Below are 57,671 nucleotides of genomic sequence, written 5' to 3'. Positions count from 1 at the left end.
GTCGACAAGTCGATACGTCGCGGGAGCGGGCTTGTCGCCGTGCCAAACGGTGGTGCGGGCGGCCATCGCCACCTGGATGTGCGACTGGGTGGTCTCGACGCTCATCAACACCGAATCCTCAGACAGGCCACGTTTGGCCGGCGAGCTCAGGTGGGTGCTGGCCAGTCCGCGATAGCGCTCGACTCCTGCGTTGCGGATGTTGCCGTCGATCGTCGACCGAATCTGTATCGTGCCGGACCAGTCTTCGGCGGCGACGACGGTCTGCAATGCGGCGATGTGCGCAGCGTGCATTGCCACAAACCGATGCTGGGTCAGCTGGGTCGTCCGGCCGGCTCGGTCGCGGAAGCGCACCTCGCGGGTCAGGACCGCTTCGCGCAGATCCAACGTTTGGCGATACGACAACAGCTCGGCCGCGTCGATATCGAACCAGTCACCACCATCGATGCGGAATGTCAACGGTAACCAATTGGGCAGGTTCACGATGCTCTCGTTGTCAATCGTAGTGCCGCCCAACAGATCCTCCAGACGGTTGTACACGCCGGCGGCGTAGGTGGCCGGGTAGTGCACCTGGCCGGCTTTCGATTCCGGAGCCGCACCCCTCGTGGCGAAATAACCGTTGCCAACGGTGCACAACGCCTCCCGAAGCTTTTCCGCTTGAGGTTCATAGCCGTCGAAGGTGTACGTCCACGCTTCGTCTGAACTCTGTTGCGCGTAGGTCAGCCAGTTCCCACCGTGCTGCAGGAACTGTTGTACCTCTGCGACACCGTCGAGCGTGAACTGAGCGGCAGATCCACGGTCGGCGGCCTCGTCGTGGCGCACCGCGATCCCGATGCCACTGAATCGAATCGCCTCGAATGCATCCTCATCGGCGAGATCACCGCCGATGTAGATCGGCACCGTGCGTCCGGATTGGTTGACTCGCTTACAAATCCAAGCGAGCGCGGCACCTGTGCCCCAGTCGACCTCTGGCCTCAACTCGACCACGTTTCGGCCACGGACTACCCGGAGGCCATGCTGACGGCCGCGCCGTCGGGTCGCCGCGACAATATGGACCACCTGCTCTGGGCTCACGTTGTGATAGTGCACGGCGACCGAGAATCGGTTGTCCTCGACGCGCACGTCAGAAATTCCGTCGAACTCGGCGTGCAGTTCGGCGGCGGCCATCACCAGCACAGGTGACGCCACGACCGCTGCGTCGTGTTGGTAGTGGCTGCCGTCCGGGCCGACCAGCTCGAAGCCGTGGCTCCCGGCGTACCAGATCCCGGTCAGGTCGACTCGCTCACGGATGTCGTCCAGGTCTCGACCGGTGAGGATGGCCACCGGACAGTGCGCGACCAGTCGTTCCAGGGCCGCGGCCGTCCCGTCGACAAGGCGTGCGCCGCCCGGGTCCGCGACGTTCTCGGACAGCGCGCCATCGAAGTCGAGGCAGACGATCGGCTGGCGGCCACTCAGGACGCCGATCAGCTGGCCATAGGAGTTCAACGCGTTGGGAGTGCCGACATACGCTTGCCGCCCTCACGCAGTTCGATCTCCGCGAGGTCGGCGACGACGGCATCTGCCTCCAATCGCAGGAGCCCGTCGGTGTGCCCGAGTCGGTCGACAGCGATGGTGAGCGCGAAACCGCCGGACCGGCTCGCCTGAACACCGGCCGCGGCCTGCTCGACGACGACGGTGCGCTCCGCTTCGGCGCCGAGTCGCCGCGCCGCCTCCAAGAGCATGGCGGGATCGGGCTTGCCCGCGAGTCCGAGTTCCTCCACGACCACACCGTCGACACAGACGGTGAACAGGTCGCCGAGTCCGGCCGACCTCAGAATCTGCCCACAGTTGCGGCTGGGCGAACAGACCGCGGTCTTCACCCCGGCCGCGGATAATCGACGAACAAGTCTGACCGTCGAATCAAACACGGGCACATCGACATCGAGCTGCTCAAGAACTCGCCGCTTCTTGCGGTCGGCGAGTTCGCACACCGTGTCCTGGTCGGTACCGGAGCGACCGTCCCGCGGCAGCGAGATCCCCCGCGACGCCAAGAAGTCGCAGACGCCGTCAAGTTGTGCCTTGCCGGCGATGAGGCGCCGGTACTCGTCGTCGGTGAAGGGCGATTGGTCCTCATAGACGCTCGCAGGTCGTCGGGCCAAGAAGTCGTCGAAAACCGTCTTCCATGCCGCGGAGTGCATCGGTGCGGTGTCGGTAACCACGCCATCGAGGTCGAAGATGACCGCGTCGTGCAGACGCGGGTCGATGGTCACCGGCGTGTTCATTCGCGCGCAGTCCTCTCGATGTTCCTGCAGAGAGGCTGCGGAACTGCGCCACGTATCCGCAAGGGTCCTTCGCCAACGGGCCAGGTGACTAACGTCCTTCGGGCAGTGGTCCTCAGACGCTTTTCCAACCCGGCACCTGCGAACAGGATTGGTGCCATGCCGAACAGAACCTACGTCCGTGACATCGCGGCCCTCAGGATCGCCGACGCCGAAGAGGCAGGCGGCAAAGGGGCCAACATGGGCGAATTGGTCGCGGCGAATCTGCCCGTTCCCCCCGGATTCGTAGTCCTGCGGGACGGCTACCGCGATTCGGTGCGAGCGGGTGGCGTCGACGCCGAGCTCAGCGCGCTGCACCGGGAGGCGCTGGATGCCGTCGATGACACCAACCATGTGGCCGAGTTGTGCGAGCGTCTTCAGGCCCTGGTGCACAAGGCCGGGGTTGCCGAGAAGGTACGCGACGTCGTCCTTGCCGCGTATCGCGCACTCGGCGCGGACACCGTCGTGGCGGTGCGGTCCTCGGCTACCGGGGAGGACAGCCGCGACGCGTCATTCGCCGGCATGAACCGGACGATCACCAACGTGGTGGGTGAAGGCGCGTTGATCGACGCCGTCCAGAAGTGCTGGATGTCCTTGTTCTCCCCACGGGTCATCACATACCGGGCCAGCCGCGGAATCACCAGCGACCCGGCAATGGCGGTGGTCGTCCAGAAGATGATCAACTCCGAGAAGAGCGGCGTCGCTTTCACGGCCGACCCCAGCACGGGCGCACAGGACCGGGTGGTCATCGAAGGAGCATTCGGGCTCGGCGAGGTCGTGGTGTCCGGTTCGGTGGAGCCCGACACCTACGTCGTCGCCAAAGAGACGCTGCGTGTTCTCGACGTTCGGATAGGCCGACAAACGTTCAAGATCGTGCGCGGCGCCGACGGTCGTGACACCAAAGTCGAACTGTCCGAGGAGGAAGCGGGCGCCCGCGTTCTCGACGACGCCGAACTGCAGCGCATCGCCGAACTGGCGGTCGCGATCGAGCGGCACAACGGATGCCCGCAGGACACCGAGTGGGCGATCGAGAAGGGCCAGACGTACCTGGTGCAGGCGCGGCCGATCACGACGCTGGGCCGGACGACGCCGCCGACATCCGAACCGCACGCAGTGCTCGCGCGCGGTCTGGCCGCAGCACCCGGCACAGCGTCGGGTTCGGTGCGTGTGCTTGAGAGCCCGGACGAGGGCAGCCGGCTGCTCGACGGCGAGATCCTCGTCGCCCAGATGACCAATCCGGACTGGCTGCCCACCATCCGTCGCGCCGCCGCGCTGGTCACCGACACCGGCGGAATGACCTGCCATGCCGCGATTGTCGCCCGCGAGTTGCGAGTCCCGTGCGTGGTCGGAACACGGACCGCCACCCGAGATCTGCACGAGGGCACAACCGTCACAGTCGATGGAAACCAGGGGCGCGTGCTGGCAGGGCGCGTCGCGACAGCTGCGCCCATCGTCACGGAACGGGCGGCACCGTCGGCCCCTTCGGTCGAGGTGACCGGCACCAAGATCTACGTGAACCTGGCGATCCCCGATTCTGCTGAATCGGTTGCAGCACAGCCCGTTGACGGGGTCGGTCTGCTGCGAGCGGAGTTCATCCTGACCGAAGCGCTGTCGGGCAGACACCCGCGCGACCTCATCGCACACGGTGGGCAGGCCGGCCTGGTCGACGCGCTGGCCGCGTCGGTCGGGCGCATCGGTGCGGCGTTTGCTCCGCGTCCGGTGATCTACCGCACCACCGATTTCCGCACCAACGAATTCCGAGGTCTCGGTGGAGGCGAGGCGTACGAACCCGTGGAACACAACCCGATGATCGGGTATCGAGGCTGTTACCGGTACATCAACGAACCGGACCTGTTCGCGTTGGAGCTCGAGGCCCTGGCCAGGGTTCGGGAGCAATCCCCCAATGTGCACGTGATGATCCCGTTTGTGCGCACCCGCTGGGAGCTCGAGCGGTGCCTGTCGCTGATCGATGCGAGCCCCGTGGGCCGCCAACGCGGTTTACACCGCTGGGTGATGGCCGAGGTTCCATCGGTTGTGCATTGGCTTCCGGAATACATCGGCATGGGTGTCGACGGGGTGTCCATCGGCAGCAACGACCTCACCCAGCTGGTGCTCGGTGTCGACCGCGACTCCGACATCTGCGCCGAGCTGTTCGACGAATCCGACCCCGCGGTTCTTGATGCGATCGGACAGATCATCGGCACCGCACACAAGTTCGGCATCACGTCCTCGCTCTGCGGCCAGGCCCCATCGACGAAGCCGGCCTTTGCCGAACATCTCGTACGGATGGGCATCACCTCGGTGTCGGTCAACCCCGACGCCGTCGATGCGGCGCGGCAGGTGATCGCCGCGGCCGAGCGGCGAGTCGTCTTGGAGGCGGCGCGGGACCGACGAGCGCTCACCTGAACAGCGCGGTCATCGCGCGAGAGCAAGTACTTCTGCGAATCCGGCGGTGAGGCAGTCGAAGAGCACGGCGTGATCGGGGACCCCGGCACCGTCGATGTTGATTCCGAGGGCGCAAGTGTCGATGTAGGAGAGCAAGGTGACGTTCAGCGCAGCTCCGATGGTTGGCGAGAACGCGAACTGCATTCGCACAGGCGCGTCGGCAAGATGCACGGGCGTGGAAAAGCTGGGCACATTGCTGGCGATGACGTCGACGTTGCGCAGCGCCGAACTGACGTATGAGCGCGGCATCAAATTGAGCCCGCCTGCGATCAATTCGGTATGAACAAGCGATTCCTCATTGCGCGCCTTGGCGGTGCGCTCACGCACGATGCGGATGCGTTCTGCGGGATCGGCAATGCCCACCGGTATGTCGAACCGGATCAACGTCGCCCGGTTACCGCCGATGGGGTCCGCGGTGGTGCGGACACTGATCGGCATCGACAAGATCAGTTCTTCGACGGGTGCGTTGTGCCTTTCGTGGTACCCGCGAAGTCCGCCCGCGACCGCAGCGATGAATGCGTCGTTCAAGGATCCGCCGCCGAGATGGCCGGCCTGAAGCAGCGCAGACTTCGGTACTTCGTGGACGTAAACGTGACGAACGAGGCCGCGGTCAACCATGATCGGCGACCCGGGTTTGGTGACGGGTCGGGCGGTGCGGAGGATGGAGGCCGCCGTTGCCCAGCCGGCCGCAGCGGCGTCGGTGGGATGGCGGATGGCACGTGCCACAGCAGGCGCCGCCTTCAACGGGCTCGACAGCGCCGCACCGATGCGGCCGGTCTGATATCCGACGATGTCACGGAGCCCGCTCAACCGACTCTTCACCGCCAGCGCAGGCGCCTCCGGTTGTGGTGCACGACCATCGGCAAACCCGCTGGGATCGTAGAGAATCCGGGCCATTTCGACCGCGCCGACGCCGTCGGTGAGCGCATGATTGAATTTGATCAGCACCGCCGCACGGCCCGTCGGTCAATCCGTCGACCAACGTGGCTTCCCACAGTGGACGGGCGCGGTCGAAGTCCGCCATGGCGGCCACCCGGGCCAGTTCGCACAGCACCTCCGCGGTCCCGGGTTCGGGAGCGGCGATCCGGCGCACGTGGAAGCCGAGATCGAAGTCAGATACCAATTCCCAACGCGGCGGAACAAGGGGCGACGACGGCGTCACTCGTTGCCGAAACCTCGGCACGGTCCGGCTCAGCCGATCGAACCGGTCGACCAGCTGATGCCAATCCGGACTCCGGTCAAGCAGGATGAGTGTGACGATCGTCGATCTCAATCGGGCATCGCGTTCGTTCCGCCACATGAAGGCGTCGCTGTTGCTGAGGACCTGGGTCACCGGTCGTCAGCTTCCCAGGCTCAGCTCGGTTGGTGTACTCATCGGTGGCTCCTCGTCCGGTGTCCCTATCCATCACAGCGCGTCTACCACCGAGGTACCAGAGCCAAAGGCCCTGGCGAAGAGCTGCTCTTCGGTCTCTCGTCGTCAAGCAGCAGTCTGCAGATTCACCGAGGAGCTTTCGGAGTGCGCAGCCTGCCGACCGTGCGTCGGAGCCCAGCCTACGTAGACCAGATACAGCCCGGCGACCGCCACGACCACCTCGATCGCCATCCACCAGCGGCCCGCGTCGACCATGGAGTCGGCCGCGGAAAGGTAGGTCTGGGGAATGGCCAGCAGAAGCGCTCCCTTGAGGGCCGTCAGACAACCGATCACTGACACGATGGTCGCCGCGATGCCCCGCCAGTACGGATGGAGGGCGACCACGATGAGTCCGGACAACAGCACCAACGCGCCGGTTACCCACGGCCACACCGTGTTCGCGCTGAACTCGGATAGTAGATCGGGCATCTCGGACGCACGTACCATCGCCACGACGGCGGCAAACACCATGTACGGACCGAGCACACGGGCGAATAGGCGTGTTCTGATCTCCGACTGCCGTGCAGTGGTCATTGCTTTACCTCCCTTCACGCCCGCCCTGTTGCGGGAGATGACGGAACTACCGTCATCTAGCGGTATTCGACCACTGCTCCGATCTTCGACATAGGGACCAAAGTCCTGGTCTTCGAGGGCGTACGTCAGCTTGTCGACGACCGACCGCCCCGCTGTCACCGAACACCGTCCGTTGAACCATGTCCTGATATGGGCCGGCATCGCCGCCGCGGCCGTCTTCATTGTCGCGGTGGTGTTCTTCTCCGGTTCCTACCTCGGTCACAGCACCGACGGTCTGAGCGGCAACCAGCCTTGGAACCACATGTCCGTCTACGGCACGATGGGGCCCGACATGATGGGACCCGCCATGAGTCCGCAGCACTGCCAAATTGGCCCCACCCACCACTGCCCGCCCCAGACGGCGGCGCCGAGGACGAATCCGAATCCTTGATCTGTACCTCGCATTTCGAGGCCATTGGACCCTACGGCGCCGTGATTGCGAACCGCAGAATCAAAGCATGATCACCTCACCAGGAACGGGTCCGACCGCAGAGCAGTACGGCGGTGACGACGAAGACCAGTTGTCGGCGGAAGACACCCTGATCGACCGCGGCACCGATGATCTGCTCGACGAGGGCTATTCGGCGCCCGAGCGACCGTGGCGAGGCGCCTGTAAATCGGTGCGCGGGACCGACCGGATTCTCGCCGCGGAGGAACCCGACCCAGCGGCGCGGCTCGACAACGTACTGGACGATGCGGAGATCGGCCGGTCCGACTATGCCGAGCGGGACGCCGAGTTCCCCGAGCGCGCTGAGGTCGGGCGCTTGCGGGCTGGCCGACTGATCGCTCCCGACATGGGTTTTGGCGAGGACGAGGAAGCCGAGCTGGTCGCCGACGATGTCGGTATCAGTGGCGGTGCGGCCTCGGCCGAGGAAGCCGCGGTGCACATCATCGAGGATGACGACGACCGCTGACCCGTCGACCACAGCTCGATACTTCGGCTGTCGCCTGCTCACGGATTGGTGGCGAGTTCACCCCTGCCGGCCCGGCAGGCATGCCGAGGTGCTGAGAACGCTGAGGTTAGCGACCGCCTGCTCGATGCTGGCGGCCAATTCACCGACGTCAGGCAGCGCTTCGTCATCGGAAGTGACGCCGACAACCAGTTTTCCGTCGTAGCTCACCATCGCGAGACCGGATCGGGTGCCGATTCCGACGGCCGGAATCGGCAACAGTCGCACCGTTTCTCGCCCGATGAACCGGCGTCGCCGGCGCGGACCGAGCTCACTCATTGTCAGCGTCACGACACCACGCTGTGGCAGCCACGGCAGCGCGCGGCCGCCCTGATCCGTCGGTGATGCCGGGGGACGGCCCAAGCCCGAGTTACCAAGCTCATCGGTACGGTTCAACAGGCTATGCGCTTTCCTCAGTTGCAGGACAGGGTCAGACTCGTCGACAGGTAGGGCGACGGCGACCAGAGACCGAGCTGACGTCGGTACCAACGCTCGAAGCGAATTGCAGTGAACGTGTCGACCACGACGCCTCAGTAAATCGCGGTAGCTTCCGCTGATCGCGGCAAGCGCGATGTCGCGCACCGTGACATCGAAAGCGCCACACACCTTTGTGACATCCTCGAGGCTCAGTTCCACGGCCGTATAACGCCGCAGGCTCGTGACATGTCGGGTCAGCGGGCAGGCTGCGGGCCGAGCGAGAATCCTGGTCAGATCGACTGTGTCCGTGACCGCGCGCAGTGCCGCGACCGTCAAGGCAGCCGATGACCGGTACATTCCACGAACACACTTCAACGGATTGAGCATGCGCGCGGAGTGCTCGGTGCTGCACGGCGTCTCGGTGTCAGCGTCGTCGTCGGACAGTCGTAGGAGCATCCGCATCACCTCGGACCCGTCGGCGATGCTCGAGTGGGTCTTGAGCAGGATCGCCCAGCGGCTCTCCGCAAGACCTTCCACGACCCAACATTCCCACAACGGATCGTCATGGTGCAGACGCCAACTCATCACATCGGAGACCAGCCCGAACAACGCCCGATCGTCCCCTGGACGCGGAACCGCGAGGTGATGGACATGGCGGGATACGTCTGCGTCGACAACGACCATTCGCGGGCCGGCGACGTCGAACGGGTACCTGCGCACTACCTGCTTGAATCGGCGATCGGCACTCAATCGCTCGGCGAGCGCCTCGAGCAGTGACTCGCTGTCAGGAAGCGGACCCTCCAGTACGGCCAGCGCCCCGGCGGCGAAATTCGCGTGCGGGTCAGCGTCCTCCACCTGCAAGAACCTCGCATCCAACCCGGTGAGCGCGACCATATCCGTAACCTTCAGTTACATGTATTTTGGCTTTATTGTTCGCCGCATCCGACCGCCGAAGCAGGGCCAAAAGTCACTGATGCTGGACGGCCCTCCGGAGCCGACACGGCGAGCCGTCGCGGACCGCGAGTGACGATCGACCAGCGCCTTGAGGACCTTGTTCCCTAGGGCAGCCCACCCCGACCCGAGACGATGACGTCAACACGCCGGTCGAAAGGACACGACGGTGGTGGAAGGCAGTATCGACGTGACGCACCGGGAGTTGGACACGATCGCCTGGGCCTTTCTCGGTTCCGAATTCACGGGACCGGCCTACCGCGGCTGGCCCATCGACCGGCGCCTCAACGCCTTCCTCCTGCACCGCGGGTTGACCGCTCTTGCCAACGACGGAGGCGCATGCAACACGCTTCTGGAACGGGTCCTGTCCAACCTCGGCCCTGCGCTGAACCAAGGGTTGCTCAGCTCAGCACCCAGCTAGGAATCACCGAGCAACGGCAAGTCGCCTGTTCTCCGCACTCAGACGAGGAAATCTGACATGAAGGCAATGGTTTACGACGGTCCCGGACGCGTGTGCTGGCGGTCTGTGCCGAATCCTGGCATCCAACGCCCCACCGATGCCATCGTGCGCGTTGACGCGGTGACGATCTGTGGAACAGATCTACACATCCTCAAAGGTGATGTGCCCGAGGTCGAGCCGGGCCGGGTGCTGGGTCATGAAGCTGTCGGCACGGTGACCGAAGTGGGGACGGCAGTGCAGACCCTGTCGGCCGGAGACCGGGTACTGATCTCGTGCATCAGTTCATGCGGTGCCTGTCAGTACTGCAGGCGCGGCCAATATGGGCAGTGCCTGGGCGGTGGCGGCTGGATTCTCGGACATCTCGTAGACGGGACACAGGCCGAGTACGTCCGGGTGCCCTTTGCCGACAACTCCACGCACAAGGTGCCCGTGGATGTCAGCGACGAACAGATGGTTCTGCTGGCCGACATTCTCCCGACCGCCTATGAGGTCGGTGTCCTCGCGGGTGCCGTCCGACCCGGCGATGTGGTGGCGATCGTCGGAGCCGGGCCGATCGGCCTGGCGTCGATTCTCACCGCGAAGCTCTACAGCCCGAGCCATATCGTGGTCATCGACGTCGCCGATGCGCGCTTGGACGCCGCCCACAAACTCGGCGCCGACGCCGTCGTGAACTCCAGAACTCGGAGCGCCCGTGAGATCATCGACGGCTTGACCGCCGGCCTGGGCGCCGACGTGGCGATCGAGGCGGTCGGTCTACCCGAAACTTTCGAAGAGTCGGTCGGCTTGGTTCGTCCCGGCGGACACATCGCGAACATCGGCGTGCACGGCGCCCCTGCGATATTGCACCTCGAGCGGATCTGGATCAAGAACCTGACGATCACGACTGGCTTGGTCGACACCCACTCCACCCCGACGCTGATCGAGCTGGTCGCGAACCGACAGCTGGATACCGCTGCGATGATCACACATCGGTTCGCAATGGCCGAATTCGAGACGGCCTATCAGGTTTTCGCCGATGCGGCCCGTTCGGGCGCGCTCAAAGTGCTGTTGACAGCGGAAGCGAATGTGTGAGCGGAGGCCTTGTGATGGCAGCGGCTGACCCCGGCGACGTGGGCAACGGACGAACGAGCCCTCCCCGTCCCGCTCTCGGCGCGGGTGCGCTGAGCACGGTGGTGGGTCCGTTCGCGCGAACCGGTAGCTACTACGCGCAGTCGTGGCGGGACTTCCTGAGCCGCGAACCGCGCGAGCTTCCCATCGCCCGGCCGACGCCGGCGCTGGCCGCGCATGCACTTCGGGATGAAATCGTGCTCATGGGGTTACGCGTGCGCAGACCGGTCAGCGATATGCGTGAATTCGAACGCATCAACGACGAAGTGGTTGCGGCGCTGGATTTCTATGGCCGACGGGGCTGGCTGAACCGACCGGCTCGCTACTTCGCAAAACCCCCCACGCTCACCGATGTCACTGTCCGGCCGGTGAACGCGTTCGGGCGCTCCTACGAGCGCATCGTCTTCGACAGCGGTTACACACCACGGGCGGGCGAACCCGGCAGAAAGCGCTGGACCGATTACACCGCCAACGACCACGTGTACGCGTTGCTGCTGCGCCACGACGAAGACCGCCCCTGGCTGGTGTGCGTGCACGGGGCTGAAATGGGCCGTGCGGGACTTGATCTTGCGTTGTTCCGGGCGTGGCACCTTCACGACGATCTCGGGCTCAACGTCGTGCTACCGGTGCTTCCGATGCATGGACCGCGGGGTCGCGGATTGCCGAAAGGCTCGGTGTTCCCGGGAGCGGACGTGATGGACAACGTCCATGCGACCGCTCAGGGCGTATGGGATATCAGACGACTGCTCTCATGGATCCGCGCTCAGCAATCCGGTTCGGCCATCGGCCTGTACGGACTTTCGCTCGGCGGGTACATCTCGTCGCTGGTCGCCAGCCTCGAGACCGAGCTGACATGCGCGATCCTCGGTGTGCCGGTAGTTGATCTGATCGACCTGTTGGCTGGTCATGCCGCGCTTGGCGACGACGATCCGCGCCGTGAAACGGTGGCATCGGCCGCACCGATCGGCCGGATGACGTCTCCGCTCTCGTTGGAACCGAAGGTGCCGATGCGTGGACGGTTGATCTACGCCGGCCTCGCCGACCGGCTCGTGCACCCACGGGAACAGATCGTCCGGCTGTGGGAGCACTGGGGCAGACCCGAGATCCTCTGGTACGCCGGCGGCCATACCGGGTTCTTCCAGTCGCGACCCGTCCAGCAATTCATCGACAGCGCTCTGGCGCAATCGGGGTTGCTGGCCGGCGCGGCACCCAGCCGCGCATCGTGACGTCGCAGCACGGTCAGAACTCGCAGGACCGCCCAATGCAGCCGCCGCTGAAGACCATATCGGCCTGGGTCAGCATCGCATCCGGCGCCGCATACGACAGCACCTGGTCCTCGCGGCTGCCGTACCGGTAGACCGTGATCCCTTTGACCTTCGCCGTCCAGGCCGCCAGGTAGATGGCGCGAACATCGTCGACCGTTGCCGTCGCCGGCAGGTTGACCGTCTTGGAGACCGCCGCGTCTACGTGGCGCTGCACCGCGGACTGCATCCGCAGATGCCACTCGGGAGCGATTTCGGCCGCAGTGGGAAAGGCAGCCCGGATGGAAGCGGGTAACTGCGGACAGCCACGCACTCCCCCGCGTTGTGCGATCTCGGCGATCAACTCGTCACGATAGAAACCCTGATCGCGGGCCAGCCTGTCGAAACACGGATTGACCTCCAGCAGATGCCGACCGAGAACCGCGCGCGAGAACGCGATCGCGAACATCGGCTCGATCCCGGCGGTGGTACCGGCGATCAGCGAGATGGTTCCCGTCGGGGCCACGGAGGTGACCTGCGCGTTGCGACGCGGGTTCGAGCGCGCGAACCGGCTCTCGGCAAACGCCGGAAACGAGCCCCGCTCTTCGGCCAACCGCTTCGACGCGATGTGCGCCTCTCGTCGAATCCGCCTCATGAGCTGTTCGGCCAGGCCCACCCCTTCCTCGCTGTCATACGGAATGGACAGAGTGGCAAGCAATTCCGCCAGACCCATCACGCCAAGCCCGATCTTGCGGGTGGCACGGGCGGCTTCCTCCAATTCGGGAAACGGGTAACGGCTCACGTCGATGACGTCGTCGAGGAAACGCACGGCGACTGCGACAACCTCTTTGAGCCGATCCCAGTCGACGCGCCCACGGTTGACCATCCGGGCCAGGTTGATCGAGCCGAGATTGCAGGACTCGTACGGCAGCAGCGGAACCTCCCCACACGGATTGGTCGCCTCGATTCGGCCGCGGCGAGGTATCGGGTTGGCTCTGTTGATGGTGTCGAGGAACACCAGACCCGGGTCTCCGCATTCGTGCGCTGCCGCGCAGATGTTGTCGAACAGCGTTGCGGCAGACACCTGTGCGACGGTCTTACCGGTCCGTGGATTGATCAGCCGATGGGTATCGCCTCGTTCGACGGCGCGCATGAACCGATCGGTGACGCCGACCGACAGGTTGAAATGTGTGAGTGCGTCCTGGGAACGGGCTTTGGTGGTGATGAAGTCGAAGATGTCGGGATGCGACGCGTCGAGCACGGCCATGCAGGCGCCGCGTCGACGACCGCCCATGGAAACCACTTCGGCGGCAGTGTCGTACAGCCACAGAAACGACATCGGGCCGCTGGCTGTGCCCGCCGTGGTGGTCACCGGGTCCCCCGATGGCCGCAATCGGCTGAACGAGAATCCGGTGCCACCGCCGGACCGCTGGACTTCCGCGGCCTGACCGAGGGTCGTGAAGATCGAACGCAGCGAATCCTCGACGGGCAGGACGACACATCCGGAAAGCAGGCCGACATCGGTTCCCGCGTTCATCAACGTCGGCGAGTTCGGCAGGAATTCAAGGTTGCGTAGCAGCTTCGCGTACCGCTCGGCCCAGCGCGTCGACGAACCTGGCCGGTACCCGTCTTCAGCCGCGGCGACGCAGTGCGCGGCCCGGTCCATCATCTCGCCGGTCGACTCGGCGGGGCGCCCCTTGTCGTCGCGCAGCAGATATCGCTCCCGCAGCACCGTCACCGCGGCCAGGCTCAGCTTGAGCTCGTCGCGCACCCCGAGCATCGCCTTGGCGGTGCGCAGCTCGGCGCGGCGCCGTCGGTAGACGATGTATGCGCGGGCGACGTCATCGAGACCGGCCTCGCCCAGCCGGGCCTCGACAAGGTCCTGAATCTCCTCGACCGGCGCCACGCCTGGCCCCAGCAAGTCGGCAACAGCCTCGGCCACCGTTGCCGGCATGTCCGGATCGTCGTTCGCCACCTCGCGGGCCGCCCGCGCCACCGCGGCTTCGATCCGCGTGACGTCGAACGGCACCACGGTTCCGTCCCGGCGCCGGACTTCTGTCGGCCAGGTTCCTGTCTTCGCCTTGTTGGACACGGCTTGTGCGCTCCTTCACTGCGGCCTCGATCCCGTCCGAAGCGGACCGGGCAGCCTGAAGTCATTCTCCCCGAGCCATCCGGGACTTTCGGCCCTGTGCCGCCGATCGGCCGCGGTCAAGACTGGCTCCATGCCACGCCAACGGCATGACGACCGGCGACCGGCGCAGGACGCGTCCTTCTACCACCTTGCCGATGTCACGATCGGCACGCAGTGTTGTCAGGGCACGTCGTGCTTCGTGGCCCGACGGCGGAACCCTATGCGCTGGGCCGAGGCGCAGGCATACGATCCTCGCGTCTATTGCCTGGGGCGCTGCTTCGCAGGTCCTGCCGCCGCAGGCGATCAGTCTCGTCCCGCGGTCGAAATCGCTTGTGACACCGCGGTGATACTCGGCAGAATCAGCCGCGCTCCTTCTCCGGGGCTGAGTGACTACCGCGCCGACGCGGGATACCAGGGGCTTGCGCGCGCCCTGTCCTCGGGACCCGAGGCGATCCTGGGTGAAGTCGAGACGTCCGGGCTTCGCGGCCGCGGTGGGGCGGGCTTTCCGACGGCCCGCAAATGGCGCGCCGCCCACGCGCAACCCGACGGCCCACGCGTGCTCGTGGTCAACGCGGACGAAGGCGATCCCGGGGCGTACATCGACCGGTATCTGTTGGAGGACGATCCCCACGCCGTGCTCGAGGGGATGGCGATCGCCGCGCTGGCTGTCGGCGCGGAGCAGGCGTACATCTATGTACGCCGCGAGTATCCCCGCGCGCTGGCCACGGTCCGCACCGCCGTGGCCGAGGCCGAAGCCGCCGGAATTCTCGGTGACGCCATGCTCGGAAACGGCCCGCCGCTGGCCGTCATCGTGGTGGAGGGCAAGGGCAGCTACCTCTGCGGCGAGGAGACCGCTCTGCTCAATGCGCTTGACAACCGACGTCCGATGGTGCGCGCGCGCCCACCTTATCCCGCACAGTGCGGCCTCGCCGGTTTACCCACGGTCGTGAACAACGTGGAGACACTCGCTGCCGTGCCATGGATTCTTCGCAACGATGGAAGCGCATATGCCGCAATGGGATCAGGTACCAGCAAGGGCACGATGGTGGTCTCGCTGAACTCGCTGTTCCGCAGACCGGGACTGTACGAAGTCGAGTTCGGCGTCCCGCTGCGAGAGATCGTCGAGGGCCTGGGCGGTGGGCTCGTCGACGGTCACCTGAGGGGTGTGATCGTCGGCGGCCCACTGGCGGGCATCATCCCGCCCGATCTGCTCGACGTTTCGTTCACGTTCGACGACCTGCGAAGGATCGGAGCCGAGGTCGGCCACGGGGGAATCATCGCGTTCGATGAGACGACGCCGATCGGCGAGCTCGTCTGTCATGTGTTCCGGTTCGGCGCATACGAATCCTGCGGCGCCTGCACACCTTGCCGCATCGGCACCGCCAGGATTGAGCAGCTGTTCTCCTGCGCTCTGGATGCGGCCGGCCACACCGAGTGGCAGGCCACGGTACAAGCCCTGGCCGCGACGAGCCTCTGCGGGCACGGCAGCGGGCTCGCGGAGTTCGCCCGCAGTGTGATGACTCATTACCGAGAAGATCTCGAGTCGTGCCGCGCTTGATAATTGACGGCACTGCGGTGTCGTGCCCGCCCGGCGTCTCGGTGCTCGAGGCGGCGGTCGGTGCCGGCATCGACATCCCGGCCCTGTGCCATGACCCGCGGATCACCCCGGCCGGAGGTTGCCGGGTGTGCGTGGTGGACATCGGTGGAGCCGACCGCCCCGTGTCCGCCTGCACCACGCCGGCCGCCGACGGCATCGTCGTCCAAACGATGACACCCGAACTGATCAAGTTACGGAAAACCCTGCTGGCCATGCTCGTTCACCGCTACCCCGCCGACTCGGCTGCCGCCGACCCGGGGCTTCCGTTTCACCGGATGCTCGCCGAGTACGAGGTGGTGCCTACGGGAACGACAGATCCGCTCCGGGTGGATTCGTCGCACCCCAACATCGGCGTAGACCTCAACAACTGCATCTCGTGCTGGCGTTGCGTGCGGATCTGCGACGAAGTACAGGGCCAATTCAGCTGGCGCATCGCCGGTCGCGGCGCCGATTCCCACGTCGTCCCGGATTCGGGGACCACCCTGGCGGAAAGTAGCTGCGTTTCGTGTGGCGCATGCGTCGACACCTGCCCCACCAACGCCCTGACAGATGTGCGAGCCGCCGATGTCGGATCGGCCACCGCATGGACCCGAACGACTTGCCCGTACTGCGGTGTCGGCTGCGAAATGATGATCGGCAGCCGCGACGAACGGATCGTGGAAGTCGTTCCTGCCCAGGACGCACCGGTCAACCACGGCCACCTCTGTGTGAAGGGACGGTACGGCTTCGGCTTCAACGCCTCGGACGATCGAAGCACCACCCCGATGCTGCGCAGCTCATCGGGTGCATGGGTATCAGTGGGCTGGGATGAGGCCATCGACGCCGCGGTGAGCGGGTTTCGTCGCGTCATCGACCGTGCGGGCCCGACAGCGGTGGGCGTCCTGGGCTCAGCGCGAGCCACCAACGAGGAGAACTACCTCACCCAGAAGTTCGCGCGGGTGGTGCTCGGCACCAACAACGTGGATTGCTGCGCCCGCGTCTGCCACGCACCCTCCGCTGCGGGACTCAAGGCTGTCTTCGGTACCGGCGCCGCGACCAACTCGTTCGAGGACATCGACATCGCGCGCACGATCGTGGTGTGCGGATCGAATACCACGGAGGCCCACCCCATCGTGGGCGCACGCATCAAGCAGGCCGTGCTGCGCGGCGCGAACCTGGTAGTCATCGATCCGCGCCGGATCGAGCTCGCTCGCTACGCCGACGTGCACCTGCGGCCGCGCCCGGGAACGAATGTGGCGGTGCTGAATTCCATGGCAGCGGCGATCGTCGAGGAAGGTCTTGTCGACGAGGCTTTCGTGGCCCAGCGTGTCGATGACTTCGACGCGTTCTGCGACTTTGTAACTGCTTTTGTCCCCGAACGTGTTTCCTCGGTGACCGGGTTGGACCCCGCCGATGTGCGGCAAGCCGCCAGGCTTTATGGCGGGCAGGGCCCGGCCATGCTCTTCCACGGACTGGGGGTTACTGAGCATATCCAGGGCACCGCAGCTGTGACCTGTCTGGCCAACCTGGCTCTGCTCACCGGAAACGTCGGTAAGCCCGGCTCGGGCTGCAATCCCCTGCGCGGGCAGAACAATGTCCAGGGCTCGGCCCACATGGGATGTGAGCCACACCATTTGACCGGCATGATCCCACTGGCCGAGGGCCGCCGGCGCGCTGCGGCGGTCTGGCAGGCGCCAGTCCCCGAAGCACGCGGGCTCGACGCAATGGAGATGTTCGATGCGGCCGAGACCGGCAGGCTCGGCGCGTTATGGGTGGTCGGCTGGGACATCCTTTTGACGCAGCCGCAGACGGCGTCGGTCCAGCGGGCGCTCGCCGCGCTTGACGTCCTCGTGGTTCAGGACCTGTTTCTCACCGAGACGGCCCGGCGTTTCGCAACGGTCTTCCTCCCAGCGGCATCGTCGTTCGAAAAAGACGGCACATTCATGAACTCCGAGCGCCGGATCCAGCGGATACGCCGCGCCGTTCCCGCCCCGGGGCTAGCCAAGACCGACGCCGCCATCATCTGCGAAGCGTCCGCCGCCTTCGGCTGGAGCGACCATTTCCGTTACCGGGGCGCGCGCGATGTCTGGGACGAGATCCGGCGCCTCTGGCCGGCGGGCGCGGGAATGACCTATCAGCGGCTCGACAAACCGGGAGGCCTACAGTGGCCATGCCCTGACGACGGACACCCCGGAACTTCGCTGCTGCACCGCGACACGTTTCCCGGGATAGGGACGCGCGCCGCCCTGCACCGCATCGATTACCGGCCAAGCACCGAACAGCCGAGCCAGAGTTATCCGCTTGTTCTGATCACCGGACGTGAACTGTATGCGTTCAACGCCGGTACGATGACCGGGAGGTCGGCCACCGCAGATCTGACCGATGGTGCGGTACTGGAGATCTCACCGGTCGACGCGCAACTCTTGGGCATCGTCGACGGTGCGGACGTCTCTGTGCAAAGCAGACACGGCGCACTCGTCTTGCCGTGTCGCATCAGCGACCGCATGCAGCCAGGGACGGTGTTCACCACCTTCCACGACCCCGCCGTGCCGGTGAACACCCTCACCGGGCCGGGACGCGATGTCACCACCCACACCCCTGAGTACAAGGTCACCGCCGTAAGGGTGAGGACGGTCGTTCGCCCCGACGGTCACGACCTCGAGCGGCATCAGGCCAGCTGTCGGCATTTCGACTCAACGCGGCCAACCGCTCGACGGCCTGTTCGATGCCTCGTGCGAGTTCATCGACGTCCGGTGTCGCTTCGTAGTCCGCAGTGATACCGAAGACGAGTTCGTCGGTATGGCTCAGGATCGCGATACCGGTTCGCAGCTGAACCGCGATCGGCGGAATCGGATAGATTCGCAACACTTTACGGCCCATGATGTGCATACGGTGGCGAGGACCCGGCACGTTGGTCGCGAGTGTCACGACTCCGCGCTGTGGCAGTCGAGTCAACGCACGAACGGCCCAAGCTGTCAAGGGAAAAGGAACGACGTTCGTCGCGGCGACGAATACCGACGATGCCTGGCGCTGACCACTGCCCTTCACGGTCGTCAACCGATCGTGCACTGTCCGCAATTGCTCGACCGGGTCCGACTTGTCGACGGGAAGATACGGGAGCATCACCGAGACCCGATTGTCGGCTTGACTCATCGCCTCGTTCGACCGCACCGACACCGGCACCAGCGTCGGCAGCGAGTTGCGCCGGGGCTCCACACCGCGACGAAGAAGACCCGACCGGAAGCTGTCTGTGATAGCCGCCAATGCAACGTCATTGAGCGTGACGTCGAATGCCTCTTGAACCTTGGCCACGTCAGCCAGGGACACGCGCACCGCACTGTACCGTCGCCTGGTGGTCAGCGGGCCGACGAACGGGGACGGCGCCGCCGGACGCAACAGGCTGGAGGTGAGCTCGACTGTTCCTTCCAACACGAGGCCTGCTGCGCTGGGAACCGTGGCCGCGGCCCGCAACGCCCCACCCACCCAGTCAAGCGGGTTGAGACTCAACCGGGGCAGGAGATTGGATCGGTTGGGTTGCGCGCGGGCCGCCCGTATCTCAGAGGCGAACGTGTCGCCCTCCCCCTCGTCGGCGAGAGCCGAGAGCATGTGCATCGTGGCGATCCCGTCGGCGATGCAGTGGTGGATCTTCATCAAGATCGCCCACCGGTCGTCGGCCAGACCTTCGACGATCCAGCATTCCCACAGAGGCCGTTCACGCTCCAGTCGCCGTTCCATGACCTCGGCGACAAACCGGAACAACGCCGCGTCATCGCCGGGGTGTGGAAGGGCGGCGCGGTGCAGGTGGTAGGTCAGGTCGATGTCGGGATCGTCCACCCACTCCGGAGGCTCGAGATCGAGGCGGTGCGTGCGCAGGCGTTGCCTGAACCGGGGAATCGCAAGGATGCGCGCGCCCATTTCGGCGAGAAGCGAATCGTCGTCGGGCATCGGCCCTTCGATCACCGATAGGCCGCCCACAGCAAGGCTGACATGCGGATCAGAATCCTCGGCTTCGAGAAAACCCGCGTCAACGACGCTCAAGTGCTCCATGTGTCAACCGTCCGTCTGCGGCGGAGGCGACGGAAGGGCCGGAGGTCCCAGACCGGCGGGGACAACAGTCCTCGTTCGACGAGAAGACCTGTTGGCCAAGCTCGGCACGGGCCGTCACGTTGGGCGCGCGACGATCACCGGAGTACGCGCCGACTCCGCCACCGCGGTGCTGACCGAGCCCAGCAACATGCTGGCGAAACCACCGCGACCGTGGCTGCCGACCACCGTGAGTTGTGCCGTCTCAGACTGCTCGAGCAGTTGGCGCGCGGGCTGGTCGACCACAACGAGTCGTCGAACGGTGACGTCGGGATAGCGTTCCTGCCACCCCGCCAACCGCTCGGCGAGGACCTCCTCGGCTTCGGTCTGCGCGTCAGCCCATTCCACCCCCGGCAGCTCGGCGACCCCCAAGTCGCTCCAGGCATGGACCGCGACCAGCGGCACACCGCGACGCGCGGCCGCGTCAAAGGCGATCGCCGTCGCCAGCTCCGAGGCGGGCGAACCATCGATGCCGACAACGACCGGAGCCTCTGCGTTCCCCGGCCTCTGCGGCGTCTCGTTGTGGATCACGGCGACGGGACAGCTGGCGTGGCGAATAAGACCCGCACTCAACGATCCCAGCAAGCGACGGCGGATTGGCCCCAATCCGCGGCACCCCACCACGATCATCTCGGCCTCTTTGGACACGTCGATCAGAGTGGGCAGCGCGCCGGCCGTGATCAGCTCGGTCTTCACCTCGATCGCCGAATCGCCGGCAGTATCCTGGGCAGTCCTGGCGGCCTCACGCAAGATGGCATGACCATTCTTCTCTTGTAGCGCAACCAATTCAGGAGGCGTGGGTACCTCAGGCCACATCTGCACCATCGGCGACTGAATGACGTGGATGAGTGTCAGCGGGAGCTTGCGCGATGAAGCTTCACGCGCCGCCCACTCAACGGCCAGTTTGGCGGGAGCAGACCCGTCGACCCCGACAACGATGCCGTGATGCCTTGGCGAAGCGGTCATTTGACACCTCTCCTTCGAGATACCGTCGGCGTGGACCACTACAGGTCAGACGTTAGGTGTCATCCGCCGGCGATTCCGGTGCCATTGGTCACATATCCGACGGCCAAAAGGCCTCGCGGCAGTCCGCGCCGCGGTGACGGCGAGAACCGGACTACTGCTCGTCGCTGTCCCTGTCGACGGCGGGGCCTGCGCCGGATCCCTGCACCGCCTGCGCGGCCGCCCGGATCTGCGGCGTCACCAGCATCACCTGGCCGAGCACCCCGTTGACGAAACCCGGTGAGTCGTCGGTGGACAACTGTTTGGCCAGTTCCACCGCCTCGTCGACGGCCACCGGCCCCGGCACGTCGTCGGCGTGCAGCAACTCCCACACCGCCACCCGCAGCACCGCGCGGTCGACCGCGGGCAACCGGTCCAGCGTCCAGCCCTGCAGGTGCGCCGAGATGAGGTCGTCGATGTGCTCGCCGTGCTCGGTCACCCCACGCGCCACCGTGACCGTGTAGGGGTTCAGCGGCGACACATCGGAGGCCTTCTCCGCCAAGGCGTTTCGTGCCTCCGCGATCTCGGCCGGGGTCACCCCGCGGGCCTCGGCCTCGAAAAGCAGGTCCACGGCGCGTTTGCGGGCCTGGTGCCGGCCGCGATCGCCGCGACGATCAGCCATTCCGATCAGGCATTCACACGACCGAGATAGCTGCCGTCGCGGGAGTCCACCTTCAGCTTGTCGCCGGTGTTGATGAACAGCGGGACCTGGATCTCGGCGCCGGTCTCGACGGTGGCGGGCTTGGTGCCCGCGCTCGACCGGTCACCCTGGAGTCCCGGATCGGTGTGGGTGACCTCGAGTTCGACGGTCACCGGCAGTTCCAGGTACAGCGGGGTGCCCTCGTGGAACGCGATCTGCACCGGCAGGCTTTCCAGCAGGAACTTGGCGGCGTCACCGACCATCGACTCGGGCAGGTGGTGCTGCTCGTAGTTCTCGGAGTCCATGAACACGAACTCGGACCCGTCGCGGTACAAGTAGGTGGCGTCGCGGCGGTCCACGGTGGCGGTGTCCACCTTGACGCCGGCGTTGTAGGTCTTGTCGACGGTCTTGCCCGACACCACGTTCTTGAGCTTGGTGCGCACGAATGCGGGGCCCTTGCCGGGCTTGACGTGCTGGAACTCGATGATCTGCCACAGTTGCCCGTCGATCTGGAGGACGAGCCCGTTCTTGAAGTCGGCGGTCGTTGCCACGGTCGGTTGTGTCTCCTGTTCAGAGGATGGCCAGCTCCTTGGGGAACCGGGTGAGCAAGTCTGAGGTGCCGTCTCGGGAGCCCGCCACGACGAGCGTGTCCTCGATCCGGACACCGCCGCGGTCGGGCAGATAAACACCGGGTTCCACGGTCACCGTGGAGCCAGCAAGCAGTGTACCGGCGGAGGTCGCGTTGATTCCGGGCGCTTCGTGGATCTGCAGGCCGACGCCGTGGCCGAGCCCGTGGTTGAAGTTGTCGCCGTAGCCGGCGTCGGCGATGACCTGCCGCGACGCGGCGTCGACGTCCTTGATCGCGATACCGGGCTGCAGCGCAGCGCGGCCGGCCGCCTGCGCGGTGGCGACCAGCTCGTAGAGGTCGCGCTGCCACTGCGCGGCCGACCCCAACACGAAGGTCCGCGTCATGTCGGAGTGATAGCCCGACACCAGGGCCCCGAAGTCGATCTTGACGAAGTCACCCGCGTTCAGCACGGCGTCGGTGGGCCGGTGGTGCGGTATCGCCGAGTGCGGCCCGGCGGCCACGATCGTCTCGAACGAGACGCCGTCGGCGCCGTGCTCGAACATCAGCCACTCCAACTCGCGGGCCACCTGCTTCTCGGTGCGCCCCGGTCGCAGCCCGCCGCGCGCGACCAGATCGTTCAGCGCCGCGTCGGCGGCCTCACACGCCAGCCGCAGCAGCGCGATCTCACCGGCGTCCTTGACCTCGCGCAGCGCCTCCACGGTGCCCGACGCGCGCACCAGTTCGGCGCCGTCGCCTGCGGCCTTGGTGAGCGCCGCGAACGCGTCGACGGTCACCACGTGGCTTTCGAAGCCCAGCCGACCGATCCGCTCGGCGGCGGCGCGGGCCACCAGGTGCGGCCCACACGCCCGTTCGATGACGATCTCGGCGTCGGGCACCTGCTCGGCGGCCTGCGTGCGGTAGCGCCCGTCGGTGGCCAATACCGGCGTTTCTCCGTCGGCGCGAATCAACAGCGCCGCGTTGGACCCGGTGAATCCGGACAGATAGCGCACATTGACCAGGTCCGACACCAGCATGGCGGCCAGGTCGGCGGCGGCCAACCTCTGGCGCAGCCGCTCCCGGCGCTGTGAAATAGTCACGGTCGATGACGCTACTCGCTAAGGTGTTGCCCCATGAGTAAGTGGTTGCTGCGCGGACTGGTGTTCGCGGCCCTGATGGTGATCGTGCGATTACTGCAGGGAGCGATGATCAACGCGTGGGAAACCAAGGCGGGTCTGATCAGCGTGATCCTGGTGGTGCTGTTCGCCGTCGCGGCGTTCCTGTGGGGAATCAGCGACGGCCGCTCGGACGCCAGGGCCAACCCCGACCCGGACCGGCGCGGCGACCTGGCGATGACGTGGCTGCTCGCCGGCCTGTTCGCCGGTGTGGTCAGCGGCGCCGTGGCCTGGTTCATCTCGCTGTTCTACAAGAGCCTCTACGTCGAGGCGCTGGTCAACGAGCTCACCACGTTCGCGGCCTTCACCGCGCTGCTGGTGTTCCTGCTGGCCATCGCGGGCGTCGCGCTGGGCCGCTGGCTCGTCGACCGCAAGACCGACCAGATGCCGCACCTGCACCGCTCCGGTGACGAGGAGCGCGCCGACACCGACGTGTTCGCCGCCGTCAGCCAGCCGGGCGCCGACGACGACACCCGGCGCGTCGAGTAGCTAGTCCGCTCCGGCCAGGTATCGCAGGGCCAGCACGTATCCCTGCACCCCGAGGCCGACGATCACACCGGTCGCGACCGCACTGACATAGGACTGGTGGCGGAACTCCTCGCGCTTGTGCACGTTGGAGATGTGCACCTCGATCAGCGGGGCCCGCAACTCCGCGCACGCATCCCGCAGCGCCACCGAGGTGTGGGTCAGCGCACCGGCGTTGAGGATCACCGGGTCGGCCGCGTCGGCCGCGGCGTGAATCCAACCCAGCAGCTCGGCCTCGCTGTCGCTCTGCCGCACCACGGCTTTCAAACCAAGCCGGTCGGCTTCGCGTTTGAGGAGGGCAACCAGGTCGTCATGGGTGGTGCTGCCGTAGATCTCGGGTTCGCGCCGGCCCAGCCTGCCCAGGTTCGGGCCGTTGAGCACGAGCACGGTCGACGGGCTCATCGCGTCACCGCCGCGATCTCCGAGTAGGCCGCGGCCAGCAGGGCGGGGTCCGGCCCCTCCAGGCGGCCGGGTTTGGCCAGCCCGTCGAGCACCACGAACCGCAGCACCCCGGCGCGGGTCTTCTTGTCCCCCGCCATGTACTCCAGCAGTTGCGGCAGTGCGTCGGCGTCATAGCCGACGGGTAATCCCAGTCCGGCCAGGATGTTTCGGTGCCGGTCAGCGGTAGCGTCGTCGAGTCGGCCGGTCGCCCTGCCCAGCGCGGCGGCGTACACCAGACCCACCGACACCGCGGCGCCGTGCCGCCACTGGTAGCGCTCCCTGCGCTCGATGGCGTGCGCGAGCGTGTGGCCGTAGTTGAGGATCTCGCGCAGCTGCGATTCCTTCTCGTCGGCCGCCACCACCTCGGCCTTGACGACGATCGCGCGCCGGACCAGTTCGGCCAGCACGGTGCCCGACGGGTCGAGCGCAGCCTCGGGGTCGGCCTCGATCAGGTCGAGGATCGCCGGGTCCCAGATGAAGCCCGCCTTGACGATTTCGGCCATGCCCGCGACAAGTTCGTTGCGCGGCAACGTTTCCAGCGTGGCGAGGTCGACGAGCACCGCGCTGGGTTGATGGAACGCTCCGACCAGATTCTTGCCCGCGTCGGTGTTGATGCCGGTCTTGCCGCCCACCGCGGCGTCGACCATGCCGAGCAGTGTGGTGGGCACGTGCACGATGTCGACGCCACGCAGCCAGGTGGCGGCGGCGAAGCCGGCCACGTCGGTGGCCGCTCCCCCGCCGAGGCTGACGATCGCGTCCTTTCGGCCCACTCCGATGCGGCCCAACACTTCCCAGATGAATCCGACGACCGGCAAGTCCTTGCCGGCCTCGGCATCGGGCAGTTCGATGCGGTGCGCGTCGACGCCCTTGTCGCTCAACGCCTTCCGGATGACTTCGGCGGTCTGGGCCAGCACCGGCTGATGCAGGACGGCGACCTTGTGTCGGTCACCGAGGAGCTGCTCGAGTTCGCCGAGCAGCCCGCGGCCGATGACGACGGGATACGGCGGATCGACGAGTACCTCGACGGTCACCGGTTCACTCATGGCTGCCCGACCCTTTCTTGGCCGCAAGCGTGGCGGGAGACGGTGGCGCATCGGTGCTGGGACCCGCCGTCAACGTCGTCGGCGACCGGCGCCACGACGGGCGGCGGCGCCGACGCCTGCGCCGGCTCTGCCCCGGCGCCGGGGGCGCCTGCGGGTTCTCCAACAGTTCGACGATGTGTCGCACCACCGCCCCCGGATTGCGGCGGTTGGTGTTGACCCGCATGGTGGCCACCTGCTGATAGAGCGGAACACGTTGGGTCATCAGCTCTTTGAACTTCTCGCCGCGGTCACCGCCGGCCAGCAGCGGCCGGACGGTGGGGCCGCTGGTGCGGCGCACCCCTTCGGCGGCGCTGATCTCCAGGTAGATGACGGTGTGGCCGACCAGTGCGTCCCGGACCCCCGGTGTGATCACCGCCCCGCCCCCCAGCGACAGCACGCCGTCATGGGCGGCCAGGGCGGACCGGATGACCTCCTCCTCGATGCGGCGGAACTCCGCTTCGCCGTCGGTGGCGAAGATGTCGGCGATGGTGCGGCCGGTCTTCTCCTCGATCGCGACATCGGTGTCCAGCAGCGCGAGGTTCAGCGCTTTGGCCAGCCTGCGCCCGATCGTCGACTTACCCGACCCCGGGAGTCCGACCAGCACCGCCCTGGGAGCCATCAGCCCGACGCCTGAACCGGGCCCGCGGAGGGCTCCCTCGCGCGCACCGCCCGCAGGTAGTTGTCGATGTTGGCGCGCGTCTCGGCCAGCGAGTCGCCGCCGAACTTCTGCAGTGCGGCCCGCGCCAGCACCAGCGCCACCATGGTCTCGACCACCACTCCGGCGGCGGGCACCGCGCACACATCGGAGCGCTGGTGGATCGCGACGGCCTCGTCGCCGGTGGACATGTCGACGGTGGCCAGTGCCCGCGGCACCGTGGAGATCGGCTTCATCGCCGCGCGCACCCGCAGCGGCTGACCGTTGGTCATGCCGCCTTCCAGCCCGCCGGCCCGGTTGGTCGATCGCGTGACGCCATCGGGGCCCGGGTAGATCTCGTCGTGCGCGACGCTGCCGCGGCGGCGGGCGGTCTCGAAGCCGTCGCCGATCTCGACGCCCTTGATCGCCTGGATGCCCATCACCGCGCCGGCCAATTGGCTGTCGAGTTTGCTGTCGCCGCTGGTGAACGACCCCAGCCCGACGGGCAACCCGTGAGCCACCACCTCCACCACACCACCGAGGGTGTCGCCGTCCTTCTTGGCGGCCTCGATCTCGGTGATCATCGACTTCTCCGCCCCCTCGGCGAAGGCCCGTACCGGGCTGGCGTCGATCGCGGCGAGATCGGCGAACCGCGGCGGCGGCCCGTCATAGGGATCCGACGCGCCGATCGAGATGACGTGGGAGAGCACGTCCACGCCGAGCGCCTGCTTGAGGAAGGCCTTGGCGACGGTGCCTGCGGCCACCCGGGCCGCGGTCTCGCGGGCGCTGGCACGCTCGAGCACCGGGCGCGCATCGTCGAAACCGTATTTGAGCATGCCCGCGTAGTCGGCGTGGCCGGGCCGCGGCCGGGTCAGCGGGGCGTTGCGCGCGGACTCCTCCAACTCGGCGGGGTCGACGGGATCGGGCGACATCACGGTCTCCCATTTCGGCCACTCGGTGTTGCCCACCTCGACCGCGATCGGCCCGCCCAGCGTGACGCCGTGTCGCACCCCGGCGAGCACAGTGACCTGGTCCTGCTCGAACTTCATCCGGGCGCCGCGGCCGTAGCCCAGGCGGCGCCGGGCGAGTTGGGCGGCGATGTCCTCGGAGGTGACGTGGACGCCGGCGACCATGCCCTCGACCACGGCCACCAACGCGCGGCCGTGGGATTCACCAGCAGTAGTCCATCGCAACACGCGTCCCATTCTCTCATGCGATTTGTGTGCGTTTAGGTGCGCGTACCGCTCTCGAACGCACACAAACCGTCCAGGACGCGGTTGATCTCGGCCACCGCCTCGCGATGGGCGGTGTTCTGGTCCTCGGCGCGCGCGACCACCATCGCGGTCTCACACAGTGCGCCGTAGAGGAACCGGGCCAGCGGGCCCGGCGGGCGCGGCGCGATCCGGCCGGCGTCAATGGCCCGGGTGATGCCGAGTTCCATCATCTCCAGCAGCGGAGCCTCCGCGCGTCGCACGTCGTCCCATCCGATCGCCGCCGGGGCGTCGAGCAGCATGATCCGTTGCAGTTCGGGGTCCAGGCACTCGTCGAGGAAGGCGCGGCAGGCGGCCGCGAACCCCTCCCACGGGTCGGCGCTGCGGGCGTAGGTCGCCGCCAGCGGCCCGGCCACCCGGGCCACCTCACGGGTGAACACCGCCTCGAACAGTTGCCGTTTGCCCTCGAAGTGGTGATAGACCGCACCCTTGGTGACCTCGGCGCGGGCCGCGACGGCATCCAGCGACGTCGCCTCGAAACCGTCGCGGGCGAACAGGTGCCGCGCCGCGGTCAGCAGCGCGGCGGTGGTCGCCTCGGTCCGCTCGGCCTGCGTGCGCCTGCCCGCCTTTGTCGCCACCGCCCGACGATAGCCCGCACTCACGCCATGATCGCGATGGCGTTCACAACACCCGGTAGATGCGATAGTCGATGTGGTTGGGCGACAGGATGTTGTAACCGACCGCGACCACCTCGCTGAGCCATGCGTAGCGCTCGTCGGCGGTCTCGAACCGTGGCGTGGTCCGCACATAGGTCTCCTCGTAGGGCAGCACGTGCCCCGCTGCGAGCCGATCGAGTCCGTCGGCGGGGATCTTGACGATGCCGAGCGCCGCGAAGTGGATCAGCGCGCCGTCGTGGGTGCGGATGGTCGCGCGCACGTCGACCCTGCCGACGCCGTCGTCGCCGGCCAACAGCCAGTCGCCGCCGCCGGGGAGCAGTTCACCGCGCAGTGCCGGTCCGTCGATACCACCGCCGGTGGTGATGAACGTCAGTCGAGCGCCCACCGGTGTCGGGATCGGTTGCGCGGGAGAAAGATCGACGTGCATGTCGAAGAGGTGCTCGACCGGCAACGCGGTGACGTGCGGTAACTGGTCGACGGCTGCGGCCGCGGTCATGAGCGCCCCGCCAACGCCGCCTGCAACTGCACCGAGTCGACGAACGTGTCCTTGCGGGTGACCAGACCGTCGGCGGAGACGTTGACCACGTCGAGGCAGTCGAACCGGATGTCGCCGGAGATCAACGCCCAGTCCAGGATCCAGTGATCGCGGCCGTAGAGCACGCGGTAGGTCTCCCAGGTCAGATCAGGGAACTGGGCGAAGATGCCCGCGAACGCGGCGCGCACCGCGTCGCGGCCGACCACGGGGTCGTCGCCGAGGTGCATCCAGAACTGGGTGTCGACGGTGTGCAGCGCGGCGATCGCGTCGGGGTCGTGGGCGGCCCAGGCGGCGAAATAGCGCTCGGAGATAGCTTCCAGATCAATTTGCATACTTGCAGTATGTACTAACCTACCCTAAGTATGCAATAGCGTCAGAGCAGAACCAACAGGATCGACGCGACCGCCGCCGCGCACATCGACGGGCCGTGTGGCACGGCACCGGACCGGCCGAGCAGAGCGGCGCCCGCCGTCAGCACAGGCGCAGCGATCGCCGACAGCGCCCACACGTCGACGCCGAACGCCCCTGTCAACGCGCCCAAGCCGAGCGCCAGCTTGACGTCACCGGCGCCCATCGCCGCCGGCGCCATCAGATGCACCACCAGATAGATCCCGAGCAGCGCGCCGCCGCCCGCCAACGCGGGCACTCCGCGCCCGGCCAGGGCGGCGCCGGCGAGGACCGCGACGGCGCCCGGCAGCGTCAACCAGTTCGGCAGCCGACGGTCTCGCACGTCGTAGATGCTCAGCGCCGCAAGCCAGATCAGCACAGCGACGCAGGCCGCACCCGCCCCCATCATCGAAGGCTAACGTCAGCCCAGCGCCGCTCTCATCGCCTCTTTGGGGGCAGGCATCCCGGTGAACTGCTCGACCTGTGCGAACGCCTGGTGCAGCAGCATCTGCAAACCGCTGATCACCCGCCCGCCCGCGGCCTGCACCGCCGCCGCCAGCGGGGTGGGCCACGGGTCGTAGATCGCGTCGAGCAGCACGCGGGCGCCCGTCACCGTGTCGGCGAACTGCGCCGCCACCTCGGCCGGGATGGTGTTGACCACGACATCGGCGTCGTGCACCGCGGTGCCCAGCGCGACCCACCGCACGTCGACGCCCAGCCGTGGCCCCAACTCGACAAGCGGCCGGGCTTTGTCGCGGTTGCGCGCGGCCACCACGATGTCGCCCACTCCGAGTTCGGCCAGCCCGACGACCACCGCCGGGGCGGTACCACCCGAGCCCAGCACGACCGCGCGACCAGAGGCCCGGCCGAGTGCGCCGGTGACCCCATCGATGTCGGTGTTGTCCGCGCGCCAGCCCGACGCCGAGCGCACCAGCGTGTTGGCCGAGCCGACCAGGTCCGCACGGGCGGTGCGCTCGTCGGCGAACCGCAACGCCGCGAACTTGCCGGGCATGGTCACCGAGACGCCGACCCATTCCGGCCCGAAACCGCCGACCACAGCGGGTAATTGCGCGGCGGTGCACTCGATGCGGTCATACGTCCAACCGTCCAGGCCCAACGCGCGGTAGGCCGCCAGATGCAGCTGCGGCGAGCGGGAATGGGCGATCGGTGAGCCCAGCACCGCGGCCTTACGGGCCGCGCTCATCGCGCGGAATCGAGGACACCGTTGCGTCTGGCCAACTCGATGCTCGCCAGGTGCTGCTCGTAGTCCCGGGTGAACAAGGTGGTGCCCTGCATGTCGATGGTGACGAAGTACAGCCAGTCACCGGGCGCGGGCCGTTCGGCCGCGGCCAGCGCGGGCGCCCCGGGTGAGCAGATCGGCGTGGCCGGAAGGCCCGGCCGCACATAGGTGTTCCACGACGTGTGCTGGGCCCGGTCGTTGTCGGTGGTGGCGACCTCGATGCGGTCCAGTGGATAGTTGACGGTGGAGTCGAACTCCAGTGTGCGGTTCTCGGCCAACCGGTTGTAGATGACCCGCGCGACCTTGCTGAAGTCCTCGGGCGTGGATTCGCGTTGCACCAACGAACCGACGGTGAGGATCTCGTAGGGCGACAAGTTCGTCGCCGCCGCGGCGTCCAACAACCCGCCCTGGGCGTATTGCGTTGCGCTGGCGCCGATCAGCGTCGCCAGGATGTCCCGCGGCGCGGCCGACGGATCGATGTTCCAGGTACCGGGCGCGATCAGCCCCTCCAGACGACGGTGGTCGTCGCCGAGTGCGCTGACCGCGTCGAGCGCCCACTCCGGCACCGACAGCGACGCGGGATCGGCCGTGCTCGCCACGGCCTTCAGATCGTCCGGGGACACGCACTTGCGGGTGCCGTCGAGGCTCACACAGGTCGAGCGGGAGATGAGGCTGAAGATGCCGTCGGTGATGGCGTGGGTCTTGACGTCCTGAAGGTCGTCGAGTTGTCGACCCTCGGGGATCACCAGCTTGCCCACCCGGTTCTGCGGATCGGCCAGCCGCTCAACGGCATTGGCGGCCGGAATCTCGGTGCGCACTTTGTAGAAGCCGGGCTGGATCGCCGAGATCGCGTTGTTGCCCTGCGCGGCGTCGACGAACGCGCTGACCGTGGCCACCACATTGTGATCGCGCAGCGTCTGGCCGATCGCGGTGGTGGAGTCGCCGTCGTGGACCTGGATCACCACATCGCTGACTCCGGCGCCGGTGTAGTCGCTGCCGGTGCCGAACACCGAATGCCACAGTTTTGAGCCCAGGAACACCGCGCCGACGACCACGACGATCAGCAGCGCGATCGCCAGGCCGCTGACCGTGCGACGCTGACGGTGGCTGCGTTGCTCGCGGATCCGATCGGCGCGGCTCATCCGGCGCCGCGGCGGCCCGACGGCCACCGGATCGACGCGCTCCCTGCCCCAGTCGTCAGCCATTCCCGACCTCTCCGACCTCTGGCTGCCCGGTCGACGCTGCGCGTCGCTGGTCCAGCCAGTTCTGCAGTATGCCGACCGCGGCGGCCTGGTCGATCACCGACCGTTGGCCCTTGGCGCGCACACCGGCATCGCGCAGCGCGCGCTGTGCGATGACCGTGGTGAGCCGCTCGTCGGCCAGCCGGACCGGGACCGGCGCGATGCGCGCGGCCAGTTGGTCGGCCACGGCGACGGCGTCCTCGACCGCCGAACCGGACCGGTCGGCCAGCGTGCGGGGCAGGCCCACCACCACCTCGACGACGCCCAGCTCCGCTACCAGCGCGGCCAGCCTGCGGATATGCCGATCGGAGCCCTTTCTACGGTCCCGCGGCACGGTTTCGACAGGCGTCGCGAGGATGCCGTCGGGATCGCTGCCGGCCACCCCGATACGCACACTGCCCACGTCGATACCGAGCCGAGGTCCGCGGCCGGGGTCGGGCGGAGTCAGGGAACTGCCCGGCCGGTCCGGCGAACGGTCGTCGGTCTTGGTCACCTGTCAGCTCCGGCTCAGCTCTGCGCGCAGCGCGGCCAATGCCGCGTCGATGCCCGCCGCCCCCTTACCCGAGCCCTGCGCGATATCGGCCTTGCCGCCCCCGCGGCCGTTGACCGGCGCACCCAACACCTTGACCAGATCGTTGGCGCTCAATCCGAGGTCCTGGGCGGCCGCGTTCACCGCCACCACGAACGGGACCGCGTCGTTGTCGCCCTCGGCGATGAGCGCGACCACCGCCGGATCGCTGCCCAGCCTGCCCTTGATGTCACCGGCGAGCGTGCGCAGATCACCCGCCGACATGCCCGCGGCCATCCGCTGCGCGACCACGCGCACCTTGCCGATCGTCTCTGCGCCCGCGGCGGCGTTGGCCGCCGCGGCCCTGGCGTTGGCCAGCCGCACCCGTTCGAGTTCCTTCTCGGCCTCGCGCAGCCTCTCGACGAGGTTGGCCACCCGGGCGGGGACCTCCTCGGACGGCACCTTCAGCGACGACGCCAGGCCCGCCATCAGCGCGCGTTCCTTGGCCAGGTGGCGGAACGACTGCAGGCCGACGTAGGCCTCGACCCGGCGGACCCCCGAGCCCACCGACGACTCGCCCAGGATCGTCACCGGCCCGATCTGTGCGGAATGCTCGACGTGGGTGCCGCCGCACAACTCCAGCGAGAACGGCCCGCCGATCTCGACCACCCGGACCTGCTCGGGATAGGACTCGCCGAACAGCGCCAGCGCGCCCATCTCCTTGGCCTTGTCGAGTTCGGTGGTGAAGCTGTGCACCTCGTAGTCGGCCTCGACCGCCTCGTTGGTGACCTCTTCGATCTGGGTGCGCTGCTCCTCTGACAGTGCGCCCTGCCAGTTGAAGTCGAACCGCAGATAACCCGGCCGGTTCAGCGATCCGGCCTGAACGGCGTTGGGCCCCAGTACTTCTCGCAACGCGGCGTGCACCATGTGCGTGCCGGAGTGGCCCTGCGTCGCGCCACGACGCCACCGCGGGTCGACCGCGGCCACCACCGAGTCGCCCTCGACGAACTCACCGGACTCGACGGTGACGCGATGTGCCCACAGCGTCTTGGCAATCTTCTGCACGTCGGTGACGGTCGCCCTGGCCGAACCGGAGGCGCCGGTGCCCGTGATGGTGCCCTCGTCGGCGATCTGTCCGCCCGACTCGGCGTAGAACGGCGAGCGGTCCAGCACGATCTCGACGCGCTCCGGCGCCGCACCGTTGCCGGAACGCGTTACCACCGGAACTCGGACACCGTCGACGAAGATACCGAGAACCCTTGCCTCAGAGGTCAACTCGTCGAAGCCGGTGAACTCCGTCGGGCCCGCGTCGATCAGCTCGCGGTACGCCGACAGATCCGAATGGGCTTGCTTACGCGCCGCGGCGTCGGCCTTCGCGCGCTCGCGCTGCTGGGCCATCAGGTCGCGGAAGCCCTCCTCGTCGACGGACAGGCCCGCCTCGGCGGCCATCTCCAGCGTCAGCTCCAGCGGGAAACCGTAGGTGTCGTGCAGGGTGAACGCGTCGCTGCCCGACAACGTCGAGGAGCCCGAGGCCTTCGTCGCGCCGGCGGCCTCCTCGAACAGCTTGGAACCCGACGCCAGGGTGCGGTTGAACGCCGTCTCCTCGGCGACCGCGATGCGGTGGATGCGGTCGAAGTCGTCGACCAGTTCCGGATACGACGGGCCCATCGCGTCGCGCACCGTGGTCACCAGGTCACCGACGATCGGGCCGTCGATGCCGAGCAGCTTCGCCGAGCGGATCACGCGGCGCAGCAACCGGCGCAGCACGTAGCCGCGGCCGTCGTTGCCCGGGCTCACCCCGTCGCCGATCAGGATCACCGCGGTGCGACTGTGATCGGCGATGACGCGGTAGCGCACGTCGTCGTCGTGACTGCCCTGCCCGTACCCGCGCGGCGCCACCGCGGCCACGGTGTCGATCACCGGGCGCAGCAGGTCGGTCTCGTAGACGTTGTCGACGCCCTGCAGCAGGCAGGCCACCCGCTCGACGCCCATGCCGGTGTCGATGTTCTTGCGCGGCAGCGGCCCCAGGATCTCGAAATCCTCCTTGGAGGTGCCTTCACCGCGCTCGTTCTGCATGAACACGAGGTTCCAGATCTCGATATAGCGGTCCTCGTTGGCCACCGGACCGCCGTCGACGCCGTACTCGGGACCGCGGTCGTAGTAGATCTCCGAGGACGGGCCGCACGGTCCGGGGATGCCCATCGACCAGTAGTTGTCGGCCATCCCGCGGCGCTGAATACGCTCGGCGGGCAGGCCCGCAACCTCCTGCCATAGCTCGGCTGCCTCGTCGTCGTCGAGATAGACTGTCGCCCAGATCTTTTCCGGATCGAACCCGTAACCGCCGTCGTTGACGGGCTTGGTCAGCAGCGACCAGGCCAGCTCGATGGCGCCGCGCTTGAAGTAGTCGCCGAACGAGAAGTTGCCGGCCATCTGGAAGAACGTGTTGTGCCGGGTGGTGATGCCGACCTCGTCGATGTCGGGCGTGCGGATGCATTTCTGAATGCTGCACGCCCGCTTGAACGGCGGGGTGCGCTGCCCGACGAAGTAAGGCACGAACTGCACCATGCCGGCGTTGACGAACAGCAGATTCGGGTCGTCGAGGATCACCGAGGCACTGGGTACCTCGGTATGGCCCTGAGTCACGAAATGATCGAGGAACCGCCTCCTGATCTCGTGTGTCTGCACGTTCCTGCTGTCCTCGTCGGTGTTGTGGTTCTTCGGTTTCCTGTGATCAATCGACCGCACTACAGTACCGGTCGCGATTGGCGCGTCGAAAAGACAACGAACCGGCGCGGCGATCAGTGCCGGGCTACCCCGACACGAAGCTCAACCGCACCTTGCGTTGTGGATTGTCCTCGTTGAGGTCCACCAGCACGATGCTCTGCCAGGTACCCAGAAGCGGCTTGCCGTCCTGGACGGGCACCGTCACCGACGGCGACACCAACGCGGGCAGCACATGGTCGGCTCCGTGCCCGGGAGAGCCGTGGGCGTGGCGGTACCGGTCGTCGCGCGGCAGCAGTCGTTCGAGGGTGTCGACGAGGTCGTCGTCGCTCCCCGACCCGGTCTCGATGACCGCCACCCCCGCGGTGGCGTGCGGGACGAAGACGTTGCACAGGCCGTCACCGCGGTCGGCGCAGAACTCGCGCACCGCGTCGGTGAGGTCGACCGTGCGGCGCCGGGACGTGTCGACGTCGAGTACATCGGATTTCACGCCTTCGAGCCTACGAGCACCCCGCATTTACGCCGGCGTTTATTTACGCGGGCGGCCGGGTACGCCACGGTGACCGCTCGAAACCTGGAGGGCAGCATGACCATCACCAGCGTGATCACCGCGATTCTCATCGGCATTGTCGTCGGCGTTCTGGGCCGCCTGCTCGTGCCGGGCAGGCAGTCGATCGGCATGCTCGTCACCATCCTTGTCGGCATTGTGTCCGCGTTCATCGGTACCGCCATCGCCAGGGCGCTGGGCATCCCCACCGCCACCAGCGGCGTGGACTGGCTGGAACTGCTGGTGCAGGTCCTCGTTGCCGCGGTGGGCGTGGCGTTGGTGGCCGCGCTGATGGGGCGGCGGCGCACCGGGTTGACGGGCGGCAGGCGCTCGGGGCTTTTGCGATAGCCCGCCACCCTCGCGGTCCCGGCCGGTTCCCCCCTCCGGCCGGGACCGCCCCGCACGCGAAACGCACGTTGTCGAGAAGAAGTGCGAGAAGCCGCCTCGCTAACGTACGTCTCGCGGATCAGCGGTTGCGGCGGATGATGGCGCGCAGCTTGTCCAGGCGCCCGGCGATCTCCCGTTCGGCTCCGCGATTGGTCGGCCGGTAATAGTCCACCCCGACGAGTTCGTCGGGCGGATACTGCTGGGCGACAACGCCGTCGGGGTCGTCGTGGCTGTATTTGTATCCGACCGCGTTGCCCAGCTTGGTGGCCCCGGAGTAGTGCCCGTCGCGCAGGTGGGCGGGCACCAGACCGGCCTTGCCCGCCTTGATGTCGCCCATCGCCGCGCCGAGCGCGGTGGTCACGGCGTTGGACTTCGGCGCGGTGGCCAAGTGGACGGTGGCGTGGGCCAGCGTGAGTTGCGCCTCGGGCATGCCGATCAACTGCACGGTCTGGGCCGCGGCCACCGCGGTCAGCAGCGCCGTCGGGTCGGCCATCCCGATGTCCTCGCTGGCCAGAATCATCAGCCGGCGCGCGACGAAGCGCGGGTCCTCCCCCGCGGTCAGCATGCGGGCCAGGTAGTGCAGGGCGGCGTCGACGTCGGAACCGCGGATCGACTTGATGAACGCGCTGATGACGTCGAAGTGCTGGTCGCCGTCGCGGTCGTAGCGGACGGCGGCCTGGTCCAGCGACTGTTCGATGGTGTCGACCGACACCTCCTCGCCGGCCTCGGCGGCCACCTCCAGCGCGGTCAGCGCGCGGCGGGCATCGCCTGCCGACAGCTGTGCGAGCAGGTCGACGGCCTCGTCGGTCACCTTCACCTTGCCGCCGAAACCGCGCGGATCGTCGATGGCTCGGCGTACGACGGTGCGGACGTCGTCGGCGGTCAGCGGCTGCAACTGCAGGATCAGCGACCGCGACAGCAACGGAGCGACCACCGAGAACGACGGATTCTCGGTGGTGGCCGCCACCAGCAGCACGATCCGGTTCTCCACCGCCGACAGCAGCGCGTCCTGCTGCGTCTTGGAAAACCTGTGCACCTCGTCGATGAACAGCACGGTCTGTTCGCCGTGGGCGGCCGCGCGCCGCGCGACGTCGATCACCGCGCGCACTTCCTTGACGCCGGCCGACAAAGCCGACAGCGCCTCGAACCGGCGACCGGTGGCCTGCGAGATCAGCGACGCCAGCGTGGTCTTGCCGGTGCCCGGCGGCCCATAGAGGATGACCGACGCCGCGCCGGAGCCCTCGACCAGCCGCCGCAGCGGCGAGCCGGGCTGCAGCAGATGATCCTGGCCGACGACCTCGTCGAGGCCGGCCGGTCGCATCCGCACCGCCAGCGGCGTTGAGGCCCCGGCGGGCCCACCCGCCGTCACGGGCGGTTCACCGGGGACGTCAAACAGACCGTCGGACACGCTCTCTGCTTACCACGTGCTCACGACTCGGCGGCGGTCACGAAGTCGATCAACTCCTCGACGCGGCCGATCAGCGCCGGTTCGAGGTCGGTCCAGTCCCGCACCCGGCCCCGAATGCGCTGCCACGCCCGCGCGACGTCGGCCTGCCCGGTGTGCGGCCAGCCCAACGCAGAGCACACGCCCTTCTTCCAGTCCACACCCTTCGGGATCACCGGCCACGCCGACATGCCCAGCCGGGCCGGCTTGACCGCCTGCCAGATGTCGATGAACGGGTGACCGACGACCAGCGTGTGCGCCCCGCCCGGCCCGCCGCGCACGGTCTCGGCGATGCGGGCTTCCTTCGACCCGGCCACCAGATGGTCGACCAGCACGCCCAGCCGCCGCCCCGGTCCCGGGCGGAAATCGGCCACGATCGCCGCAAGGTCGTCGATGCCGCCGAGGTGTTCGACGACGACGCCCTCGACCCGCAGATCGTCGCCCCACACCTGCTCGACGAGTTCGGCGTCGTGGCGGCCTTCGACATAGATGCGGCTGGCCAGCGCGACCTTCGCGCGCATGCCCGTCACCGCGACCGAACCCGACGCGGTGCGCGTGGACTTGGGCGCCTGTCGCCGCGGCGGGGTGAGGATCACGGGCCGGCCGTCGACGAGGTATCCGGGCCCGACCGGAAACGGCTTGCGCCGGCCGTGCCGGTCCTCGAGTTCCATCCGGCCGTACTCGACGCGGACCACCGCGCCCACGTAGCCGGTCTGGGCGTCCTCGACGACCATGCCGATCTCCACCGGCACCTCGATGGAGCGGCGGGGTTTGCGGTGCGGGTTGCTGGACAGAACATCGGAGCCATAGCGATCAGACACGGCGTGATCGTAGGGTCATCGCCGGCAATCTGCGCCGAACGTGAGCTTGTGTTCCAAAACTCGCCGAAAGTTCGCCGTCAATTTGACGTTCGGCGCTTGGCCAGTCGGACGGCCAGTTCGTCCGGCCCCACCTGATGGCCCTTCGCGCAGCGGATCTCCACGGTTGCTTCAGCGCCGCAGTCGGCATGAGAGAGCCGCAACGGCGTGGCGGCCAGGTGCCGCCGGCCCCACTCGAACATCGCCCACACCACGGGCATGAAGTCCAAGCCGGCCTCGGTCAGCACGTACTCGTCGCGGCGGCGCTGCCCCGGTTCGCGGTAGGGGCGGCGTTCCAGCAGACCGGCGTCGACCAGTTCGGACAGCCGTACGGCCGCCGCGGCCTTGGTCACCCCGACGCGGCGCCAGAAGTCGTCGAACCGGGTGGTGCCGTAGTAGGCCTCGCGCATGATCAGCATCGCCGACTTGGCGCCCAGCAGCGCCATCGTCTTCTCGATCGGGCACTTCCCCACCGCCGACCACGCGTCGCGGTCGGCCAGCGGGCCCTGGAGCACTGTCACCGAGATCACCCCCTTGCTGAGTTGCCCAAACTATACCCAGGTGTAGCCTGAGTATAGATAACCCTACTCAGCGTGGAGGCAGATGTGGCGACATTCTCGGACCGCGACGCGGTCATCGTCGGAGCGGTACGCACCCCGATCGGAAAGGGCAAAGCCGGCGGCGCACTGCACGACGTGCTTCCTGTCGACCTCCTCGCGCACAGCCTCACCGAACTGCTCGCCCGCACCGGCGTCGACCCCGCACAGGTCGACGACGTCATCGCCGGGGCCGTCACCCAGGTCGGTGACCAGGCGGTCAACATTGCCCGCAATGCGGTGCTGGCCGCGAACTTCCCCGAGAGTGTGCCGGCGACGACCGTCGACCGTCAGTGCGGCAGCAGCCAGCAGGCCGTCAGCTTCGCCGCGCAGGGCGTGATCTCTGGCGCCTACGACATCGCGATCGCCGCGGGCGTCGAGTCGATGGGCCGGGTACCGATGGGCTCGAGCGTGCTACCCGGTGCCGACCCGTTCGGCCAGATGGCCCGACGGTATCCCGACGGCCTTGTGCCGCAGGGGATCAGCGCCGAGCTGATCACTGCGCGCTGGGGCTTCTCCCGGCAGCAACTCGACGAGTTCTCGGCGGACAGCCACGAGAAGGCCGCCACCGCAACGAAAGAGGGGCGGTTCGACAACGAGTTGGCCCCGATCGCCGGGCTGGCCACCGACGAGATCATCCGTCCCGGGACGACGGTTGACACGTTGGCGGCGCTCAAGCCCGCCTTCTACGACCCCGCCTACCAGCAGCGGTTCCCGCAGATCAGCTGGCAGATCACCGCGGGCAACTCGTCGCCGCTGTCCGACGGCAGCGCGGCGGTACTGATCACCAGTGGCGAGACGGCAAGGCGACTGGGGCTGCGCCCGCTCGCGCGGATCCACACCACGACCGTCGTCGGCTCCGATCCGCTGTACATGCTGACCGGTGTGATCCCGGCGACCGAGAAGGTGCTGCGCAGGGCCGGGCTGAGCATCGCCGACATCGACGTGTTCGAGGTCAACGAGGCGTTCGCCCCCGTCGTGCTGGCGTGGGCGCAGGACACCGGCGCCGATCTGGCCAAGACGAACGTCAACGGCGGGGCGATCGCGATCGGCCACCCGCTGGGCGCCAGCGGGGCACGCATCATGGCCACGATGGTCAACGCGCTGCAACAGCGTGGCGGCCGCTACGGTCTGCAGACGATGTGCGAGGCCGGCGGTATGGCCAACGCGACGATCATCGAACGCCTGTAGCGGTTTGTGTGCGTTGTGCAGCGCTCACCGCTCCAAAACGCACACAAGTCAAACTTTCTGGAGTTCGAACAGCGGCAGGGTCCGGCGGGTGTTGGCCTGGTATTCGCCGAAGCCCGGAGCCTGCGCGACGATCTTCGGGAACACCGCGTCGCGCTCCGCGCCGGGCAACTCGCGGGCGGTCACGTCGTAGCCGCTGACGCCGTCGGTCGTACCGACCTCCACGAACGCCCGCGGGTCAGCGCGAAGGTTGTGCACCCAGGCCGGTGCGCGATCCGCGCCGCCGTTGGAGCCGACGATGTAGACCTTGTCGTCGACGGTGAAATAGGCAAGCGGCGACAGCCGCCGCTGTCCGGATTTGGCGCCCGTGGTCGTCAGCAACAACAGCGCCGCGCCCTCGAACGGACCGCCGACTTTGCCGCTGTTGGCGCGGAACTCGTCGACGATCTCGGCATTGAAATTCTTGAGATCAGGTATTTCGGTCACGCTCGGTCAACCGGCGTGGGCACCGCGATTATTCCGCGGGCTTGGCGGGCTTGGCGTCGATGCCGGATTCCTTGCGCTGCTTGGCGGTGATGGGCGCCGGCGCGCCGGTCAGCGGGTCCACCCCGCCACCGGACTTCGGAAACGCGATCACCTCGCGGATCGAGTCCGTGCCTGCCAACAGCGCGGTGATCCGATCCCAGCCGAACGCGATACCGCCGTGCGGCGGCGCACCGAACGTGAACGCCTCCAACAGGAACCCGAACTTCTCCTCGGCCTCGGCCTGGTCCAGACCCATGACCGCGAACACCCGCTCCTGGACGTCGCGGCGATGGATACGAATCGAGCCGCCGCCGATCTCGTTGCCGTTGCACACCACGTCGTAGGCGTCGCCGAGCACGGCGCCGGGATCGGACTCGATGGTGGCCTCGAACTCCGGTTTGGGCGCGGTGAAGGCGTGGTGCACCGCGGTCCACGCGCCGGACCCGACCGCGACGTCGCCGTGCGAGGCGGCTTCGTCGACGGGTTCGAACAGCGGCGGGTCCACCACCCAGGTGAAGGCCCACGCCTGCGGGTCGATCAGGTCCTGCCGCTTGGCGATCTCGATGCGCACCGCGCCCAGCAGCGCCCGCGACGAGCGCGCCGGGCCCGCCGAGAAGAAGATGCAGTCGCCGGGGCCGGCGCCGACGTGCCCGGCCAGACCATCCCGTTCGGCATCGGACAGGTTCTTGGCGACCGGTCCGCTCAGTGTTCCGTCGTCGCCGACCAATACGTAGGCCAACCCGCGATGACCGCGCTGCTTGGCGAAGTCCTGCCACGCATCGAGCGTGCGGCGCGGCTGTGACGCCCCGCCGGGCATGACCACCGCGCCGACGTAGGGCGCCTGGAACACCCGAAAGGGCGTGTCGGCGAAGAACTCCGTGCACTCGACGAGCTCGAGGCCGAAGCGCAGGTCCGGCTTGTCGGAGCCGAACCGCCGCATGGCGTCGGCATACGTCATCCGCGGAAGCGGCAGCGGCACCTCGTAGCCGATCAGCCGCCACAGTGCCGCGATGATCTCCTCGGAGATCGCGATCACGTCCTCGGCGTCGACGAAGCTCATCTCCATGTCGAGCTGGGTGAACTCGGGTTGGCGGTCGGCGCGGAAATCCTCGTCGCGATAGCAGCGTGCGATCTGGTAGTAGCGCTCCATACCCGCGACCATCAGCAACTGCTTGAACAGCTGCGGGCTCTGCGGAAGTGCGTAGAAGCTGCCCGGCTGCAGGCGCGCGGGGACCAGGAAGTCGCGGGCGCCCTCCGGTGTCGAGCGGGTCATCGTCGGCGTCTCGATCTCGACGAAGTCGTGGCGCTCGAGCACCTCGCGGGCGGTCGCACTGACCTTGGAGCGCAACCGAATCGCGCCGCCGGGGCCGTCTCGGCGCAGGTCGAGGTAGCGGTACTTCAGCCGGGCTTCCTCACCGGCCTGCTCGTCGAGCTGGAACGGCAGCGGCGCGCACTCCCCCAGCACGGTCAGCGATGTCGCGTTGACTTCTATTTCGCCGGTGGGGATTTCAGGGTTGGCGTTGCCTTCGGGCCGGATCTCGACGATCCCGTCGACGGCGATGCAGTACTCGGCGCGCAGTCGGTGCGCTTCGGCGAGCACGTCGCTGTCGCGGAACACGACCTGCGTCACCCCGCTCGCGTCGCGCAGATCGATGAAGATGACCCCGCCGTGGTCACGGCGACGCGCCACCCAGCCGGCCAGCGTCACCTTCTGGGCGACGTCGGTGGGCCGCAAAGAACCGGCGGCGTGACTGCGCAGCACTCAAACTCCTGAAATAGCCCGACGGGAACTATTGACCAAGTGTAGAGGGGGCCATCGCGCCGGTAGTTTGGCGTTCGTGGGTACTCGGATCGCGCTCGTCGGCCCCGGCGCCATCGGCTCGACCGTCGCGGCCCTGTTGTACGCCGCGGGTCATGCGGTGACGCTGTGCGGGCGCACCGCCCGCGAATCGATCGAGGTCAGGCCCGACGACGGAGATCCCATCGTGGTTCCGGGTCCGGTGCTGACCGATCCGACGGCCGTCACCGAACCCGTCGACGTGGTGTTGTTCGCCGTCAAGGACACCCAGAACGCGCAGGCCGGGCCGTGGCTGAGCCCGCTGTGCGGCGACGAGACCGTGGTGTGCGCGCTGCAGAACGGCGTCGAACAGGTCGAGCGGGTGGGCCCGTTCTGCCCCACCGCGACCGTGGTGCCCGCGGCCATCTGGATCTCGGCGGAGACGGTGCCGCAGGGCTGGGTGCGCCTGCGCACCGGTGTGCGCTTGGTGCTGCCGGTCAGCGACGCGGCCTCGAGGCTCGCCGAACTGTTCGGTCCCGCCGGTATCAGCGTGGCACTGGACCCGGACTTCCTCACCGCGGCCTGGCACAAGCTACTGGTCAACGCGGTGGTGGGGCTGATGGTGCTGACGGGTCGGCGGTCCGGGATGTTCCGCCGCGACGATGTGGCGCAGTTGGCGCGGCGCTACCTCGCCGAGTGTCTGGCCGTGGCGCGGGCCGACGGCGCCACCCTGGGCGACGGGGTGATCGACGAGATCGTCGACATGCTCGCCCAGGCGCCTGAAGACTTGACCACCTCCATGTTGACCGATCGGGAGGCGGGCCGGCCGCTGGAATGGGACATCCGCAACGGTGTCATCGCGCGCAAGGCCGCCGCACACGGCTTGGACACGCCGATCAGCGATGTGGTGGTGCCGCTGCTGGCCGCGGCCGGCGACGGGCCGGGCTAGACAGGTGGCCGCAACCGTTCACACACATGGCTTTTCGGTCCAACGAGACGTCGGGCCGCGGCGTCGCGGGGCGTTGCGGGCCGGAACGCGACGACGCCGCACGACTAGCCCGACGCCGCGTCGGCCACGCGCGATAGCAGAACAACGGCCACGTTCTGTTCGTGGTGTGCAAAGCTTGTCGCCATGACCTTCAACGAGGGCATGCGCATCGACACCAGCACGACGTCGACCAGTGGCGGCGGGCGTGGTCCCGGCCGCGGCATCGCGCTCGGCGGTGGTGTGGGCGGCCTGCTGGTCCTCGTCGTGGCCCTGTTCCTCGGCGTCGACCCGAGCACCGTGATGCCCCAGCAGGGCAGCACCGCAGGGGTCGACGCTCCGGGGTTCGACCTGAGCCAGTGCAAGACCGGCGCGGATGCCAACGAGATCGCCGAATGCCGGGTGGTGGCCACCGGCAACTCGCTCGACGGGGTGTGGCAGCAACTGCTGCCCGGCGAATATCGGCGCCCGCACGTCCGGATCTTCACCGGTTCCGTCGACACCGGGTGCGGGCCGGCCGACAGTGCCGTCGGCCCGTTCTACTGCCCGGCCGACGAGACCGCGTACTTCGACGTGGGCTTCTTCGACGTGCTCAAGAACCAGTTCGGTTCCAGCGGTGGGCCGTTGGCACAGGAGTACGTCGTGGCCCACGAGTTCGGCCACCACGTCCAGAACCTGTATGGCGTGCTGGGGCGGGCCCAGGGCTCCGGCGCGCAGGGCGCGACCGGCGGCGGTGTTCGCACCGAGCTGCAGGCCGACTGTTATGCCGGGGTGTGGGCGCACTACGCGACGATCACCAAACAGGAGGGCACCGACGTGCCGTTCCTGGAACCGTTGACCGACAACGACATCAAGGATGCGCTGTCGGCGGCGGCGTCGGTGGGTGACGACCGTATCCAGCAGGCCACCACCGGCCGGGTGAACCCCGAGGCCTGGACACACGGTTCGGCCGAACAGCGACAGAAGTGGTTCACCCAGGGATACCGCACCGGCGATCCCAACAGCTGCGACACCTTCGCCACCGACGACCTCGGCTGACTTCGCGGTCGTCGCGGCAATGTGACGATCGCCGAGTCTGAGCTTATGCGCGACGAAAGTGCGAAATCTCGCGCAAAGCTTCAGTCTCGCCGCGGCTATGCCCCCCTACAGTCGCGCCTGTTCCTTGATCGTGGTGTCGGTGGTGCGCAGCGGGCGGATCAACGCGTCCTGGGTGAACGACGCGATGAGCTCACCGGCTTCGGTGTGCACCGTGCCGCGCACATATGACATCCCGGCGCCCACCTGAATGCTTTCGTGGGAGTACAGCAGCCAACCGTCCCACGAGAACGGCTCGTGGAAGCTGACGGCCACCGTCATCGGGGCCGTGGAAACGGTCAGGTGCGACTGCGCGGTGCCGATGCCCTTGTGCGCCCGCATTGTCGTCGAAATACCAAGGTGTCCAGTGAAATACGCGATCAACGCCTTCGCGAGGTCGTCGCGCGTCGGGACCGGGTCGTAATGCAGCCAGGCGTAGAGTTCCGGCGGGCCGAACTCGGCGGGGTCGTTCTCGTCGACGACGTCCACCAACCGCAACTGGCGCCCCGCCAACGGCATCTCGCGCACGTTCGCCTCGTCGGGTCCGGCGACCTGTGGGCGCGGCAGGTGGTGGCGGATCACATCCTCGGTCGGCACATCGGCGAGCGCGGTCACGGTGATGCACCGCTTGCCGTTCTGATTCGCCGCCACGATCGCGGTGGCCGTCGATCGCCCCTCGGCGACCACGTCGAGTTCCAGCTCCAATGGGCCGGCACCGACCAGCACCGCGCGCGCGAACACGGCATGCACCGAACGCACCGACTTCTGCGGAAAACGTTTGGCCACAGCGACGATCGCCTGCGCGAGCACCTGCGTGCCCTCCACGACCTGACGGTCGTCCTGTCCGGCCGGGCCCGTCTCGGCGATGAAACGGTTCTCTCCGTCGGGCCGTACGTCGAACAGGCCGAGCAGGTCGTCGAGGGTCCACTGTGTCTGCGCTGAGTCTGTGGTCATGTGTGGGAACAGTAACGGAGGATCCGCCAAACCGGTAACGTCGTTACCGACGGAATTCTCTCGACTCGGGAAGGTGTTCGGCATGGCGAAGCCCGGCGGACGATCTGCTGGAGCGGCCCGGCCGTCGCGATCGGACACCGACACCGTCGACCCCGAATCGCGGCCCAAGCGGTTCATGAAATCCGCGCTGGCGATCCTCGGCGAGACCGGCCGCACCGACTTCACGGTGCTGGAGGTGGTGGAACGCTCCAAGACCTCGCTGCGCTCGTTCTACCAGCACTTCTCCACCAAGGACGAACTGTTGCTGGCGCTGATCGACAAGATCATGTCCGAATCGTCGCGTCGGTGGCGCGAGGATACGGCGGGACTGCCCAGCACCACCGCGCTGCGGGTACTCGTCGACCGCATCTGCACACCGGCCGAGACCACCACCCAGGACCGGGTCAACCGCGGGTTGACCTACTACAACGACCACCTCGCCGAGACGCTGCCGCGCGAGTACGCCCGGGTGTTGTCCCCGCTGCACGAGCTGATCAAGGAGATCATCCAGCGCGGCATCGCCGAGGGCACCTTCTCCGCCGACCTCGACGTCAACGCCACGGCCGCGCTGATCATGCAGACGGCGCTGGGCGCGATGCGACTGCAGGTGCTCGGGGCCGAACTCAACGGCGTGCCGATCGAGGCCGACCACATTTATCGGTTCTGCCTCGGCGGCCTGCTGGCCCACCGCGACCCCGCCTGACCTGCGCGGCACCGACCCGAAAAACCAATCCGACCGCAGTGGTGTTTACGCTGGTCCAGACGTGGTAATGTCATTACCACCGACCGACAGCCAATGCGACTTTCAGGAGGCGAGCATGGCCCCCCGCCAGCTTCCCTATCCGGTGTTCGACGCCGACAACCACTTCTACGAGCCCAAAGAGGCGCTGACCAAGTTCCTGCCGGACCACCGCAAGAACGTCATCGACTACATCGAGGTGCGCGGCCGCACCAAGATCATGGTGCGCAACCAGGTCAGCGACTACATCCCCAACCCGACGTTCGAGGTCGTCGCCCGACCGGGCGCTCAGGAGGAGTACTTCCGCCACGGTAGCGACGGCAAGAGTTTCCGCGAGGTGATGGGCAAGCCGATGCGGGCGATCCCGGCCTTCCGTGAACCCGCGGCGCGCCTGGAGGTCATGGACAGCCTCGGCCTGGACTACTCGCTGATGTTCCCGACGCTGGCCAGCCTGGTCGAGGAGCGGATGAAGGACGACCCGGCGCTCATCCACGACGTCATCCACGCACTCAACGAGTGGATGTACGAGACCTGGCAGTTCGACTACGAGGGCCGCATCTTCTCCACCCCGGTGATCACGTTGCCGATCGTCGACCGCGCGCTCGAGGAACTCGAGTGGTGCCTGGAGCGCGGCGCCAAGACCGTGCTGGTCCGTCCCGCGCCGGTGCCCGGCCTGCGCGGCACGCGCTCGTTCGGCACCGAGGAGTTCGACCCGTTCTGGGAGGCCTGCGTGAAGGCGGGCATTCCGGTCTCGATGCACGCCTCGGACTCCGGCTATGCGGAGTACCTCAACGACTGGGAGCCCGCCGACGAGTACCTGCCGTTCAAGCCGACCGCGTTCCGGATGGTCTCGATGGGCAAGCGCGCGATCGAGGACTCGATGGCCGCGTTGGTGTGCCACGGGGCGCTGACCCGCAACCCCGACCTGCGCATCCTGTCGATCGAGAACGGCGCGGACTGGGTGCCGCACCTGTTCAAGCAGTTCGAGGGCACCTACAAGAAGATGCCGCAGGCATTCCCGGAGGAGCCGATCGAGGCCTTCAAGCGCGCTGTGTACGTCGCCCCGTTCTGGGAGGACGACTTCAAGCAGATGGCCGACCTGCTCGGTGTCGACCGGGTGATCTTCGGTTCGGACTGGCCCCATCCCGAGGGCCTGGCGGAGCCCACCCACCTGATCGACGACCTTCAGGGCCTCGACGCCGACGGCCAGCGAAAGGTCATGGGCGCCAACATGATCGACTTGTTCAAGGTGCCCAACGAGATCGTGCACAACCCCGACGTGCCACCGCTCGTCATTCCTGCCTGACCAACTCGGCTGCGGGGAGCGTGCCGATCAACGGTGCGCTCCCCGACATCCGGGTGCCAAACCACGCGAGGGGCGAATCGATCTCATGACAACCGCCACCAATCCCGAGGTGCTGCTGTTCGCGTCGACGACGCAGTCCTTCCTCGAGAAGGAAGCGCCGCTGACCCGGCTACGCGAACTGCACGAAGCCGGTAGGTCGTTCGAGCCGGACTGGTGGCGCCGGGCGGCCGAACTCGGCTGGACCAGCCTGCTGGTACCGGAGGACCTCGGTGGCGGCAGCGTGTCCGGCGGAGAGTCCGGCGGGGTGCGGGATCTGGCGCTGGTTGCGCAGTTGGCCGGCCAGGTCGTCGCGCCGGGGCCGCTGCATCCGGTCAGCACGGTGCTGGCCGGTTTGGTCGAGGCACCCGACGGTCACGAAGAGACCATCGAAGCCTTGGTGTCGGGTGAGACGATCGCGTCCTGGGCGGTCTACGAACCCGCCACGCGGTGGTCTCCCCTTTCGGCGACGGTCACCGCGACCGCCACCGGGTCGGGGTTCCGCATCGATGGGGCCAAGGACCGCGTCGAGGCCGGCGCGGAAAGTTCGATCCTGCTGGTGGTCGCCGAATGCGACGGTGCCCCAAGGCAATTCCTGGTGCCCTCCGACGCGCCTGGCGTGACCGTCGAAGCCCAGCGATCCCTCGACATGGTCAAGTCCTACGCGCGCGTTCGTTTCGACGGCGTCGAGGTCGACCGATCCGCGGTCGTCGGCTCGGCAGAACAGACTCCGGCGATCATCGCCCGGCAGAGCCACATCGCCTCGATCCTTCAGTGCGCCGAGGTGGTGGGAATCCTGCAGACCGTGCTGGACTTCACCATCCAGTGGGGCTTCGACAGGCATTCGTTCGGCAGGCCGATCGGCTCATATCAGGCGCTCAAGCACAAGTACGCCGACCTCAAGATCTGGTTCGAGGGCTGTAAGGCGACGACGAACGCCGCCGTCGCGGCGGTGGCCGGCCGGTCCGCGGGTGCCGACATGGCGGTCAGCGTCGCGAAATCCTATGTCGGCGAACACGCGCCGGGCATGCTGCAGGACTGCATTCAACTGCACGGCGGCATCGGCGTGACCTGGGAGCACGACCTGCACCTGTTCTTGCGCCGGGTCACGTTGTACCGGTCGATGTTCGGCACCCCCGACGAACACAACCTTCGCGTCTATGCGCTCACCAAGGAGCATGCGTCATGACCGAAACGGCACCAGCACCGGCCGAGACCACAGAGTCGGTCGAGGAATTCGCCGCCCGCGCTCGCGCGTGGCTGGCAAAGAACCTGCCGCCGATCGATCCGAGCAACCCACCCGAGCACGACCGGGGCGAAGAAGAACCGTGGCGGCGGGCCCGCGAATTGCAGAAGCGGTTGTGGGACGGCGGGTTCGCGGGCATCTGCTTCCCGCGCGAATACGGCGGCCTGGGGCTGCCGATCGCCTACCAGAAGGCCTTCGACCAGGAAGCCCGGTGCTATGAGATGCCGGTCATCCTCAACACACCGACCTTCACCATCTGCGCGGCCACCATCCTCGACACGGGCTCCGAGGAGCAGAAGCACAACCACATCCGCGGCGTGTTGCGCGGTGAGCAGGTGCTCGTCCAACTGCTGTCGGAGCCCAGCGGCGGATCCGACCTGGCCGGGGTGATCACCCGAGCCGACCGCAAGGGCGACAAGTGGGTGATCAACGGCGCGAAGACCTGGAGCACAAGCGCATTCGCGGCCGACTACGGACTGATGCTGGCCCGCACCGACTGGGACGTGCCCAAGCACGAGGGCCTGACGATGTTCATGGTGCCGATCAACAGCCCCGGCATCACGTTGCGCCGCATCAAGCAGGTCAACGGCTCGGTGGAGTTCTGCGAAGAGTTCTTCGACAACCTCGAACTCGGCGACGACGCGGTCGTCGGCGAGGTCAACGACGGCTGGGCGGTGGCGTCCCGCCAGCTCTACCACGAGCGGCGGGCCGTCGGTGGCGGCTCGGAGTTCGCCAGCGGCATCGGCGCCGAAGGCAAGTCCGACGTGCCGATCGACTACGTGGCGCTGCTGGAGGCCACCGGCCAGGCCGACAGTGAACGCGCGCAGGAGATGGCCGGCCGGGCGCTGGTGCACCGCGCGGTGCGCGAACAACTCATCGACCACGTGTACCACGGTGTGCTCGACGGGTCGCTGCCCGCGGCGGCGGGCTCGATCATCCGCGTCACCCACGCCGACATCCACCACCTGGAGTTCGACACCGTGCTGGCGCTGACCGCAAGCAGCGGCGTCGTCGACGTCGGCGACGAGATGATCCGCTATGGCGAGCGGTATCTGTCCCGGCAGGCCGCCGCGCTGGGCGGCGGTACCACCGAGATCGCGCGCAACATCATCGGCGAGCGCGTGCTGGGCTTTCCCCGCGAGCACGCCGCCGATCGGGGCGTGCCATTCAAGGAAGTCAAGCGCAACAAGGGCTGAGCGCCCCGGCGTATCAGAACAGGGTGGGCTGCAGTTCCCGGGCCGTTGGCGTCGGTGTGGCAGCGGTCCGAAACGTTCGGCGGTCCGGAGCCAGACCGTGTTTGGCGATGAGCGGAGCGACCCTGTCGTGCAACGCTTTCCGATAGTCCGCGGGTAGGTATGCGCCGCGCCGGTACAGCTGGCGGTAGGTGCTGACGAGACCGGGATGCGACCGACTCAACCACGCCATGAACCAACCCCGTGTGGAACCGCGCAGGTGCAGGCCGAACGCGGTCACCCCGGTTGCGCCCGCGGCGGCGATGCGGCCGAGAAGCGCGTCGAGATGTTCCTCGGAATCGGTGAGATGCGGAAGAATCGGAGCGACCATGACATGGCAGTCCAGCCCGGCCTCGCGCACCGCCGAGATCAGCCCGAGACGCGCCTGCGGCGACGGTGTGCCGGGTTCGATGTCGTTGTGCAACTGCGGATCCCCCACCGCCAGCGACACCGCGACACTGACCTCCACGCGCCGCGCGGCCTCGGTGAGCAGCGGTAGGTCGCGGCGCAGCAGGGTGCCCTTGGTCAGAATCGAGAACGGTGTGCCGGAGTCGGTAAGCGCCGCAATGATTCCCGGCATCAGCGCGTAGCGGCCCTCGGCACGCTGATAGGGGTCGGTGTTGGTGCCGAGTGCCACGGTCTCGCGCTGCCATGACGGTCGAAACACCTCGCGTCGCAGCACCTCGGCGACGTTGGTCTTGACCACGACCTGGGTATCGAAGTCCGCTCCGCTGTCGAAGTCGAGGTACTCGTGGGTGGGCCGGGCGAAACAGTAGCGGCAGGCGTGCGAGCACCCGCGGTAGCCGTTGACCGTGTAGCGGAAGGGCAGCATCGCGGCGTTGGGGACCTTGTTGAGCGCGGACTTGCACAGCACCTCGTGGAAGGTCACGCCCTCGAATTGCGGGGTGCGTACGCTGCGCACGAAGCCGATGCGCTGCAGGCCGGGAAGGGCGCCGTCGTCGACGCGAACCCCTTGACCAGCCCACCGCATCCGCCCATTCGAACGGACGTTCGACACAAAGTCAAGACGGCGCGTCTTCTCACTTCACTGTATAACCGCGTGGGGGGCTTGCGGCAAGGCCGGGGTGATGGCTCAAAATCGCTGGCTCAGGCCGAAACTGGGATGGCAGGAAGCGGGGCAAGTTGCCGACACGACCGTACGACGACGAACTGCGATCCGAGCAGCACTACGTCACCGGGCTGTACACGCGGCTGGACGCCGAGCGCGCGCGGGTCAGGGACCGGTACGCCGCGGCGCTGCGCGGCCCCGTCGACGTGCAGGACGGCGCCACGCTGGTGGACCGTGACGCCGAGGTGCGTGCGCTGGCCCGGCAGATGCACCGGCTCAACGTCGCCGACCACGCGCTGTGCTTCGGTCGGCTGGACAGCGTCTACGGCGAGCGTCTCTACATCGGCCGAATCGGCCTGTTCGACGAGGACGACGACTACGCGCCGCTGCTGCTCGACTGGCGGGCACCGGCGGCGCGGGCGTTCTACGTCGCCACCGCCGCGCACCCGGAGAACCTGCGCAGACGACGGCAGTTTCACAGCCGCGGGCGGCTGGTGGTCGACTTCACCGACGAGGACTTCGGGCGGCCGGGCACCGGTGCACACGGAGACGCGGCCCTGCTCGCCGCCGTCAACGCTCCGCGCGGCGACGGGATGCGCGACATCGTCGCGACCATCCAGGCCGAACAGGACGCGATCATCCGTCTCGACCATCCCGGCGTGCTGGTCATCGAGGGCGGTCCGGGCACCGGCAAGACGGTCGTGGCGCTGCACCGCGTCGCCTATCTGCTCTACACCCAACGCGAACGCATCGAACGCCACGGCGTGCTCGTCGTCGGCCCCAACCACGCGTTTCTCGACCACATCGGACGCGTGTTGCCGTCGCTGGGCGAGACCAACGTCGTGTTCATGACCACCGGCGAGTTGCTGCCCGGATTGCACACCACCGTCGAAGACAGTCCCGAGGCCGCGCGGCTCAAGGGCGCGCTGGAGATCCTCGACGTCCTGGCGGCCGCCATCGCCGACCGTCAGCGGCTGCCGGAGACGCCGGTGTCGATCGAGTTGTCCGACGCCACGGTGCGGATCGACGCCGAGACCGCGCAGTGGGCGATCGAGGAGGCGCGTACCAGCGGACTGCCGCACAACGAGGCGCGCGCGGTGTTCACCGAGATCGTCACGTGGGTGCTCACCGAACGCGCGATCGCCAGGATCGGCCGCGGCTGGTTGACCCGAGACGACAGCGAGGCCTGGGAGGCCGTGCGGGCCGACCTGCGCGAGGAGCTCGCAGACAACCAGCCCTTTGCCGCCGCCCTCGACGAGCTGTGGCCGTTGCTGACCCCGCAACGCCTGCTGGCCGAGTTGTACGAGTCACCCGAGCGGCTGCGGGCGGCCGGTGCCGACCCCGCACTGTGGCGGGCGCAGGGGGACGCGTGGACGGTGTCGGATGTGGCGCTGCTCGACGAGCTGGTCGAGCTGCTCGGGCCCGAAGCGCCCACCGACGACGCCGCCGAGCGGGAGAGGAAGGCCGAGGAGGTGTACGCGGCCGGCGTGCTCGACCTCATGGTCGATCGCGAGGATCTGATGGACGACGAGGACCGCCTGCTGGCCCAGGACCTGCTGGAAGCCGAGGATCTGGCCGAGCGCTTTCTCGAGCGCGACACCCGTGAGCTCGCCGAGCGCGCCGCCGCCGACCGGGACTGGACCTATCGGCACGTGGTGGTCGACGAGGCGCAGGAGCTCTCGGCGATGGATTGGCGGCTGCTGATGCGACGCTGCCCGAGCCGGTCGTTCACCGTGGTCGGCGATCTGGCCCAACGCCGCTCGGCGGCGGGTGCGACGTCGTGGGACTCGGTGCTCGAGCCGTACGTGCCAGGGCGCTGGGTCTACCGGCCGCTGTCGGTGAACTACCGGACCCCCGCCGAGATCATGACGGTCGCGGCGGCTCTGCTCGCGGAGTTCGCGCCGGACGCCGCGCCGCCGGAATCGGTCCGGTCATCCGGCGTCCGGCCCTGGGCCCGACGTGTCGGCACCGACGAACTGGCGTCTGCGATCGAGGAATTCGTTCGCGACGAGGCCGAGCGCGACGGCACCAGCGTCGTCATCGGGCCGCCGGGCGTGCCGGGCGCGGTGACCGCCGCCCAGACCAAGGGCCTGGAGTTCGACGCCGTGTTGGTCGTCGATCCCGAGGAGATCCTCGCCGACGGCCCACGGGGTGCCGCCGACCTCTACGTCGCGTTGACCCGCGCCACCCAGCGCCTCGGTGTCCTGCACCGCGGGCCGCTGCCGCAGGTGCTGCGCGGTCTGGTCAGAGCGTCCTGATGCGGGCTACCACTGCCCGAGTTGGCAATGCACGGTGTAGGGGCCGTCGCCCTGCACCGCCACCTCACCGTCGATGGTGATCTCGCAGTGCGGGTTCGGTGAGGCCTGCATGGCGTGCACGCCGGTGCTCGCGGTGACGATAGCCCACTGCGGATCGGCGAGCGTGGTCTCGAAGACCCACGGCGCGCCCGGCGACACGATGATCCGCTCCTTCTTCAGGTAGGCGTACGGATCGTCGTTGTAGGCGTCTTTGCTCGCGGGCTGCGCGGTCAGGTAGTTGACCTCGAAATCGGCGGAGCCCGTTGCCGTGAGCGTGTATCGGACCTGATGTTCGGCCGGTTGTGCGTTCGCGGTCGCTTGACTGACCCCGAAGGCCGCCACCAACAAAGCCGCCCCGGCCGCCGCCCCGACCCTGGTTGTCGCTGTTCGCATGTCCGTCACATCGCCGCACCGTACCGGAACGTTACAAATCACGCAGATCTCGCTGCGGAGATGGCACGCTGCAGGCGTGGACGCATCAACTGGGAGCCAGGTACTGGTCGACACGGGCGGGCTGGTCGTCATCGACGACGGCCGACGCGTACTCGTCATCGACCGCAACACCGGTGGGCTGGCGGTGGGGGCCTTCGTGCTCGGGGTGCTGACGCTGGTCGTCGGTGGCTTCGGGGTGGTGGCCCTGGTGGCGGCGGTTCCGTCGCGCCCGGCGGGCGCGCTGTTCTTCGCCGTGGGTGTGGTTTTCGCCGTCGCCGCGATCGTGGTGCTGCGCAGGATCCGCCACCATCGCGGTCGGCCTCTGCACGAGTGCCGTCCGGTCGCGGTTCTGGACCGCAAGCTCGGGTTGTTCAGTTACCGCGGCGGGGCCGTGGTGCAACTGGATCAGGTGCGGTTCGCGCGCAAATTCCAGATCGGCTCGAGCTCACCCAAACTGGTCGCGCTCACACCCGGCGGCGCCAAAGTGCTCAAGCGCGGCAACCCCTTCGACGGCGGGGTCGGCAACGTCGATCAACTGCTCACTGCGGTGGCGCGGGACGGATAGCTGATCAGGCCCGGTTGAGACGCGAAAGCACCTGGGCGACAACGTCGTCGACGGGCACGTCGACCTGCTCACCCGTCGTCAGATTCTTGACCCCGATGGTGCCCGCCTCGATGTCGCGGTCACCGGCCACCAACGCGATCGAGGCACCCGAACGGTCCGCGGCGCGCATCGCGCCCTTGACGCCACGGTCGCCGTAGGCAAGGTCCACACGCACGCCGGCGGCCCGTAGCCGCGCGGCGAGCACCGCCAGCCGCAGCTTGGCCTGCTCCCCGAGCGGGACCCCGAACACGTCGACGCGGGTGGTGCCGCCGACGGTCTTGCCCTCGGCCTTCAACGCCAACAGCGTGCGGTCGACGCCGAGCCCGAACCCGATGCCGGACAGGTCTTTTCCGCCCAGCTGGCGCATCAGGCCGTCGTAGCGTCCGCCACCTCCGATGCCGGACTGCGCGCCCAGACCGTCGTGTACGAACTCGAATGTGGTCTTGGTGTAGTAGTCCAGTCCCCGCACCATTCGGGGATTGATGACGTAGGGCACGTCGAGGGCGTCCAGATGTGCGAGCACGCTGTCGAAGTGTTGCTTGGCGACATCAGAGAGGTGGTCCAACATCACCGGCGCGTCGGCGGTCATCTGGCGCACCTTGGGCCGCTTGTCGTCGAGCACCCGCAGCGGGTTGATCTGCGCGCGGTGCCGGGTCTCCTCGTCGAGGTCGAGTGTGAACAGGAACTCCTGCAGCAGTTCTCGATACTGCGGGCGGCAGCTGTCGTCGCCCAACGAGGTGATCTCCAGCCGGAAACCGTCGAGGCCCAGCGACCGGAATCCGGCGTCGGCGATGGCGATCACCTCGGCGTCCAGCGCGGGGTCGTCGACGCCGATCGCCTCGACCCCGACCTGCTGCAGCTGGCGGTAACGCCCGGCCTGCGGCCGCTCGTAGCGGAAGAACGGTCCGGCGTAGCACACCTTGACCGGCAGCGGCCCGCGGTCCAGTCCGTGTTCGATGACCGCGCGCATCACCCCGGCGGTGCCCTCCGGGCGCAGCGTCACCGAGCGGTCGCCGCGGTCGGAGAACGTGTACATCTCCTTGGAGACGACGTCGGTGGACTCCCCCACCCCGCGCGCGAACAGCGCGGTGTCCTCGAAGATCGGCAACTCCACGTCGCCGTAGCCGGCACGGCGGGCGGCCGCCAGCAGCCCGTCTCGCACGCCGACGAACTGGGCCGATTCGGGCGGCAGGTAATCCGGGACGCCCTTGGGCGCCTGAAAGTCAGTCACTGGGTCAAGCCTTCGAGGAATGGGTTGTTGCGGCGTTCGAAGCCGACGGTGGTTTTCGGGCCGTGTCCCGGTAGTACCACGGTGTCGTCGTCGAGCACCAACAGTTTTGTCACGATCGAGCCGAGAAGGTCCCGGCCGCTGCCGCCGGGCAGGTCGGTGCGCCCGACCGACTGCCGAAACAGCGTATCGCCGGTGAACACCACCGATTCGGGTCCCGCCCCGACACCCGGCTCGACCCGGAACGCCACCGAGCCGCGGGTGTGCCCGGGGGTGTGGTCGACGGTCACCGTCACCCCGCCCAATTCGATCTTGTCGCCGTCGTTGTCCAGTTCGACGACCTGCCTGGGCTCGCGGAACAGCGCGCCGAACGCGGCCTGGGCCAATTTCCCCAGGCCGGCGGGCCCGAAGTCCTTGATCGGGTCGGTCAGCATGAACCGGTCCTCGGGATGGATATAGGCCGGGCAGCCGTACATGTCGGCCACCTTCTGCGCCGACCAGATGTGGTCGATGTGGCCGTGCGTCAGCAGCACCGCCGCCGGTGTCAGGTGGTTCTCGTCGAGGATGCGCCGTAGCGGGCCCATCGCCCGCTGGCCGGGGTCGACGACGATCGCGTCGGAACCCGCCCGCGGGGCCAGCACGTAGCAGTTGCACGCCAACATGCCCGCCGGGAATCCGGTGATCAACACGGGCTCCAGTGTTCCATCCCTGCTGACGTGGGTCGCAACGCCACACACGGGAACGCCTGGCACACTCGTGACGGACCGATCACACAAGGAGGACATCGGCGGTGCCGACCAACGAACAACGACGGGCGACAGCCCAGCGCAAACTCGAGCGGCAGTTGGAGCGCCGGGCCGACAAGGCGCGCAAGCAGCGCCTCTACGTGATCATCGGCTCCGCGGTGGCCACCGTCGTCGTCATCGCCGCGGTGGTCGCGAGCTTCGTGCTCGCCAGCCGCGACTCCGACGATCAGCCCGCGGCGGCCGCCGACACCCCGCCCACGTCGGCGCAGGCCGCGGCGGGCACCGGTGAGTTGCCCGAGTTCGAGGCACCGCCCAGGCTGGGCGAGAACTGCCAGTATCCGGCGACCGAAGGAAAGGCCAGCAAGCCGAACACGCCGCCGCGCACCGGCAAGGTGCCGACCGACCCCGCCGAGGTCAGCGTCAGCATGGAGACCGATCAGGGCAACATCGGGCTGATGCTGGCCAACGGCAAGTCGCCGTGCACGGTCAACAGCTTCGTCAGCCTGGCCCAGCAGGGGTTCTTCGACGACACCCCGTGCCACCGGCTGACCACCAGCCCGAGTTTGTCGGTGCTGCAGTGCGGGGACCCGACCGGTGCGGGCACCGGCGGGCCGGGTTACCACTTCAGCAACGAGTACCCGACCAACCAGTTCCAGCCTGACGATCCGAAGCTGATGGAACCGGTGCGGTATCCGCGGGGCACCCTGGCGATGGCCAACGCCGGGCCCGACACCAACGGCAGCCAGTTCTTCCTGGTGTACGGGGACTCGCAGTTGCCGCCGCACTACACGGTGTTCGGCACGATCGACGACACCGGATTGGCGACCCTGGACAAGATCGCGGAGGGTGGAGTGGCCGGCGGTGGCCAGGACGGCGCACCGGCGACGGAGGTCAAGGTGACCTCGATCCTGCTCGACTGACGACGTGACCACACCGGCTGTACCGCCGAGCGGGCATCCCCCGCCGTACGGGTATCCGCCGCCGCGGCCCACCAACGCCCTGGCCATCGCGGCGCTGGTGTGCGCGTTCCTGTTCGCCCCGCTGGGCATCGTGTTCGGGCACGTCTCGCTGTCGCAGATCAAGAAGTCCGGCGAGGAGGGCCGCGGGCTGGCCGTGGCGGGGCTGATCATCGGCTATGCGATCACGGCGCTGACCGCGGTGGTGATCGCGATCGCGGTGCTGCTGTTCGTGGTGTTCGCCGGTGGCGTCCAGTCGGCAATGAAGAACCAGGACAACTCGAGTTGGACCGAGTCGAAACGCCCGCTGTCCTACTACCTGCTGCCCGCATTCGACCCACCCGGCGTGCCGGGCGCCAACTGCCAATACCCGGCCACCACCGAACCCGCCGACAAGCCGGTCAAACCCCCGCGCAGCGGCAAGATACCCACCGACCGGCAGCGCATCACCGCGCAGCTGTCGACCAACGAGGGCGACATCGGGCTAACGCTCGACAACCAGAAGTCCCCGTGCACGGTCAACAACTTCGAAAGTCTGGCGCGCCAAGGTTTTTTCGACAACACCACCTGCCACCGGTTGACCACCGAGGAACACCTGGGCGTGCTGCAGTGCGGCGACCCCTCGGGCACCGGCGACGGCGGGCCCGGATACCGGTTCCCCAACGAGTATCCGAGCAACCAGTACAAGTTGACCGACCCGATCCTCAAGTCACCGTCGATGATGTATCCCCGCGGCACGCTGGCGATGGCCAACACCGGGCAGGGCACCAACGGCAGCCAGTTCTTCCTGGTGTACAAGGATTCGATCCTGCCGGCCAGCTACACGGTGTTCGGCACGGTCGACGACGCGGGGCTGGCCACTGTGGACAAGATCGCCGAGGCGGGCGTCGCCGGCGGTGCCGGCGACGGTAAGCCGACGCAGGACCTGACGATCGAGTCCGTCCGCGTCGGCTGAGCAGACGCCGGCGCACCGACCGCAAACCTTTGACCGGCTCGCAAGATCCGCATACGTTCAAGACACTCCGGTTGATACGAATGTGAATGTGGACGCGAAAAGGATGAACATGCCGAGTATTACGCGGTTGGCCCTATTCAGGATCGGAAAGACAGCCGGAGCGCTTCTGCTCAGCGCGCTGGTGGTGCTCGCGGGCTGCTCACGGGTGCCCGAGGGCGGCGAGGGCGGC

53 protein-coding genes and 3 pseudogenes (2 of these 56 only partly in view) are annotated in these 57,671 nt (G+C 67.7%); 22 read left to right on the top strand and 34 right to left on the bottom strand.

What is annotated here, in order from left to right; all coding sequences use genetic code 11:
- Nucleotides 1-2,258 (bottom strand): annotated as a pseudogene (gene otsB / locus ABQE89_RS12005) (trehalose-phosphatase); it reaches 1,707 nt to the left of the window's first position.
- Nucleotides 2,259-2,414: 156 nt separating this feature from the next.
- Between otsB and ppsA the strand changes: the two are divergent.
- Entirely contained in the window at nt 2,415-4,700 is a 2,286-nt protein-coding gene (gene ppsA / locus ABQE89_RS12000; RefSeq protein ID WP_448416686.1) for a phosphoenolpyruvate synthase, read from the top strand.
- A gap of 9 nt (nt 4,701-4,709) precedes the next feature.
- Here ppsA and ABQE89_RS11995 read toward each other — a convergent pair whose 3' ends face one another.
- From ABQE89_RS11995 to ABQE89_RS11985, 3 genes and pseudogenes are all read right to left on the bottom strand, one after another.
- Nucleotides 4,710-5,687 carry a WS/DGAT domain-containing protein gene (locus ABQE89_RS11995; RefSeq protein ID WP_448416684.1) on the bottom strand — a complete coding sequence of 326 codons (978 nt, stop codon included), beginning with the start codon at nt 5,685-5,687 and terminating at the stop codon, nt 4,710-4,712.
- Between the two features lie 76 nt (nt 5,688-5,763).
- A pseudogene (locus tag ABQE89_RS11990) lies at nt 5,764-6,039 on the bottom strand (wax ester/triacylglycerol synthase domain-containing protein); the annotation flags it as partial.
- A gap of 177 nt (nt 6,040-6,216) precedes the next feature.
- Nucleotides 6,217-6,684 (bottom strand): hypothetical protein, encoded by a 468-nt coding sequence (locus tag ABQE89_RS11985; RefSeq protein ID WP_448416682.1) that lies wholly within the window; start codon nt 6,682-6,684, stop codon nt 6,217-6,219.
- Between the two features lie 130 nt (nt 6,685-6,814).
- On the opposite strand from ABQE89_RS11985, the gene ABQE89_RS11980 reads away from it, so the two are divergent.
- Nucleotides 6,815-7,114, top strand: coding sequence for a hypothetical protein (locus ABQE89_RS11980; protein WP_448416680.1), 300 nt, complete (start codon nt 6,815-6,817; stop codon nt 7,112-7,114).
- A 67-nt stretch (nt 7,115-7,181) separates the two neighbouring features.
- Nucleotides 7,182-7,637 (top strand): DUF5709 domain-containing protein, encoded by a 456-nt coding sequence (locus ABQE89_RS11975; protein ID WP_448416678.1) that lies wholly within the window; start codon nt 7,182-7,184, stop codon nt 7,635-7,637.
- A gap of 57 nt (nt 7,638-7,694) precedes the next feature.
- Here ABQE89_RS11975 and ABQE89_RS11970 read toward each other — a convergent pair whose 3' ends face one another.
- A complete protein-coding gene (locus tag ABQE89_RS11970) occupies nt 7,695-8,984 on the bottom strand; it encodes a wax ester/triacylglycerol synthase domain-containing protein (RefSeq protein ID WP_448416676.1) in 1,290 nt (429 codons plus the stop codon).
- Nucleotides 8,985-9,210: 226 nt separating this feature from the next.
- Between ABQE89_RS11970 and ABQE89_RS11965 the strand changes: the two genes are divergently transcribed.
- Genes ABQE89_RS11965 through ABQE89_RS11955 form a run of 3 tightly spaced genes read left to right on the top strand, consistent with a single transcriptional unit; the run spans nt 9,211 to nt 11,834 of the window.
- Nucleotides 9,211-9,462, top strand: a complete 252-nt coding sequence (locus tag ABQE89_RS11965; protein WP_448416674.1) for a hypothetical protein — start codon at nt 9,211-9,213, stop codon at nt 9,460-9,462.
- Nucleotides 9,463-9,519: 57 nt separating this feature from the next.
- Nucleotides 9,520-10,572 (top strand): zinc-dependent alcohol dehydrogenase family protein, encoded by a 1,053-nt coding sequence (locus ABQE89_RS11960; protein WP_448416672.1) that lies wholly within the window; start codon nt 9,520-9,522, stop codon nt 10,570-10,572.
- A gap of 14 nt (nt 10,573-10,586) precedes the next feature.
- Complete coding sequence (locus ABQE89_RS11955; RefSeq protein ID WP_448416670.1) at nt 10,587-11,834, top strand: alpha/beta hydrolase family protein; 1,248 nt, start codon at nt 10,587-10,589, stop codon at nt 11,832-11,834.
- A gap of 13 nt (nt 11,835-11,847) precedes the next feature.
- Here the strand turns inward: ABQE89_RS11955 and ABQE89_RS11950 are convergent, their stop codons facing one another.
- On the bottom strand, nt 11,848-13,941 hold the full coding sequence (locus ABQE89_RS11950; protein ID WP_448416668.1) for an adenosylcobalamin-dependent ribonucleoside-diphosphate reductase: 2,094 nt from the start codon (nt 13,939-13,941) through the stop codon (nt 11,848-11,850).
- Nucleotides 13,942-14,071: 130 nt separating this feature from the next.
- On the opposite strand from ABQE89_RS11950, the gene ABQE89_RS11945 reads away from it, so the two are divergent.
- Nucleotides 14,072-15,538, top strand: a complete 1,467-nt coding sequence (locus ABQE89_RS11945; RefSeq protein WP_448416666.1) for a complex I 51 kDa subunit family protein — start codon at nt 14,072-14,074, stop codon at nt 15,536-15,538.
- Nucleotides 15,526-18,123, top strand: a pseudogene (gene fdhF, locus ABQE89_RS11940) (formate dehydrogenase subunit alpha); the annotation flags it as partial. The gene ABQE89_RS11945 and the pseudogene fdhF, both read left to right, overlap by 13 nt.
- A 43-nt stretch (nt 18,124-18,166) precedes the next feature.
- On the opposite strand, the gene ABQE89_RS11935 reads toward fdhF, so the two are convergent.
- From ABQE89_RS11935 to ABQE89_RS11915, 5 genes are all read right to left on the bottom strand, one after another.
- On the bottom strand, nt 18,167-19,603 hold the full coding sequence (locus ABQE89_RS11935; protein WP_448416664.1) for a WS/DGAT/MGAT family O-acyltransferase: 1,437 nt from the start codon (nt 19,601-19,603) through the stop codon (nt 18,167-18,169).
- A gap of 114 nt (nt 19,604-19,717) precedes the next feature.
- Nucleotides 19,718-20,605 (bottom strand): universal stress protein, encoded by an 888-nt coding sequence (locus tag ABQE89_RS11930; RefSeq protein ID WP_448416662.1) that lies wholly within the window; start codon nt 20,603-20,605, stop codon nt 19,718-19,720.
- 151 nt (nt 20,606-20,756) lie between these two features.
- The gene (nusB, locus tag ABQE89_RS11925; RefSeq protein ID WP_448416660.1) at nt 20,757-21,263 is read right to left on the bottom strand and encodes a transcription antitermination factor NusB; all 507 of its coding nucleotides are present in this window, start codon (nt 21,261-21,263) and stop codon (nt 20,757-20,759) included.
- A 5-nt stretch (nt 21,264-21,268) separates the two neighbouring features.
- On the bottom strand, nt 21,269-21,832 hold the full coding sequence (efp, locus tag ABQE89_RS11920; RefSeq protein ID WP_448416658.1) for an elongation factor P: 564 nt from the start codon (nt 21,830-21,832) through the stop codon (nt 21,269-21,271).
- Nucleotides 21,833-21,851: 19 nt separating this feature from the next.
- Complete coding sequence (locus tag ABQE89_RS11915; protein WP_448416656.1) at nt 21,852-22,946, bottom strand: M24 family metallopeptidase; 1,095 nt, start codon at nt 22,944-22,946, stop codon at nt 21,852-21,854.
- A gap of 33 nt (nt 22,947-22,979) precedes the next feature.
- Here ABQE89_RS11915 and ABQE89_RS11910 point away from each other — a divergent pair, with 33 nt between their 5' ends.
- Nucleotides 22,980-23,510: a B-4DMT family transporter gene (locus ABQE89_RS11910; protein ID WP_448416654.1), complete on the top strand. Its 531-nt coding sequence runs from the start codon at nt 22,980-22,982 to the stop codon at nt 23,508-23,510.
- Here ABQE89_RS11910 and aroQ read toward each other — a convergent pair whose 3' ends face one another.
- From aroQ to ABQE89_RS11845, 13 genes are all read right to left on the bottom strand, one after another.
- Nucleotides 23,511-23,948 (bottom strand): type II 3-dehydroquinate dehydratase, encoded by a 438-nt coding sequence (gene aroQ / locus ABQE89_RS11905; RefSeq protein ID WP_448416652.1) that lies wholly within the window; start codon nt 23,946-23,948, stop codon nt 23,511-23,513.
- A complete protein-coding gene (gene aroB, locus ABQE89_RS11900; protein ID WP_448416650.1) occupies nt 23,945-25,030 on the bottom strand; it encodes a 3-dehydroquinate synthase in 1,086 nt (361 codons plus the stop codon). Before aroB ends, aroQ begins: the two co-directional genes overlap by 4 nt.
- The gene (locus tag ABQE89_RS11895; protein ID WP_448416648.1) at nt 25,023-25,688 is read right to left on the bottom strand and encodes a shikimate kinase; all 666 of its coding nucleotides are present in this window, start codon (nt 25,686-25,688) and stop codon (nt 25,023-25,025) included. Before ABQE89_RS11895 ends, aroB begins: the two co-directional genes overlap by 8 nt.
- A complete protein-coding gene (gene aroC / locus ABQE89_RS11890; protein WP_448416646.1) occupies nt 25,688-26,899 on the bottom strand; it encodes a chorismate synthase in 1,212 nt (403 codons plus the stop codon). Before aroC ends, ABQE89_RS11895 begins: the two co-directional genes overlap by 1 nt.
- 32 nt (nt 26,900-26,931) lie before the next feature.
- The gene (locus tag ABQE89_RS11885; RefSeq protein ID WP_448416644.1) at nt 26,932-27,552 is read right to left on the bottom strand and encodes a TetR/AcrR family transcriptional regulator; all 621 of its coding nucleotides are present in this window, start codon (nt 27,550-27,552) and stop codon (nt 26,932-26,934) included.
- 43 nt (nt 27,553-27,595) lie between these two features.
- On the bottom strand, nt 27,596-28,087 hold the full coding sequence (locus tag ABQE89_RS11880; protein ID WP_448416642.1) for a DUF3237 domain-containing protein: 492 nt from the start codon (nt 28,085-28,087) through the stop codon (nt 27,596-27,598).
- Nucleotides 28,084-28,458: a nuclear transport factor 2 family protein gene (locus tag ABQE89_RS11875; RefSeq protein ID WP_448416640.1), complete on the bottom strand. Its 375-nt coding sequence runs from the start codon at nt 28,456-28,458 to the stop codon at nt 28,084-28,086. Before ABQE89_RS11875 ends, ABQE89_RS11880 begins: the two co-directional genes overlap by 4 nt.
- A 41-nt stretch (nt 28,459-28,499) precedes the next feature.
- A complete protein-coding gene (locus ABQE89_RS11870) occupies nt 28,500-28,919 on the bottom strand; it encodes a prepilin peptidase (protein ID WP_448416638.1) in 420 nt (139 codons plus the stop codon).
- Nucleotides 28,920-28,934: 15 nt separating this feature from the next.
- The gene (locus ABQE89_RS11865) at nt 28,935-29,717 is read right to left on the bottom strand and encodes a shikimate dehydrogenase (RefSeq protein ID WP_448416636.1); all 783 of its coding nucleotides are present in this window, start codon (nt 29,715-29,717) and stop codon (nt 28,935-28,937) included.
- Nucleotides 29,714-30,958 (bottom strand): endolytic transglycosylase MltG, encoded by a 1,245-nt coding sequence (locus ABQE89_RS11860; protein WP_448416634.1) that lies wholly within the window; start codon nt 30,956-30,958, stop codon nt 29,714-29,716. Before ABQE89_RS11860 ends, ABQE89_RS11865 begins: the two co-directional genes overlap by 4 nt.
- Nucleotides 30,951-31,487 (bottom strand): Holliday junction resolvase RuvX, encoded by a 537-nt coding sequence (gene ruvX, locus ABQE89_RS11855; RefSeq protein WP_448416632.1) that lies wholly within the window; start codon nt 31,485-31,487, stop codon nt 30,951-30,953. Before ruvX ends, ABQE89_RS11860 begins: the two co-directional genes overlap by 8 nt.
- Nucleotides 31,488-31,490: 3 nt before the next feature.
- Complete coding sequence (gene alaS, locus ABQE89_RS11850; RefSeq protein ID WP_448416630.1) at nt 31,491-34,187, bottom strand: alanine--tRNA ligase; 2,697 nt, start codon at nt 34,185-34,187, stop codon at nt 31,491-31,493.
- Between the two features lie 124 nt (nt 34,188-34,311).
- A complete protein-coding gene (locus ABQE89_RS11845; protein ID WP_448416628.1) occupies nt 34,312-34,713 on the bottom strand; it encodes a secondary thiamine-phosphate synthase enzyme YjbQ in 402 nt (133 codons plus the stop codon).
- 96 nt (nt 34,714-34,809) lie between these two features.
- Between ABQE89_RS11845 and ABQE89_RS11840 the strand changes: the two genes are divergently transcribed.
- A complete protein-coding gene (locus ABQE89_RS11840; protein WP_448416626.1) occupies nt 34,810-35,118 on the top strand; it encodes a GlsB/YeaQ/YmgE family stress response membrane protein in 309 nt (102 codons plus the stop codon).
- Nucleotides 35,119-35,236: 118 nt separating this feature from the next.
- Here the strand turns inward: ABQE89_RS11840 and ABQE89_RS11835 are convergent, their stop codons facing one another.
- The 3 genes from ABQE89_RS11835 to ABQE89_RS11825 form a co-directional block, all read right to left on the bottom strand.
- Nucleotides 35,237-36,565, bottom strand: a complete 1,329-nt coding sequence (locus ABQE89_RS11835) for a replication-associated recombination protein A (protein ID WP_448416624.1) — start codon at nt 36,563-36,565, stop codon at nt 35,237-35,239.
- 20 nt (nt 36,566-36,585) lie between these two features.
- Nucleotides 36,586-37,422 (bottom strand): DUF3097 domain-containing protein, encoded by an 837-nt coding sequence (locus tag ABQE89_RS11830; protein ID WP_448416622.1) that lies wholly within the window; start codon nt 37,420-37,422, stop codon nt 36,586-36,588.
- Between the two features lie 77 nt (nt 37,423-37,499).
- A complete protein-coding gene (locus ABQE89_RS11825; protein WP_448416620.1) occupies nt 37,500-37,979 on the bottom strand; it encodes a winged helix-turn-helix transcriptional regulator in 480 nt (159 codons plus the stop codon).
- Between the two features lie 84 nt (nt 37,980-38,063).
- Between ABQE89_RS11825 and ABQE89_RS11820 the strand changes: the two genes are divergently transcribed.
- On the top strand, nt 38,064-39,245 hold the full coding sequence (locus tag ABQE89_RS11820) for a thiolase family protein (protein ID WP_448416782.1): 1,182 nt from the start codon (nt 38,064-38,066) through the stop codon (nt 39,243-39,245).
- A 48-nt stretch (nt 39,246-39,293) separates the two neighbouring features.
- Here the strand turns inward: ABQE89_RS11820 and ABQE89_RS11815 are convergent, their stop codons facing one another.
- Together ABQE89_RS11815 and aspS are read right to left on the bottom strand one after the other, a co-directional pair.
- Nucleotides 39,294-39,728 carry a nitroreductase family deazaflavin-dependent oxidoreductase gene (locus ABQE89_RS11815; protein ID WP_448416618.1) on the bottom strand — a complete coding sequence of 145 codons (435 nt, stop codon included), beginning with the start codon at nt 39,726-39,728 and terminating at the stop codon, nt 39,294-39,296.
- A gap of 28 nt (nt 39,729-39,756) precedes the next feature.
- The gene (aspS, locus tag ABQE89_RS11810; protein WP_448416616.1) at nt 39,757-41,529 is read right to left on the bottom strand and encodes an aspartate--tRNA ligase; all 1,773 of its coding nucleotides are present in this window, start codon (nt 41,527-41,529) and stop codon (nt 39,757-39,759) included.
- Between the two features lie 76 nt (nt 41,530-41,605).
- On the opposite strand from aspS, the gene ABQE89_RS11805 reads away from it, so the two are divergent.
- Together ABQE89_RS11805 and ypfJ are read left to right on the top strand one after the other, a co-directional pair.
- A complete protein-coding gene (locus ABQE89_RS11805) occupies nt 41,606-42,493 on the top strand; it encodes an oxidoreductase (RefSeq protein WP_448416614.1) in 888 nt (295 codons plus the stop codon).
- Between the two features lie 183 nt (nt 42,494-42,676).
- A complete protein-coding gene (ypfJ, locus tag ABQE89_RS11800; protein ID WP_448416612.1) occupies nt 42,677-43,567 on the top strand; it encodes a KPN_02809 family neutral zinc metallopeptidase in 891 nt (296 codons plus the stop codon).
- Nucleotides 43,568-43,672: 105 nt separating this feature from the next.
- Here the strand turns inward: ypfJ and ABQE89_RS11795 are convergent, their stop codons facing one another.
- Complete coding sequence (locus tag ABQE89_RS11795) at nt 43,673-44,557, bottom strand: acyl-CoA thioesterase (RefSeq protein WP_448416610.1); 885 nt, start codon at nt 44,555-44,557, stop codon at nt 43,673-43,675.
- Nucleotides 44,558-44,639: 82 nt separating this feature from the next.
- Here ABQE89_RS11795 and ABQE89_RS11790 point away from each other — a divergent pair, with 82 nt between their 5' ends.
- The 4 genes from ABQE89_RS11790 (at nt 44,640) to ABQE89_RS11775 (ending at nt 49,119) form a co-directional block, all read left to right on the top strand.
- On the top strand, nt 44,640-45,299 hold the full coding sequence (locus ABQE89_RS11790; protein ID WP_448416608.1) for a TetR/AcrR family transcriptional regulator: 660 nt from the start codon (nt 44,640-44,642) through the stop codon (nt 45,297-45,299).
- A 115-nt stretch (nt 45,300-45,414) separates the two neighbouring features.
- A complete protein-coding gene (locus ABQE89_RS11785) occupies nt 45,415-46,641 on the top strand; it encodes an amidohydrolase family protein (RefSeq protein WP_448416606.1) in 1,227 nt (408 codons plus the stop codon).
- An 85-nt stretch (nt 46,642-46,726) separates the two neighbouring features.
- Nucleotides 46,727-47,866, top strand: a complete 1,140-nt coding sequence (locus tag ABQE89_RS11780) for an acyl-CoA dehydrogenase family protein (protein WP_448416604.1) — start codon at nt 46,727-46,729, stop codon at nt 47,864-47,866.
- A complete protein-coding gene (locus ABQE89_RS11775) occupies nt 47,863-49,119 on the top strand; it encodes an acyl-CoA dehydrogenase family protein (RefSeq protein WP_448416602.1) in 1,257 nt (418 codons plus the stop codon). The genes ABQE89_RS11780 and ABQE89_RS11775 overlap by 4 nt, the downstream gene beginning before the upstream one ends.
- Before the next feature lie 13 nt (nt 49,120-49,132).
- On the opposite strand, the gene ABQE89_RS11770 is transcribed toward ABQE89_RS11775, so the two are convergent.
- On the bottom strand, nt 49,133-50,146 hold the full coding sequence (locus ABQE89_RS11770) for an Rv2578c family radical SAM protein (protein WP_448416600.1): 1,014 nt from the start codon (nt 50,144-50,146) through the stop codon (nt 49,133-49,135).
- A 152-nt stretch (nt 50,147-50,298) separates the two neighbouring features.
- Here ABQE89_RS11770 and helR point away from each other — a divergent pair, with 152 nt between their 5' ends.
- Complete coding sequence (gene helR / locus ABQE89_RS11765; protein WP_448416598.1) at nt 50,299-52,482, top strand: RNA polymerase recycling motor ATPase HelR; 2,184 nt, start codon at nt 50,299-50,301, stop codon at nt 52,480-52,482.
- Between the two features lie 6 nt (nt 52,483-52,488).
- Here the strand turns inward: helR and ABQE89_RS11760 are convergent, their stop codons facing one another.
- Nucleotides 52,489-52,914, bottom strand: coding sequence for an Rv2576c family protein (locus ABQE89_RS11760; RefSeq protein ID WP_448416596.1), 426 nt, complete (start codon nt 52,912-52,914; stop codon nt 52,489-52,491).
- A gap of 76 nt (nt 52,915-52,990) precedes the next feature.
- Between ABQE89_RS11760 and ABQE89_RS11755 the strand changes: the two genes are divergently transcribed.
- Nucleotides 52,991-53,518, top strand: a complete 528-nt coding sequence (locus ABQE89_RS11755) for a hypothetical protein (RefSeq protein WP_448416594.1) — start codon at nt 52,991-52,993, stop codon at nt 53,516-53,518.
- Nucleotides 53,519-53,522: 4 nt separating this feature from the next.
- Here ABQE89_RS11755 and hisS read toward each other — a convergent pair whose 3' ends face one another.
- Nucleotides 53,523-54,788 (bottom strand): histidine--tRNA ligase, encoded by a 1,266-nt coding sequence (gene hisS, locus ABQE89_RS11750; RefSeq protein WP_448416592.1) that lies wholly within the window; start codon nt 54,786-54,788, stop codon nt 53,523-53,525.
- Entirely contained in the window at nt 54,785-55,474 is a 690-nt protein-coding gene (locus ABQE89_RS11745) for an MBL fold metallo-hydrolase (protein WP_448416590.1), read from the bottom strand. The genes hisS and ABQE89_RS11745 overlap by 4 nt, the downstream gene beginning before the upstream one ends.
- A gap of 101 nt (nt 55,475-55,575) precedes the next feature.
- Between ABQE89_RS11745 and ABQE89_RS11740 the strand changes: the two genes are divergently transcribed.
- From ABQE89_RS11740 to ehuB, 3 genes are all read left to right on the top strand, one after another.
- Complete coding sequence (locus ABQE89_RS11740) at nt 55,576-56,451, top strand: peptidylprolyl isomerase (RefSeq protein ID WP_448416588.1); 876 nt, start codon at nt 55,576-55,578, stop codon at nt 56,449-56,451.
- A 4-nt stretch (nt 56,452-56,455) separates the two neighbouring features.
- Nucleotides 56,456-57,442 carry a peptidylprolyl isomerase gene (locus tag ABQE89_RS11735; protein ID WP_448416586.1) on the top strand — a complete coding sequence of 329 codons (987 nt, stop codon included), beginning with the start codon at nt 56,456-56,458 and terminating at the stop codon, nt 57,440-57,442.
- Nucleotides 57,443-57,569: 127 nt separating this feature from the next.
- Nucleotides 57,570-57,671: the 5' end (the start) of an ectoine/hydroxyectoine ABC transporter substrate-binding protein EhuB gene (gene ehuB, locus ABQE89_RS11730; protein WP_448416584.1), read on the top strand. It continues 777 nt past the right edge of the window; 102 of the gene's 879 nt are visible here — the first part of the coding sequence; the start codon lies at nt 57,570-57,572; its stop codon lies off the right edge, out of view.

The organism is Mycolicibacterium sp. XJ1819 (assembly GCF_053483675.1).
The sequence above is the reverse complement of the archived record's forward strand: the minus strand, read 5'-3'. Positions and strand labels throughout refer to the sequence as shown.

What these genes read in the sequence shown, in the direction of transcription:
- ppsA (WP_448416686.1), top strand. Translation starts at nt 2,415, where the DNA reads ATGCCGAACAGAACCTACGTCCGTGACATCGCGGCCCTCAGGATCGCC.
- ABQE89_RS11985 (WP_448416682.1), bottom strand. Translation starts at nt 6,684, where the DNA reads ATGACCACTGCACGGCAGTCGGAGATCAGAACACGCCTATTCGCCCGT.
- ABQE89_RS11975 (WP_448416678.1), top strand. Translation starts at nt 7,182, where the DNA reads ATGATCACCTCACCAGGAACGGGTCCGACCGCAGAGCAGTACGGCGGT.
- ABQE89_RS11970 (WP_448416676.1), bottom strand. Translation starts at nt 8,984, where the DNA reads ATGGTCGCGCTCACCGGGTTGGATGCGAGGTTCTTGCAGGTGGAGGAC.
- ABQE89_RS11960 (WP_448416672.1), top strand. Translation starts at nt 9,520, where the DNA reads ATGAAGGCAATGGTTTACGACGGTCCCGGACGCGTGTGCTGGCGGTCT.
- ABQE89_RS11955 (WP_448416670.1), top strand. Translation starts at nt 10,587, where the DNA reads ATGGCAGCGGCTGACCCCGGCGACGTGGGCAACGGACGAACGAGCCCT.
- ABQE89_RS11945 (WP_448416666.1), top strand. Translation starts at nt 14,072, where the DNA reads ATGCCACGCCAACGGCATGACGACCGGCGACCGGCGCAGGACGCGTCC.
- ABQE89_RS11935 (WP_448416664.1), bottom strand. Translation starts at nt 19,603, where the DNA reads ATGGAGCACTTGAGCGTCGTTGACGCGGGTTTTCTCGAAGCCGAGGAT.
- ABQE89_RS11930 (WP_448416662.1), bottom strand. Translation starts at nt 20,605, where the DNA reads ATGACCGCTTCGCCAAGGCATCACGGCATCGTTGTCGGGGTCGACGGG.
- nusB (WP_448416660.1), bottom strand. Translation starts at nt 21,263, where the DNA reads ATGGCTGATCGTCGCGGCGATCGCGGCCGGCACCAGGCCCGCAAACGC.
- ABQE89_RS11910 (WP_448416654.1), top strand. Translation starts at nt 22,980, where the DNA reads ATGAGTAAGTGGTTGCTGCGCGGACTGGTGTTCGCGGCCCTGATGGTG.
- aroQ (WP_448416652.1), bottom strand. Translation starts at nt 23,948, where the DNA reads ATGAGCCCGTCGACCGTGCTCGTGCTCAACGGCCCGAACCTGGGCAGG.
- aroB (WP_448416650.1), bottom strand. Translation starts at nt 25,030, where the DNA reads ATGAGTGAACCGGTGACCGTCGAGGTACTCGTCGATCCGCCGTATCCC.
- ABQE89_RS11895 (WP_448416648.1), bottom strand. Translation starts at nt 25,688, where the DNA reads ATGGCTCCCAGGGCGGTGCTGGTCGGACTCCCGGGGTCGGGTAAGTCG.
- ABQE89_RS11880 (WP_448416642.1), bottom strand. Translation starts at nt 28,087, where the DNA reads ATGACCGCGGCCGCAGCCGTCGACCAGTTACCGCACGTCACCGCGTTG.
- ABQE89_RS11875 (WP_448416640.1), bottom strand. Translation starts at nt 28,458, where the DNA reads ATGCAAATTGATCTGGAAGCTATCTCCGAGCGCTATTTCGCCGCCTGG.
- ABQE89_RS11870 (WP_448416638.1), bottom strand. Translation starts at nt 28,919, where the DNA reads ATGGGGGCGGGTGCGGCCTGCGTCGCTGTGCTGATCTGGCTTGCGGCG.
- ABQE89_RS11865 (WP_448416636.1), bottom strand. Translation starts at nt 29,717, where the DNA reads ATGAGCGCGGCCCGTAAGGCCGCGGTGCTGGGCTCACCGATCGCCCAT.
- ABQE89_RS11860 (WP_448416634.1), bottom strand. Translation starts at nt 30,958, where the DNA reads ATGGCTGACGACTGGGGCAGGGAGCGCGTCGATCCGGTGGCCGTCGGG.
- ABQE89_RS11840 (WP_448416626.1), top strand. Translation starts at nt 34,810, where the DNA reads ATGACCATCACCAGCGTGATCACCGCGATTCTCATCGGCATTGTCGTC.
- ypfJ (WP_448416612.1), top strand. Translation starts at nt 42,677, where the DNA reads ATGACCTTCAACGAGGGCATGCGCATCGACACCAGCACGACGTCGACC.
- ABQE89_RS11795 (WP_448416610.1), bottom strand. Translation starts at nt 44,557, where the DNA reads ATGACCACAGACTCAGCGCAGACACAGTGGACCCTCGACGACCTGCTC.
- ABQE89_RS11790 (WP_448416608.1), top strand. Translation starts at nt 44,640, where the DNA reads ATGGCGAAGCCCGGCGGACGATCTGCTGGAGCGGCCCGGCCGTCGCGA.
- ABQE89_RS11785 (WP_448416606.1), top strand. Translation starts at nt 45,415, where the DNA reads ATGGCCCCCCGCCAGCTTCCCTATCCGGTGTTCGACGCCGACAACCAC.
- ABQE89_RS11780 (WP_448416604.1), top strand. Translation starts at nt 46,727, where the DNA reads ATGACAACCGCCACCAATCCCGAGGTGCTGCTGTTCGCGTCGACGACG.
- ABQE89_RS11775 (WP_448416602.1), top strand. Translation starts at nt 47,863, where the DNA reads ATGACCGAAACGGCACCAGCACCGGCCGAGACCACAGAGTCGGTCGAG.
- ABQE89_RS11770 (WP_448416600.1), bottom strand. Translation starts at nt 50,146, where the DNA reads ATGCGGTGGGCTGGTCAAGGGGTTCGCGTCGACGACGGCGCCCTTCCC.
- ABQE89_RS11760 (WP_448416596.1), bottom strand. Translation starts at nt 52,914, where the DNA reads ATGCGAACAGCGACAACCAGGGTCGGGGCGGCGGCCGGGGCGGCTTTG.